Origin of the sequence: Candidatus Poriferisodalis sp. (assembly GCF_965237655.1) — a bacterium.
Taxonomy (GTDB): domain Bacteria; phylum Actinomycetota; class Acidimicrobiia; order Acidimicrobiales; family Poriferisodalaceae; genus Poriferisodalis.
Genome location: NZ_CBDEGB010000002.1, coordinates 1937790 through 1993802, shown reverse-complemented (window position 1 = coordinate 1993802; position 56013 = coordinate 1937790). Strand labels below are relative to the sequence as shown.

General features: G+C 65.5%; 54 protein-coding genes, 2 tRNA genes and 1 pseudogene (2 of these 57 running past the window's edge). 27 read left to right on the top strand and 30 right to left on the bottom strand.

Features of this window, described 5'->3' with window-relative positions:
• The 4 genes from ACPXYO_RS17415 to ACPXYO_RS17400 all read left to right on the top strand — a co-directional run.
• On the top strand, positions 1-343 hold the 3' portion of the coding sequence (locus ACPXYO_RS17415) for an FAS1-like dehydratase domain-containing protein (protein WP_423923232.1). Its footprint begins 107 nt before the window's first position; 343 of the gene's 450 nt are visible here — the last part of the coding sequence; the start codon falls outside the window, past its left edge; it ends in the stop codon at positions 341-343.
• A complete protein-coding gene (locus tag ACPXYO_RS17410) occupies positions 340-720 on the top strand; it encodes a MaoC family dehydratase (protein WP_423923230.1) in 381 nt (126 codons plus the stop codon). The genes ACPXYO_RS17415 and ACPXYO_RS17410 overlap by 4 nt, the downstream gene beginning before the upstream one ends.
• 260 nt (positions 721-980) lie before the next feature.
• On the top strand, positions 981-1385 hold the full coding sequence (locus tag ACPXYO_RS17405) for a hypothetical protein (RefSeq protein ID WP_423923228.1): 405 nt from the start codon (positions 981-983) through the stop codon (positions 1383-1385).
• A gap of 93 nt (positions 1386-1478) precedes the next feature.
• On the top strand, positions 1479-2261 hold the full coding sequence (locus ACPXYO_RS17400) for a hypothetical protein (protein ID WP_423923226.1): 783 nt from the start codon (positions 1479-1481) through the stop codon (positions 2259-2261).
• On the opposite strand, the gene ACPXYO_RS17395 is transcribed toward ACPXYO_RS17400, so the two are convergent.
• The 3 genes and pseudogenes from ACPXYO_RS17395 to ACPXYO_RS17385 all read right to left on the bottom strand — a co-directional run.
• The gene (locus ACPXYO_RS17395) at positions 2206-2544 is read right to left on the bottom strand and encodes a hypothetical protein (protein WP_423923224.1); all 339 of its coding nucleotides are present in this window, start codon (positions 2542-2544) and stop codon (positions 2206-2208) included. The genes ACPXYO_RS17400 and ACPXYO_RS17395 overlap by 56 nt on opposite strands.
• Before the next feature lie 25 nt (positions 2545-2569).
• The gene (locus ACPXYO_RS17390; RefSeq protein ID WP_423923222.1) at positions 2570-2974 is read right to left on the bottom strand and encodes a hypothetical protein; all 405 of its coding nucleotides are present in this window, start codon (positions 2972-2974) and stop codon (positions 2570-2572) included.
• A gap of 24 nt (positions 2975-2998) precedes the next feature.
• Positions 2999-3172: pseudogene (locus tag ACPXYO_RS17385) on the bottom strand (PPOX class F420-dependent oxidoreductase); the annotation flags it as partial.
• Positions 3173-3343: 171 nt separating this feature from the next.
• Here ACPXYO_RS17385 and ACPXYO_RS17380 point away from each other — a divergent pair.
• The gene (locus tag ACPXYO_RS17380; protein ID WP_423923220.1) at positions 3344-5845 is read left to right on the top strand and encodes a CoA transferase; all 2502 of its coding nucleotides are present in this window, start codon (positions 3344-3346) and stop codon (positions 5843-5845) included.
• Positions 5846-5886: 41 nt separating this feature from the next.
• Here the strand turns inward: ACPXYO_RS17380 and ACPXYO_RS17375 are convergent, their stop codons facing one another.
• Genes ACPXYO_RS17375 through ACPXYO_RS17360 form a run of 4 tightly spaced genes read right to left on the bottom strand, consistent with a single transcriptional unit; the run spans position 5887 to position 8234 of the window.
• Positions 5887-6297: a type II toxin-antitoxin system VapC family toxin gene (locus tag ACPXYO_RS17375; RefSeq protein WP_423923218.1), complete on the bottom strand. Its 411-nt coding sequence runs from the start codon at positions 6295-6297 to the stop codon at positions 5887-5889.
• A gap of 3 nt (positions 6298-6300) precedes the next feature.
• Positions 6301-6603, bottom strand: a complete 303-nt coding sequence (locus ACPXYO_RS17370; protein ID WP_423923216.1) for a type II toxin-antitoxin system Phd/YefM family antitoxin — start codon at positions 6601-6603, stop codon at positions 6301-6303.
• A 34-nt stretch (positions 6604-6637) separates the two neighbouring features.
• Entirely contained in the window at positions 6638-7933 is a 1296-nt protein-coding gene (locus tag ACPXYO_RS17365; protein ID WP_423923214.1) for a CapA family protein, read from the bottom strand.
• A complete protein-coding gene (locus ACPXYO_RS17360) occupies positions 7881-8234 on the bottom strand; it encodes a hypothetical protein (RefSeq protein WP_423923212.1) in 354 nt (117 codons plus the stop codon). The genes ACPXYO_RS17365 and ACPXYO_RS17360 overlap by 53 nt, the downstream gene beginning before the upstream one ends.
• A 183-nt stretch (positions 8235-8417) precedes the next feature.
• Here ACPXYO_RS17360 and ACPXYO_RS17355 point away from each other — a divergent pair, with 183 nt between their 5' ends.
• On the top strand, positions 8418-9584 hold the full coding sequence (locus ACPXYO_RS17355; RefSeq protein ID WP_423923210.1) for a serine hydrolase domain-containing protein: 1167 nt from the start codon (positions 8418-8420) through the stop codon (positions 9582-9584).
• A gap of 58 nt (positions 9585-9642) precedes the next feature.
• Here the strand turns inward: ACPXYO_RS17355 and ACPXYO_RS17350 are convergent, their stop codons facing one another.
• The 5 genes from ACPXYO_RS17350 to fabD form a co-directional block, all read right to left on the bottom strand.
• The gene (locus tag ACPXYO_RS17350) at positions 9643-10824 is read right to left on the bottom strand and encodes a beta-ketoacyl-[acyl-carrier-protein] synthase family protein (RefSeq protein WP_423923208.1); all 1182 of its coding nucleotides are present in this window, start codon (positions 10822-10824) and stop codon (positions 9643-9645) included.
• 10 nt (positions 10825-10834) lie between these two features.
• Positions 10835-11068, bottom strand: coding sequence for an acyl carrier protein (acpP, locus tag ACPXYO_RS17345; protein WP_423923206.1), 234 nt, complete (start codon positions 11066-11068; stop codon positions 10835-10837).
• 108 nt (positions 11069-11176) lie between these two features.
• Complete coding sequence (gene fabG, locus ACPXYO_RS17340) at positions 11177-11911, bottom strand: 3-oxoacyl-ACP reductase FabG (protein WP_420443379.1); 735 nt, start codon at positions 11909-11911, stop codon at positions 11177-11179.
• Positions 11912-11963: 52 nt separating this feature from the next.
• The gene (locus ACPXYO_RS17335; RefSeq protein ID WP_423923203.1) at positions 11964-12929 is read right to left on the bottom strand and encodes a beta-ketoacyl-ACP synthase III; all 966 of its coding nucleotides are present in this window, start codon (positions 12927-12929) and stop codon (positions 11964-11966) included.
• Positions 12930-12943: 14 nt separating this feature from the next.
• The gene (gene fabD / locus ACPXYO_RS17330) at positions 12944-14194 is read right to left on the bottom strand and encodes an ACP S-malonyltransferase (protein ID WP_423923201.1); all 1251 of its coding nucleotides are present in this window, start codon (positions 14192-14194) and stop codon (positions 12944-12946) included.
• Between the two features lie 80 nt (positions 14195-14274).
• On the opposite strand from fabD, the gene ACPXYO_RS17325 reads away from it, so the two are divergent.
• The 5 genes from ACPXYO_RS17325 (at position 14275) to coaE (ending at position 20194) form a co-directional block, all read left to right on the top strand.
• A tRNA-Leu gene (locus ACPXYO_RS17325) sits at positions 14275-14357 on the top strand.
• A 258-nt stretch (positions 14358-14615) separates the two neighbouring features.
• Positions 14616-15191, top strand: a complete 576-nt coding sequence (locus tag ACPXYO_RS17320; RefSeq protein ID WP_423923199.1) for an ANTAR domain-containing response regulator — start codon at positions 14616-14618, stop codon at positions 15189-15191.
• Positions 15192-15254: 63 nt separating this feature from the next.
• Entirely contained in the window at positions 15255-17975 is a 2721-nt protein-coding gene (gene polA, locus ACPXYO_RS17315) for a DNA polymerase I (protein WP_423923197.1), read from the top strand.
• A gap of 234 nt (positions 17976-18209) precedes the next feature.
• A complete protein-coding gene (gene rpsA, locus ACPXYO_RS17310; protein ID WP_423923915.1) occupies positions 18210-19535 on the top strand; it encodes a 30S ribosomal protein S1 in 1326 nt (441 codons plus the stop codon).
• A gap of 29 nt (positions 19536-19564) precedes the next feature.
• The gene (gene coaE, locus ACPXYO_RS17305; protein WP_423923195.1) at positions 19565-20194 is read left to right on the top strand and encodes a dephospho-CoA kinase; all 630 of its coding nucleotides are present in this window, start codon (positions 19565-19567) and stop codon (positions 20192-20194) included.
• Between the two features lie 47 nt (positions 20195-20241).
• Here the strand turns inward: coaE and ACPXYO_RS17300 are convergent, their stop codons facing one another.
• Entirely contained in the window at positions 20242-20751 is a 510-nt protein-coding gene (locus ACPXYO_RS17300) for a hypothetical protein (protein ID WP_423923193.1), read from the bottom strand.
• A gap of 178 nt (positions 20752-20929) precedes the next feature.
• Between ACPXYO_RS17300 and uvrB the strand changes: the two genes are divergently transcribed.
• Positions 20930-23044, top strand: coding sequence for an excinuclease ABC subunit UvrB (uvrB, locus tag ACPXYO_RS17295; protein ID WP_423923191.1), 2115 nt, complete (start codon positions 20930-20932; stop codon positions 23042-23044).
• Here the strand turns inward: uvrB and ACPXYO_RS17290 are convergent.
• Positions 23041-24132 carry an S-(hydroxymethyl)mycothiol dehydrogenase gene (locus ACPXYO_RS17290; protein WP_423923189.1) on the bottom strand — a complete coding sequence of 364 codons (1092 nt, stop codon included), beginning with the start codon at positions 24130-24132 and terminating at the stop codon, positions 23041-23043. The two genes, uvrB and ACPXYO_RS17290, sit on opposite strands and share 4 nt — an antisense overlap.
• A gap of 224 nt (positions 24133-24356) precedes the next feature.
• On the opposite strand from ACPXYO_RS17290, the gene uvrA reads away from it, so the two are divergent.
• A complete protein-coding gene (gene uvrA, locus ACPXYO_RS17285) occupies positions 24357-27209 on the top strand; it encodes an excinuclease ABC subunit UvrA (RefSeq protein WP_423923187.1) in 2853 nt (950 codons plus the stop codon).
• Between the two features lie 30 nt (positions 27210-27239).
• The gene (locus ACPXYO_RS17280; protein WP_423923185.1) at positions 27240-27818 is read left to right on the top strand and encodes a carboxymuconolactone decarboxylase family protein; all 579 of its coding nucleotides are present in this window, start codon (positions 27240-27242) and stop codon (positions 27816-27818) included.
• A gap of 14 nt (positions 27819-27832) precedes the next feature.
• On the opposite strand, the gene ACPXYO_RS17275 is transcribed toward ACPXYO_RS17280, so the two are convergent.
• The 5 genes from ACPXYO_RS17275 to ACPXYO_RS17255 all read right to left on the bottom strand — a co-directional run bounded on the left by ACPXYO_RS17275 (position 27833) and on the right by ACPXYO_RS17255 (position 33496).
• Positions 27833-30160, bottom strand: coding sequence for a sensor histidine kinase (locus ACPXYO_RS17275; protein WP_423923183.1), 2328 nt, complete (start codon positions 30158-30160; stop codon positions 27833-27835).
• On the bottom strand, positions 30157-31473 hold the full coding sequence (locus ACPXYO_RS17270) for an ABC transporter substrate-binding protein (protein WP_423923181.1): 1317 nt from the start codon (positions 31471-31473) through the stop codon (positions 30157-30159). The genes ACPXYO_RS17275 and ACPXYO_RS17270 overlap by 4 nt, the downstream gene beginning before the upstream one ends.
• Entirely contained in the window at positions 31466-31894 is a 429-nt protein-coding gene (locus tag ACPXYO_RS17265) for an ATP-binding protein (RefSeq protein WP_423923179.1), read from the bottom strand. The genes ACPXYO_RS17270 and ACPXYO_RS17265 overlap by 8 nt, the downstream gene beginning before the upstream one ends.
• A gap of 85 nt (positions 31895-31979) precedes the next feature.
• Positions 31980-33152: a PP2C family protein-serine/threonine phosphatase gene (locus tag ACPXYO_RS17260; RefSeq protein ID WP_423923177.1), complete on the bottom strand. Its 1173-nt coding sequence runs from the start codon at positions 33150-33152 to the stop codon at positions 31980-31982.
• Positions 33153-33160: 8 nt separating this feature from the next.
• On the bottom strand, positions 33161-33496 hold the full coding sequence (locus ACPXYO_RS17255) for an STAS domain-containing protein (protein ID WP_423923175.1): 336 nt from the start codon (positions 33494-33496) through the stop codon (positions 33161-33163).
• Positions 33497-33769: 273 nt separating this feature from the next.
• On the opposite strand from ACPXYO_RS17255, the gene uvrC reads away from it, so the two are divergent.
• The 7 genes from uvrC (at position 33770) to secG (ending at position 41667) form a co-directional block, all read left to right on the top strand.
• Positions 33770-35644, top strand: coding sequence for an excinuclease ABC subunit UvrC (uvrC, locus tag ACPXYO_RS17250; protein ID WP_423923173.1), 1875 nt, complete (start codon positions 33770-33772; stop codon positions 35642-35644).
• Positions 35645-35716: 72 nt separating this feature from the next.
• Positions 35717-36631: an RNase adapter RapZ gene (rapZ, locus tag ACPXYO_RS17245; RefSeq protein WP_423923171.1), complete on the top strand. Its 915-nt coding sequence runs from the start codon at positions 35717-35719 to the stop codon at positions 36629-36631.
• Between the two features lie 89 nt (positions 36632-36720).
• The gene (gap, locus tag ACPXYO_RS17240) at positions 36721-37725 is read left to right on the top strand and encodes a type I glyceraldehyde-3-phosphate dehydrogenase (RefSeq protein WP_423923169.1); all 1005 of its coding nucleotides are present in this window, start codon (positions 36721-36723) and stop codon (positions 37723-37725) included.
• A 14-nt stretch (positions 37726-37739) separates the two neighbouring features.
• The gene (locus tag ACPXYO_RS17235; protein WP_423923913.1) at positions 37740-38897 is read left to right on the top strand and encodes a phosphoglycerate kinase; all 1158 of its coding nucleotides are present in this window, start codon (positions 37740-37742) and stop codon (positions 38895-38897) included.
• Positions 38898-38917: 20 nt separating this feature from the next.
• Positions 38918-39685: a triose-phosphate isomerase gene (gene tpiA, locus ACPXYO_RS17230; protein WP_423923167.1), complete on the top strand. Its 768-nt coding sequence runs from the start codon at positions 38918-38920 to the stop codon at positions 39683-39685.
• Between the two features lie 87 nt (positions 39686-39772).
• A complete protein-coding gene (locus ACPXYO_RS17225; protein ID WP_423923165.1) occupies positions 39773-41371 on the top strand; it encodes a thioredoxin family protein in 1599 nt (532 codons plus the stop codon).
• A gap of 68 nt (positions 41372-41439) precedes the next feature.
• Positions 41440-41667 (top strand): preprotein translocase subunit SecG, encoded by a 228-nt coding sequence (gene secG / locus ACPXYO_RS17220; protein ID WP_423923911.1) that lies wholly within the window; start codon positions 41440-41442, stop codon positions 41665-41667.
• Here secG and ACPXYO_RS17215 read toward each other — a convergent pair.
• On the bottom strand, positions 41633-43099 hold the full coding sequence (locus ACPXYO_RS17215) for an N-acyl-D-amino-acid deacylase family protein (RefSeq protein ID WP_423923163.1): 1467 nt from the start codon (positions 43097-43099) through the stop codon (positions 41633-41635). The genes secG and ACPXYO_RS17215 overlap by 35 nt on opposite strands.
• A gap of 74 nt (positions 43100-43173) precedes the next feature.
• Here ACPXYO_RS17215 and ACPXYO_RS17210 point away from each other — a divergent pair, with 74 nt between their 5' ends.
• The 3 genes from ACPXYO_RS17210 (at position 43174) to ACPXYO_RS17200 (ending at position 44313) form a co-directional block, all read left to right on the top strand.
• A complete protein-coding gene (locus tag ACPXYO_RS17210; protein WP_423923161.1) occupies positions 43174-44013 on the top strand; it encodes a TIGR03560 family F420-dependent LLM class oxidoreductase in 840 nt (279 codons plus the stop codon).
• Between the two features lie 92 nt (positions 44014-44105).
• Positions 44106-44189: transfer RNA gene (locus ACPXYO_RS17205), tRNA-Leu, on the top strand.
• Positions 44149-44313, top strand: a complete 165-nt coding sequence (locus ACPXYO_RS17200) for a hypothetical protein (RefSeq protein WP_423923159.1) — start codon at positions 44149-44151, stop codon at positions 44311-44313. Before ACPXYO_RS17205 ends, ACPXYO_RS17200 begins: the two co-directional genes overlap by 41 nt.
• Positions 44314-44337: 24 nt before the next feature.
• On the opposite strand, the gene ACPXYO_RS17195 is transcribed toward ACPXYO_RS17200, so the two are convergent.
• The 6 genes from ACPXYO_RS17195 to ACPXYO_RS17170 are packed head-to-tail and all read right to left on the bottom strand — an operon-like array spanning position 44338 to position 51042.
• Positions 44338-45105, bottom strand: coding sequence for an IclR family transcriptional regulator (locus tag ACPXYO_RS17195; RefSeq protein ID WP_423923157.1), 768 nt, complete (start codon positions 45103-45105; stop codon positions 44338-44340).
• Positions 45106-45128: 23 nt separating this feature from the next.
• Positions 45129-47495, bottom strand: a complete 2367-nt coding sequence (locus tag ACPXYO_RS17190) for a xanthine dehydrogenase family protein molybdopterin-binding subunit (RefSeq protein WP_423923155.1) — start codon at positions 47493-47495, stop codon at positions 45129-45131.
• Positions 47492-47956 (bottom strand): (2Fe-2S)-binding protein, encoded by a 465-nt coding sequence (locus tag ACPXYO_RS17185; protein WP_423923909.1) that lies wholly within the window; start codon positions 47954-47956, stop codon positions 47492-47494. Before ACPXYO_RS17185 ends, ACPXYO_RS17190 begins: the two co-directional genes overlap by 4 nt.
• A gap of 21 nt (positions 47957-47977) precedes the next feature.
• Entirely contained in the window at positions 47978-48835 is an 858-nt protein-coding gene (locus ACPXYO_RS17180; protein ID WP_423923153.1) for an FAD binding domain-containing protein, read from the bottom strand.
• A 6-nt stretch (positions 48836-48841) separates the two neighbouring features.
• Complete coding sequence (locus tag ACPXYO_RS17175; protein WP_423923151.1) at positions 48842-49870, bottom strand: hypothetical protein; 1029 nt, start codon at positions 49868-49870, stop codon at positions 48842-48844.
• The gene (locus tag ACPXYO_RS17170; RefSeq protein ID WP_423923149.1) at positions 49867-51042 is read right to left on the bottom strand and encodes an aromatic ring-hydroxylating oxygenase subunit alpha; all 1176 of its coding nucleotides are present in this window, start codon (positions 51040-51042) and stop codon (positions 49867-49869) included. The genes ACPXYO_RS17175 and ACPXYO_RS17170 overlap by 4 nt, the downstream gene beginning before the upstream one ends.
• 231 nt (positions 51043-51273) lie before the next feature.
• On the opposite strand from ACPXYO_RS17170, the gene ACPXYO_RS17165 reads away from it, so the two are divergent.
• Entirely contained in the window at positions 51274-51549 is a 276-nt protein-coding gene (locus ACPXYO_RS17165; protein ID WP_423923147.1) for a hypothetical protein, read from the top strand.
• Positions 51550-51652: 103 nt separating this feature from the next.
• Here ACPXYO_RS17165 and ACPXYO_RS17160 read toward each other — a convergent pair whose 3' ends face one another.
• From ACPXYO_RS17160 to ACPXYO_RS17145, 4 genes are all read right to left on the bottom strand, one after another.
• Positions 51653-52384: a nucleotidyl transferase AbiEii/AbiGii toxin family protein gene (locus ACPXYO_RS17160; RefSeq protein WP_423923907.1), complete on the bottom strand. Its 732-nt coding sequence runs from the start codon at positions 52382-52384 to the stop codon at positions 51653-51655.
• A 34-nt stretch (positions 52385-52418) separates the two neighbouring features.
• Positions 52419-53261: an IS5 family transposase gene (locus ACPXYO_RS17155; RefSeq protein ID WP_423917101.1), complete on the bottom strand. Its 843-nt coding sequence runs from the start codon at positions 53259-53261 to the stop codon at positions 52419-52421.
• Between the two features lie 101 nt (positions 53262-53362).
• Positions 53363-53509, bottom strand: a complete 147-nt coding sequence (locus tag ACPXYO_RS17150) for a hypothetical protein (RefSeq protein ID WP_423923145.1) — start codon at positions 53507-53509, stop codon at positions 53363-53365.
• Positions 53502-54134: a type IV toxin-antitoxin system AbiEi family antitoxin domain-containing protein gene (locus tag ACPXYO_RS17145; protein WP_423923143.1), complete on the bottom strand. Its 633-nt coding sequence runs from the start codon at positions 54132-54134 to the stop codon at positions 53502-53504. The genes ACPXYO_RS17150 and ACPXYO_RS17145 overlap by 8 nt, the downstream gene beginning before the upstream one ends.
• Before the next feature lie 218 nt (positions 54135-54352).
• Between ACPXYO_RS17145 and ACPXYO_RS17140 the strand changes: the two genes are divergently transcribed.
• Entirely contained in the window at positions 54353-55189 is an 837-nt protein-coding gene (locus ACPXYO_RS17140) for a PP2C family protein-serine/threonine phosphatase (protein WP_423923141.1), read from the top strand.
• Between the two features lie 80 nt (positions 55190-55269).
• Positions 55270-56013, top strand: partial view of a beta-ketoacyl-[acyl-carrier-protein] synthase family protein gene (locus ACPXYO_RS17135; RefSeq protein ID WP_423923139.1) — the 5' portion only. It continues 282 nt past the right edge of the window; the window shows 744 of its 1026 coding nt (coding positions 1-744); the start codon lies at positions 55270-55272; its stop codon lies off the right edge, out of view.

Here is a 56013-nt window from a genome sequence, read left to right as displayed (position 1 = left end):
GGTAGCGCTGCGGCTGCCCTTCTTCGGTCCGACCGTGGGTGGCAGCGATTCGGTGGTGGGGCCCATCGGGCTCAGCCTGGAGCGAGGCCTCGCCGGCGGCCAGTCGTTCGAGTGGCACCGTTCGTTCCGTCTGGGCGAGCGAGTGTCCGTGGTGGTGTCGGTGGAGGACATCATCGACAAGGGAACGCTGCACCTCGCCACTGTGCTGTCGGAGTACCGCGACGCCGACGGGGAGCTGATACAGCGTCAGCGAACGGTGTTTGTGGAGCGCAAGCCGGCTGACCCCTCGAAGGGCGCTGAAGCGGCAGAGGGCGAGAGTTCGGCAGGGAAGGCGAGAACGTGACTGACTTCGAGTTCACCCAGGTGCCCGCTCCGACACTCACAAGGGAGGCGATGCGCAGCTTCGTCGACGGCGTGCATGACGCAAATCCGGTGCATACCGACCCCGAGTTCGCAGCCAAGGCCGGGCTGCCCGACGTGGTGGTGCAGGCTTCCCACACCACAGCGATCGCGCTCGATGCGCTGGTCGCGCAGTTCGGTGCCGATGCGATTCTGAATCTCGACGTTCGGCTGCGCGGACCGGTCTTTCCTGGCGATGACCTGACGGTGTCGCCGGTGAGTTTCGGGGAGCACGATCGAGGAGTGGAGGTGCGCAACCAGCGGGGTGATGTCGTCGCCACCGGCATCGTCATCCTCCGCGGCGACCCCGACGAGTCGTGAGATCTGCGAGCAGGGAGATCAGATGAGCTACGAGCACCTGCTGCGGTGATTCCCGAGACCCCCACACTGGCAAGCTGACTGCCTCGGTCAAGGGGTGAGCAGTGGAGCCCGAATCCCGATCTGGGTCCCGAACAAGGTTCAAGCGCCGGTCGAACGGCGATGTCGTCGTCACAGAATCGATTGGCTCAGGCCTGCGCAAGTTCGCGAATGTTGCGATCGGCATTGCTGGGGCGATTGGCGCGACATTCGTTGCGTCTCGGGTGGCGTCACTTGTCGACTTCGATTTTCCCCGCTACGTGCCTGTCGTCATAGGGGCGGCGTTGATCCCGTCACTCCTCGAGTACTTCTTGCCCTCGCGTGCAGTCCTTCGCATCAGGTCTGAAGTCGTATCGGCGCAGATGGGGCAGCGTCCGAAGCAGGCCCTCTCGATCGCGTCCATCCAATACGCGGAACAGGTGCTGGTGCGATTACCCGATCAGAATCCGGCGGCGCCGGACGCGGCTACTGATTACGACCGTCTGTATGGCGGCAGCGATGGATTTGCGGCGCGCATCCACTACATCCACGAAGATCTCTGTGTGCGGAGCCTCACTTTCGTGACATCTGAAGCAAGGAGAGTCATCGACGCCCTAAAACAGGTCGGCGTGCGCGTCGGCCGGCCGTAGAAGAAACAGGTCTGGCATGGCGATGTTCGGCGTTGCCGGGTCCTTGGCGTCGTAGCTGTGCCCGTCTCCGTGTGACGCACAACACTGGTGGCCATGGATGATGCGATGACGCTGCAGGCGGGCGCCAACCAGCCGCCGCCGCTGGAGCCGTACGACCTGTTCGCGACCGACCCGGTCCTCGGTGCCGCAATGGAACGTGAGGGTGCCCAGCGCAAGGTGATGGCCTCGTTCGGCAAAGCGGTGGGCACCCAAGAGGTGTTCGAGTGGGGCTTCCTGGCCAATCGGCGCTCGCCCGAGTTGGCGACCCACGACCGTTTCGGCAACCGCATCGACGAGGTGCGCTACCACCCTGCGTACCACTCGTTGCTGGACATGTCGGTCTCAGCCGGCATCCACTGCATGCGCTATGAGTCCCAGCCGGGCGACGGCGGCGTTGTTACCCGCAATGCGCTGATGTATCTGATGAGCCAGGCCGAGGTCGGCCACGGCTGCCCGACTTCGATGACTTCGGCGGCGCTCGGTGCGCTTGAACACCAGCCGGAGCTCGCCGCGACATGGCGGCCTCGCTTGGTGTCACTCAGCTACGACCCGCGCCTCGTCGAAACACTCGACCGCCACCTCACCGGCCTCCGTACTGCCATGGGTGGCCACGATGTCGGCGGCTCCGGCACGAGCCGTGAAGCAGGTGCGCGGCGTCTCGTCGAGCAGATGGCCCAATGCTGGGCAGCGTCGCTGCTGGTGCAGCACGGCGACCCAGCGCTGGCTGACACGTACGTGCAGTCCCGCCTCGTGGGCGACTGGGGCAGTGAGCTCGGCACCCTCAACCCCACGGCCAACCTGTCGCACATCGCCGCCCGAGCAGTCCCGTCTCGCTGATGCGGTTCTCGATGACCTTGCGCCCTTGATCGGGCAGCGTCTGGCTGCCGAGCACACCTTCGACGATGGCGAGCACATCAGGGGCCGACGAAGCGCCGACTACTTCGATCAGCGGCCCGTACCCGTCCATGATCACGCTGTCGATGTCGTAGCTGGCTCGTTCGGCGTCGTAGGCCAAGGCCATGGCCGCGCCGCCGCCGACGTAGATCCTCGCCACAGCCCCGCGCCGATGCAGGCGTTCAGCCACCTCGGCCAGAGCCTCTCCGAAGGCACCGCGGTCCATCGCTGTTCGTGGGGAAGGAGGTATCTCAGACCACAAGCAGCTCGCGAGCGGGCAGGAAGGCGCGGCGAGCTTCAAACGCTGCAGGAGGGTGGACGATGGCTTCGACCCGAAAGAAATCGAGATCTGGGCCCGGAAACCAGAACTCGTCGAGATAGCGAGCTTCGTCGAACACCCATTCAGGGGCGACGATGCCGTCATGCATGTACCGATGCTCCACATACGCAGCCAAGAATGCGTCCCAGCGCCTATCAATCGGCCCCGGTTCATCGGCCACGAGTCTCAGCCGGGCGACTAGCGGCGTGTCCTCCCACACCAGCCCGAATTCATGTAGCACGATTCGCAATCGCATCTCGTCGTCGCACCCACACAGCTGCGAGGCGAAATCCTTTAGCCGCCGACCCACCGGCACGTCGTCCTCGGCAAGCGCCATCACCTCGACGGTACCGCCCGGCGTCTAGTCCTCGACGTGGCGGGCTGGGAAGCCGCCTCTTGAGATCGGGCCCCAACTCTCGATGTGCAAGCGCAGCAGCACCTTGCCTTGGCGAGTCATCGCAGCCTGGTACTCGTCCCAGTCGGAATGCTCGCCGCTGATCACCCGGAAGTACTCGACAAGCCCGTCCATACCATCTCACCCTCCCCGGGTCGTCCCAATAGCTCCGGCAGTCTCGCCGCTCGGGTCGCCGTTCGGCACACCGTTGGGCGGTTCGGATTGCCGGTGGTTCGCATGAATTGCCCGAACAGGGAAGAATCGGCATCGGGTCGCGCTTCGTGCCGGCGCACACGAGGGGTGAATCACACGATGTTGCAGCACTATCGGGTTTTGGATCTCTGCGAGGGAATCAGCCAGTTCGCGGGCTACCTGCTTGCCAGTCTGGGAGCGGAGGTGATTGCTGTCGAGCCGCCCGGTGGCGTGCGCAGCCGTCATCTGGGTCCATTCGTCGACGACGAGCCGGACCCGGAACGCTCGCTGGGCCACTGGGCCTACAACCAGGGCAAGCAGAGTGACACGGCCGACCTGAGCACTGCGGAGGGCCGGCAACGACTGCTGGAGCTCGTCAGGGGAGCGGACGCGCTCATCGAGGACGCGCCGGTGGGCCAGATGGCTGCACTTGGTCTCGGCTATGACGATCTCGCCGCCGTCAATCCTGCCATCGTCCATGCGTCCGTGACGCCGTACGGCTCGACCGGTCCGCGCAGCACTTGGGCAGGCTCGGATCTAACCGCAGTGGCCGGCAGCGGGTTCCTGCACTCCAGCGGCGACAAGGACCGTGCCCCGGTGAGGGTCTCGGGCGTGCCGCAGAGTTTTCTTCAGGCCGCCGGCGATGCCGCTGCGGCCACGCTTATCGCCTTGCGCGAGGCCCAACGCAGCGGGCTTGGCCAGCACGTCGATGTCTCTGCCATGGAGTCGATGACCCACGGCCAGCCGCAGAACATGTCGCCACGGGTCAATGCCAACCCCATCGACCGCATCGCCGGCGGCCTCAGCCTCGGCGGCATCGACATCCCGATGATGTTCCCGTGCGCCGACGGCAACACCATCTGCGTCGCGCTCATGGGCGTGGCATTTGCGCCCTTCACGCGACGGCTCGTGGAGTGGGAGGCGGAGGAAGGCTTTGCCGACGAGGAGCTTCAGGCGGTGGACTGGGAAACCATCGCAGTCGAGGTTCTCAGCGGCCAGCGCTCGCCCGAAATCATCGGCAAATCGTTTGCGACGCACGCCCGCTTTCTCGCTACCAAGACGGCTGAGGAATTGTGGGCTGCGGCGTTCGACCGAAATCTGCTGATCACGCCGTCGGCACTGGTCAGCGATCTCCTCACGAATGTGCACTTCGCCAGTCGCGACTTCTGGCGAGACTCCGAGTTGGACGATGGGCGAGTTGCTCGCTTCTGCGGACCGCTGGTGCACTTCAGCGACGAAGCGCCCGAGCGCACACCGGTCGTGCCACGGCTCGGCGCTCATGACGATGCGATCGACTCCGACCGGCGGCCGCACGCGGCGACCGTGGTCGCTGCCTCCGGTGGTCCTGGGGCCAGCGGCTCTGCATCGGGCGACGCTGAGCCCAATGGCACTGTCTCGGAAGGCAGAGTCTCCGGCGGCGCTGTACTGCCGCTCGCAGGCCTGAGGGTGGTGGAGTTCTCGTGGGTCATCGCCACGCCCTCGGCGGTGCGCATCCTGGCCGATTACGGCGCCACCGTGGTGAAGGTCGAGACCGAGGGCCGGCCCGACACCATGCGCACGGTCAACCCGTTCGTCGACGAGGACCCACACCCCGACAACAGCGTCGGCTACGGCGTGTACAACGCAGGCAAGCGCAGCCTCAGCCTCGATCTCAGCAAACCCGAGTCTCGCCAGGTGGTCGAGGACCTGATCCGCTGGGCCGACATTGCCACGGAATCCTGGGCGCCTGGAGCGGCAGCGCGCATGGGCTACGGCTACGAGGATCTGTCGGCGATCAATCCCCGGATCATCATGCTGTCGAGCTCACTTCTGGGCCAGAGCGGGCCCTATTCGAGTCTCGCCGGCTACGGATTCATGGCAGCGGCCATTGCCGGTTTCTACGAGATCACCGGATGGCCCGATCGCGGCCCCGCCGGACCGTATGGCCCCTACACGGACTTCTTGGCGCCACGAGTCATCGTGGCATCGCTGATGGCCGCGTTGGAGCGCCGGGATCGCGCCGGCGACGGCTGCTACATCGACGTGTCGCAGACCGAGGCAGCCCTGCACTACCTGGCTCCGGCCATCTTGGATGCCTCGGTCAACGGACGGGATCCCCAGCGGTGCGGCAACGAGGACCCGCACATGAGCCCGCACGGCGTTTACCCGAGCGCTGGCGACGACCAGTGGGTGGCGATCGCCTGTACCGACGACCGGTGGCCGGCACTCGCCGGCGCAGTGGGGCTGGACATTGACGGGGCCGCTGGCTGGGACCAGGCCGTACGGCGCGAGCGTGCTGCGGTGATCGACGAGGTGATCTCGGCGTGGACCTCCGAGTGCAGCAACGTCGAGGCCGCCGAGGCGTTCCAGACCCACGGCATCGACGCCTACCCGGTCAACAACGCGCAGGGCTGCTGCGACGACCCGCAGCTCACATCTCGCGAACACCACATCAATGTTCCCCAGAGCCATCGTGGGACAATGTGGACGCAGAACTGCCGGACGCGTATGTCACGTACGCCTCCGGTCGTATGGCGCGGCGGGCCGTGCTTGGGCGAGGACAACTTCGAGGTGCTCACCGAGTTCTTGGGCTACGACGCCGACCGCATCGCCGATCTCGCGGCAGCCGAAGTGCTCGGCTGAGCGCGCGAGTGGAGCGCATCGCTGACATTGGGGCGGCGGTTTCACATCCAGTGTTCGATGTCTAAGTCATCGAAGGCTGCGAAGTCCGACGTGTTGGCGGTCACGAGGATCAACCCGTTGACCGCTGCGATGGCCGCGATCTGACCGTCGACAAAGGGCGGTGTCGCGCCGGCTGCGGCCAATCGCGCGCGTTCCCGCGCGTGCCAATCAGCCGCCCGGCGGTCGTAGTCCTCTATCGCGAAGCGTCCCAACACGACTTCGTCGATATAGCGTTCGATCGCGTCGCGTCGGTGTGATTGGGGAAGTCGGCAACAGCCAAACCGAAGTTCGTGCCAGACCAGTGCCGGTATCGCGATTTCACCGTCATGTTCACGAAGACGGTGCAGCACCTCCGCATTCGGCTGCGGCCGCAACGGTTCTGAGACGATGTTCGTGTCGAGGAGGTACTGCATCGGCTACAGCGACACGTCGCGGCCGGGTACACGGTCGCGCAGATCTCCGAAGAGCTCGTCAGGGTCGAGTTCCAGCTCGGTGAGTCTGGCGCTGTCGGCGAATTCCCGATACGCCTCGTCAAAACTCCGATGGCTGGCAGCGAGCCGTTCGAAAGCCCGGCAGCTGATCAGGACTGCCACGGGCTCACCCCTGCGGGTCAATTGGACTGCTTTGCCGCCCTCTGCCTCGCGGACCAGCGTCGACAGATTGCGCCGTGCCTCGGCGATGGATTGGTGATCCGTTATCGCAAACTCAGAAATGTACATCGAGAAGTACATTACCCGCAGGAGATCCCACTCCTCATCCAGCGCCGCTGACTGGCGTTGGGGGAGTGGTGATGGGAGGAGGCTGGTGGCGGGCGCAGTCGCCCGAGATGATGTCGTTGATCCGGTCGACTCGGCCGCCCTCGGCGGCGGGAACGGGAGCACCGCTGATGTCGAGCAGGTGCGGGTGGAACGACCAACCCGCGATCTCATCGCCGTCGAAGTCGATCTGCAGCACACCGGTCTCACCGGTGATGCCGGACCGGTAGTGCCACACGAAGTTGCCGAGCGAGTAGGCCACCAGCTTCCCGTCGCCGAATACGACGGGCTGCAGCACATGAGGGTGTTGGCCGATCACCGCATCAGCGCCGTTGCGCAACAGCTCGAAGGCGAAGTCGCGCTGCCGTCCATCGGGACAGGTCATCCGCTCGACGCCCCAGTGCACGACCGCGATCACCACATCGGCGTCCCCCGCAGCCACCCGGACGTTCGCGAGCACTCGCTCGCGCTGATAGGCCGACGCGATGCCTGCGCGCGTCCGGGTGGCCGGAAAGTCGAGCGGCACCACCATCGAGGCCCCGACGAACGCGACGCGAACGCCCGGTCGCACCTCGATGATCCGATGCCGGTAGGCCTCGGGGCTGGTGGCTCCCGCCCCGAGCGCGATCACTCCCTCGGCCTCGAGCAGCTCAACCGTGTCGACGAGCGCATCAGGCCCGTAGTCGCCGGCATGGTTGTTCGCCAAGTTGGCAACGTCCACGCCAGCGCCAGCGATGTGCTCGGCGGCGGACGGTGGCGCCCGGAAGACGAACTCCTTGTCGGCGGGATCGCCACGCTCGCTGATGGCCATCTCCACGTTCACGACAGCTACGTCGGCTGAGTCCAGCAATGGCTCGATTCCGGCGAACGGATCGATGCCGGCGGCCTCGCTGCGATCCATCAGCACATCGCCGCCTGCCAGCAGGGTCCATCTCAGATCGGGCTCAGTCGTCGACGGTGTTGCGGTGGTTGTCGCAGCAGGCGCCGCTTCACCAGCGGGCGACGAAATCGTCGTGGCCACAGGCGACGCGGCCGGCTGCCCGTGACTCGCGGCTGCATCCATGGCGTCGTTCGTCGCTGGGGCCGGTGCCACCGTGGCCGTCGTCGGCGGCGGGGCCACCTGCACGGTGCTGGCGCTGCAGGCTGCGGCCAGCACAGAAGCGCCCGCTACGAGCACCCATGCGCGTTTCAAGACGTCCGCTCGGCGCCGCCTCCGGTCCGCGGTCGAGTTCAGCAGCGCCTCAGCCTGCAGCCAGGTACACGACCGCATCGAGGTCGTCGTTGGCGTCGGCATACGCCGCCTCGTAGTCGAACACCAGCGGATGATGCCAGCAGATCCACGGGCTGCCGATGACATAGCGGTTGAAGAAACCGCCGTGGTTGAACAGCGTGTAGCAGCCGAACAGCCCACCCATCGAATCGCCGACGTCGGCGGCGAAGCCGATGCCGAAGTTGGCATCGGTCTGGTACACGACCGGCAGCGGTTCGGGCCAGTCGATCGGCGGGCCTTGCGTGGTGATCTCGAAATCGAAGTCCATGAGGTCGGAATGGTCGATGTGGGTCTGCGTAAGCGGAAGCTGCTGTGGTTCTGCCATGAGACGTCCCCTTGGGTCCGATTGCGTGAGGCCGAGTCTCGCGCAGTGTTCAGCGCGGCCGCGTCTCGCTCAGCCGCCAGATGAGGTCACGTCGGTGTCACGCAGTCCGGAGCGCGAACTAGCGTCGCGCACGCTGGGCCGCCCGGCGTCGGGCCACGTCTGGCTGCGGACAAGGAGACGCTCATGGCACTTGCAGACACAGTTCAGGGGATTCTCGACCGGGGAGTTGCCGACGGCGATGTCGTCGGCGCAGTGGCAAAGATCGTCGGACCAGACGGCGAGATCTGTTCCGCTGCGGCGGGCACACGCGGCGCCGACAGCGATGTGGCGATGACCAACGACACCGTCTGCTGGATCGCCTCGATGACCAAGGCGCTGACGGGCACCGCAGCAATGCAGCTCGTCGAGCAGGGCAAGCTCTCGCTCGACGGCCCCGCGGGGGAAACGTTGCCGCTGCTGGACGAGCTCGATGTGCTCACCGGGTTCGACGACAGCGGTGCACCCGTCACCCGGGCCCGCAATGGCGACATCACGCTGCGACAGCTGCTGACCCACACCGCCGGCATGGGCTACGACATCTGGAGCGCAGAGCTCGGGCAGTACCAGGAAGCCACGGGCACGCCTGGCATCACCGAGTGCCAGAAGTCGACGCTCAGCATTCCGCTGCTCTTCGATCCGGGCGAACGCTGGATGTACGGAACAGGCATCGACTACGCCGGCCAAATGGTCGAGACAGTGTCAGGAATGTCGCTGGGGGAGTACTTCGCGCAGAACGTCTCCGGGCCGCTTGGCATGTCCGACACTGCGTTTCGAATCAGCGATGACATGCGGTCGCGAATCTCGGCCATGCATGCCCGGATGGAGGACGGCTCGCTGGTCGAGATGCCATTCGAGATCCCCCAGGACCCCGAAATGGAGATGGGAGGCGGCGGCCTGTACTCCACGATCGACGACTACTGCCGCTTCCTGTCGATGATGCTCAACGGCGGCAGCGTCGACGGCCGCCAGATCGTCTCGGCCGACACGCACCAACAGATGGTGTCCAATGCCATGGGCGACCTGCGGGTCACGATGCTGCACTCCGCTATCCCGCCGTACTCCAACGATGCAGAGTTCTTCCCTGGACTCGAGAAATCCTGGGGCCTCACGTTCCAGATCAATGAGGAGCCTGCGCCGACCGGTCGCCCGGCTGGCGGCCTCATGTGGGCCGGGCTGGCCAACTCGTTCTTCTGGATCGACCTGCCGAACCAGGTAGCCGGCTGCTACATCAGCCAGGTTGTGCCGTTCGCGGATGCGCGTTCGTACCAGCTGTACGAGGACATCGAAACCGCCACCTACGACAGCCTGTAGCCCCCGGGGACCTCCCACGGGGAGCTGGCCGCGGGGCGCCTCGCTTGGCGGCCGTCGTTCAGGAGACGGCTGGGCCCAGCACCACGCAGCCGTTGTGGCCGCCGAAGCCGAACGAGTTGCTAAGCGAGGGGCCGGGCTCCCAGTTGGCAGCCTGACCGGTCACCAGGTTGAACTCCGCGAGTTCGGGATCGGGTGTGGTCCAGCCGGCTGTCGGCGGGATCTTGCGATGTCGCATCGACATCAGCACCGCCACGGCCTCGAACGCTCCTGCGGCCCCGAGCGCGTGGCCGGTGACGCCCTTGGTTGACGTCACCAGCGGCCCGCTCGGGCCGAACAGCTTGTTGAGCGCCTCGGCTTCTGCAGCGTCGTTCAGCGGGGTGGACGTTCCGTGAGCATTCACATGCACAATGTCGGCTGGTGTCAATCCGGCATCTTCGATGGCGAGCTGCATGCAGCGCAACGCACCCGCGCCACCGGGTGCCGGTGCAGTGATGTGGTGGGCGTCGGCGTTGGACCCGGTACCAAGGATTTCGCCGTGGATGGTTGCGCCCCTCGAGACCGCCGAGTCCCAGTCTTCGAGCACCAGAGTGGCGGCGCCCTCGGTCATCATGAAGCCGTCGCGTTCCTTGTCGAACGGCATCGAGACGCCGCTCGTCGACAGCGCGGTCATGTTGACAAAGCCAGCGGTGCCCACGGGAGTCATCACCGACTCGCAGCCGCCGGCCAAGATCACGTCGGCGGCTCCGGCGCGGATCAGCCGCGTTGCGTACCCGATCGCGTGAGTCCCAGCTGCGCAGGCTGTAGTCAGAACCTCGCAGGGGCCAGCCAGGCCATACCGCATCGAAATCGCAGCACCGGGAGCGTTGGGCATCATCATCGGGATCATGAACGGCGATACCCGGCGTGGGCCCTTGCGGTCGAGCACGAGAACCTGGTCTTCGAAGGTTTGAAGTCCGCCGACGCCCGTTCCGTAGATCACTCCACAGCGCGCCGGGTCGGACGCCAAGTCGCCTGCGTCGGCGACGGCCTGCGCAGCCGATGCCATGGCGAGCTGAGTTGACCGATCGGCCCGCCGCGCCTCCTTGGGGTTGTCGAAGTACGTCGCTGGGTCGAAGTCGGTGACGCGACGTTCGCCCTCTGGCGGCTCGGAGTTCAAACCCTGCCAGAAGTCGTCCACGCCGGTCCCAGCGCACGAAATGACGCCGAGGCCGACGACAGCTACCCGACGTCTGTCGCTCACTGGCTGCAGCTCACAGCTTGGATTCGACCAGCTGGATCGCGTGGGCGACAGTGGTCACGCCTTCCAGCTCTTCCTCGTCCACGTTGATGTCGAACTCCTCTTCCAGAGCCATCACCAACTCGACGAGGTCCAGGCTGTCGGCGTCGAGATCATCAGCGAAGCTGGCCTCGGGCGTGACTTGCTCGGCATCCACGGCCAGCACCTCGACGGCGCAGTCCCGGAATCGATCCAACGTGTCACTCATGCTGATCCCCTCATGTGTGGGTTCTTACTCGCACGATCCAGCGACGGTCGTGCGAGTGCGAAGTGTAGATCCCGGACGGTCAACGTCCTGCTCGGATGCCGCCATCGTTCAGTGACCCATCCCCAGGCCGCCGTCGACGGGTAGTACAGCCCCGGTGATGTAGGCGCCGTCGTCGGACGCCAGAAACGCCACTGCAGCGGCGATCTCGGACGGCTCTGCCACGCGGCCCAGCGGAACAGCCCCGGTAATCGCGGCCTGCTGCTCGGCGCTCAAGGCACCGAACATCTCGGTGGCGACCGGCCCAGGGGCAATGACATTCGCGGTAATGCCACGCGAACCAAGTTCGCGAGCCAGCGACCGGGCCATCCCCACGAGGCCAGCTTTGGATGCGGCGTAGTTGACCTGACCCGCAGACCCCAGCAGACCGACCACCGAGGACACGAAGATCAGCCGTCCCCAGCGCGCCCGCAGCATCGGCCTCGCTGCCCGCTTGGCCATCCTGTACGCGCCTGTGAGATTGGTGTTGACGACAGCGGCAAAGTCCTCGTCGGCCATGCGGAGCACGAGCTGGTCCCGCGTGATCCCGGCGTTCGCGACCAAGATCTCGACCGGTCCCAGCTCTGCTTCGATGTCACGGTAGGCGGCGTCGACCGCATCGCTGTCGGCCTGGTCGCACGCCACCCACAGCAGCCGCTCGTCGTCAGGTGCCTCGGTGCGGCTCGTGACGGCGACATGGTGGCCTGCATCGGCGAACAGGCGCGCTGTCGCCAATCCGATGCCGCGGCTGCCGCCCGTGACGAGCACCGTCCGTGCTGTTGAGGGGCGCGCAGTTGAGGCGTTCATCGTGTGCCGAGTGCGTGGTGTTGGTCGCCGGATCGTGCGGGAATCTTCCGGCTCACGAAGCCTGGGCCGGAGCACCCGACCAGCGCAGCAACGCCGAGGCAGAGGTCATGCCGGCCCCGAATCCGACCAGCAGTACGTGGTCGCCCTTGCTGATTCGTCCGCCGCGCACTGCGTCATCGAGCGCCAGGGGGATCGACGCTGACGAGGTGTTGCCGGTGCGTTCGATGACCATCGCAGCCTTCTCAAAGGGAATGCCCAGCCGCTTGCAGGCGGTCTCGACGATTCGGACGTTTGCCTGGTGCGGAACAACCACGTCGATCTCGTCGGGCGTCAGTCCGGCCTGCTTCATCGACTGGCGTGCCGACTCCTCCATCACGAGCACGGCCTTCTTGAAGACCGCCTGGCCGGCCATCTGGATGTAGCCGTCGTGCTCGCAGTAGAGATGATCCTCCATGGTGCCGTCGCTGGAGACATGCCAGCCGAGGAGATCGGAGCCCTCTTCGCTGCGCTCGAGCACTGCGGCTCCAGAACCGTCGGCGAAGAGAATGCAGGTGGCCCGGTCAGTCCAGTCGGTGATTCGGGAGAGCACCTCAGCACCGATGACCAGCACACGCTCGTGACCCATGGCAATCATGCCGTGACCCGCAACCAGCGAGTACACGAAGCCCGAGCACGCGGCGTTGACGTCCATTGCGCCGCAGTCGAGACCGAGGGCTTCCTGCACTCTCGACGACGAAGCGGGAACGCAGCGGTCCGGTGTGGTGGTAGCGAGTATGAGCATGTCGATGCCGGAAGGGTCGACGCCGGCGACCTCCATCGCCGCTGCCCCCGCTCGTGCCGCCAACCCTGCGGTGGTGCCGCCGATGTTTCGTTGTTTGATGCCGGTGCGCTCGATGATCCACTCACTGGAAGTGTCGACCATCTCTGCCAGGTCGTCGTTGGTCATGACGCGCTCTCCGAGCGCCGTGCCGATGCCGACGATGCGCGCGCTCGAGGCGCTACCCGCAGTGAGCGTCATCTGTGGCCTCTCCTTCAGGTGCCGTCTGCCGTTCGCAGCCACGCGACGGGTTGCCGTGCGGTGACTCGTTCACCTTCGACGGCCATGATCCCCATGACAGTACCCGCAAATGCAGAGCGCACTTCCTCTCCGGCCACGTGCCCGATCACATCGCCCACCCTGATCTGCTGGCCGTCGCGCACGCCAGCGCCAAGAGTGAAGATCCCCGCGCACGGGCTCACGATCAGTCGCTCGGTGACGTAGAGGTTCTCGCCCCCCATAACCGTGGGCGCAGAAGGGGCATCGTTCGCCAGCTCTTCCATGAAGGCGTCGATCTCGGCGGGGGCACTGACCGACAGCACGCTCGCACCCTTGTGCGTGCGCTTGGTCATGCCGGTGAGCACCTTGCCGGGGCCGAGTTCCACGAATGTCGTGACTCCTAAATCGGCCAACGCATGGAGGCTGGCCCGCCACAGCACTGGGCTCGTGAGCTGCTGGGCCAGCACCGTGCGCCACTCGTCGGCATCCGAACGCGGGCGCGCATCGACGTTGGCCACGACCGGCACGCTCGGAGCGCGGATCTCGACCTCTGCCAGCGCTTTGCGCAGCCGGTCTCGGGCGGGCTGCATGAACGGTGTGTGGAATGCGCCGCCGACGGGCAGCTGCATGAGGCGCTTCGCCCCCGACGATTTCGCTTCGTCGCCAGCGACGGCGACGGCGTCAGGAGAGCCTGCGATGACGACTTGTCCCGGAGCGTTGTAGTTCGCGACCCAGACGTCGCCCGGGGTGGCCTCGCACGCCTCCGCCACCAGGTTGTCGTCGAGACCGAGCACCGCCGCCATCGTTCCTTCCTGCTCATCGGCGGCAACCTGCATGGCCTCGCCGCGTTCGGCGACGAGTCGCACGGCATCGTCATAGGCCAAGGCGCCGGTCGCGGTCAGCGCGCTGTACTCGCCGAGCGAGTGCCCTGCGGCGAACGACAAGGTCGCACCGGTGCGCTCGACTGCATCGAGCACGACCATCGACAGCACGAAGGTGGAGAGCTGCGAATTGCGGGTATGGCGCAGCTCGTCGGCGTCGGCCTCGCATAACAGCGCCGCGACGTCGCGTCCGCAGGCGTCAGATGATTCTTCGACTAGCTCCCACGACTCGTGCGAAGTCCAGGGCTCACCCATGCCGGGCTGCTGAGAGCCCTGACCCGGAAATGTGAATGCGAGCACTCGGCCTCCTCGGGAACGCCGGTGCAGCGAGACGGGCGCGTGCCCGGGCAACGACGCGGTGAACATTCATCGGGGTTCAGCGCAAAGGGTAGGTGGCGATCCGGCGCAAGGGCGACCGCGTCGCTGAGTACGCTGGGCAACCCGTAGCCCGGGTGGTGAAACGGCAGACACGGGGGACTCAAAATCCTCTGCCCTCGCGGGCGTGCGGGTTCGAATCCCGCCCCGGGCACCCGAGAAAAAACAGCGGGTACATCTCGCGCGCATCTCTAGGGTGCGCTGCGAGACGGTGCCGGTTCACCCGAGCGGTGTCTGCCAAGTCCGGCGCCGTCTCACCAGTGCGCGCATTCCAAGCCTATGCGAGCCCAAGAGCCCCCTTCGGCAGGATTTTCGGGGAGGCCGCCGAGGCGCAGCGGTAGGCTGACCGATCCGCAGCAGCCCGGCAGGTCCTGTCCCGCCGGTGCGACCTTCTTCCGCCAGGGGAGCGCGAGTGTCCAAGCGAGTCGTGATCGCAGAGGACGAGGCCATCATCCGGCTCGATCTGCGCGAGATGCTCGAAGACGAGGGTTACGTGGTCGTGGCGGAGACGGGTCGAGGTGACGAGGCAGTGGAATTGGCCCGCCTGCATCAGCCCGAGGTGTGCATCTTCGACATCCAGATGCCCGGGCGCGACGGCCTGGACGCAGCGCGGGAGGTGGCGGGCGACCGCACCTCCGCTGTGCTCATCCTTACTGCGTTCAGCAAGCGCGACCTCATCTCCGAAGCCCGAGACGCCGGCGTGCTCTCATACCTGGTGAAGCCGTTTCAGCGTGAAGAGCTGGTCTCGGCCATCGAGGTGGCGTGGGGTCGCTTCACGGAAATGAGAGAGCTAGAAGACACGGTCGAGAGCCTCGAGGAGAAGCTGGAGACACGCAAAGCCGTGGAGCGTGCGAAGGGCTTGCTTATGGACGACTTCCAGCTTTCCGAGCGGGACGCGTTCGAGTTCATCCGGAGTACGGCGATGGCCAACCGCGCGAAGATGCGAGACATCGCTCAACAGGTCGTCGATGGACAGCTGACTCCTTAGAACCTGCCCATCTGAATCTGCCAGCCTGAGGCGACCGCCCCCGACACAGTTGGGAGAGTTCCGATGTCGAAGCTCCTGTTGCTCGACGGGAACTCCCTTACCTACCGGGCTTTTTTCGCTGTTCCTGAGGACATGGCCACCCGCTCGGGACAGCCCACCGGCGCCGTCTTCGGGTTCACGTCCATGCTCATCAACCTGGTACGGGATCACCGTCCCGACGCCATAGCGGTGTGCTTCGACCGTCGCGAGCCGACGTTCCGCCACATCGCGGAGCCGCAGTACAAGGCGCACCGCGATGAAACCCCCTCGACGCTCATCGACCAGATGGGTCTGGTGCGGCAGGTTCTCGAGTCGCTCAACATCTCGGCCGTTGACTGCTCGGGCTTCGAAGCCGACGACCTGCTGGCCACCCTGGCGTTTGAGGCCGAACAACGCGGCGACGATGTGCTGATCGTCAGCGGGGACCGCGATGTGTACCAACTCGTGCACGATCCCAGGATCCGGGTGCTGTACAACCGGCGTGGCGTCACTGACTATGCGCTCTACGACGAAGCGGGTATCGCAGAGCGCACCGGTGTCACCCCGGACCTCTACGTGCAGTACGCCGCGCTTCGTGGCGATCCGTCGGACAACTTGCCAGGAGTGCCTGGGGTCGGAGAGAAGACTGCCGCCAAGCTCCTCAACAAATACGGCAACGTCGAGGAGTTGCTGGCCGCGGCCGCGCAGCAGACCCCGAAGCTGGCCGAGAATCTTGCGGCGCACAGCGATGTCGTGCGGCGCAACATCGACCTCATGACCTTGCGGATGGATGCGCCGATCAAAGTGACATCAGCTGATCTCCGCTGGGACAGCTTCGATGCCGAGCTCGCAGCGCGCACGTTCGAGTTCTTGGAGTTCGGCAGCCTGCACACCCGGCTCCGGGACGCCCTGGTCGGCACTCCGCTGGACGGTCTGCTGGCACCGGACACGAGTTCGCCCGACACTGCTCGGCTTGCGGACGCGCAGTTGCTGCCGATCGCCTCGAGCGCCGATGCCACAGCGCTGCTGAGCGAGCTGGCCCAACAAGACGGACCTGTCGCGCTCGGGTTCGCCATCGAGGGTGATGGCACGTTGGGTGTGCTTGCGGTCGCCATCGACCCCTCGCAGGGGACCGTGCTCGCTCTCGGTTCCGAGCATCTCGTACTGCCGGACGTTGCCCGGGCAGTAGCGCATCTGGTCGGGAGCGATGGACCAGGCGTCCACGTTCACCAGGCGAAGTCGCTGATGCGCGCACTCGCACGCCTTGCGGACGATCTCGATGCCGGAGCGACGCTCGCGGGGCTCGCCGTGGACACCGCGATCGCCGCCTACCTCATCCAGCCATCCGAGGGACGCGACGAGCTGGGCACGCTCCTCGCTCGACATTGCGGCACCGAGTTCGGCGACGGGGACACCCAGGGCCAGTTGGGCTTCGACGATCTCGACGCCGGCGGGCCATCTGGGGGCGCGGTGGCTGGTCGCGACGCACTCGCCGTGGCGATGCTGGCGCCGATGCTCGACCGGCAACTCGCAGACCTGGGAATGTCCGACCTGTATCAGGACATCGAGCGTCCGCTCATCTCAGTCCTGGCTCGCATGGAGACCGTCGGGATCGGCGTCGACCGCGGCGAGCTGGAGTCGTTGCGTGATCATCTCACCGGCGAAGTGCTCGCGCTGGAAGCCGAGGTGCGACAGCTGGCCGGCCGAGACGATCTCAACGTCAATTCGCCCAAGCAGCTGGCCGAGGTTCTCTTTGAGGACCTAGGGCTGACGCCGCAGCGCAAGACGAAGACCGGGTATTCCACGAGCGCAGCAGCGCTGGAGTCGCTGCGGGCGGAGCACCTGATCGTGGACCGACTGCTGGCTTTCCGGGAAGTGGAGAAGCTGCGATCCACCTATGGCGTCAGCTTGCTCGAGTGCGTCGCCCCGGATGATCGCATCCACGCCACGTTCAACCAGACGGTCGCTCGCACCGGCAGGCTCAGTTCCGAAGACCCGAATCTGCACAACATCCCGGTGCGGACCGAACAGGGCCGGTTGTTCCGGCGTGCTTTCGTGCCTGCCGATGGATTCGAGCTTCTCATCGCCGACTACAACCAGATCGAGCTGCGCGTGATTGCCCACCTGTCCGGCGACCCGGGTCTCGTGGGAGCCTTTGAGGCAGGACAAGACATCCACAGCGCAACGGCCGCCTCGCTGTTCGGCATCGGCGCGGGCGATGTCAACCCGAAGCAGAGGTCGGTGGCGAAGATGGTGAGCTACGGGCTGGCCTACGGGATGGAGGCGTACGGCCTCTCCCAGCGCCTCGGCGTGCCCACGGACGAGGCGGCAGGAATACTGAACGCGTACTTCGAAGCGTTCCCGAAGGTGCGCTCGTTCATGGACGGGGTGGTGAAGCAGAGTCGTGATCGGGGCTACACCGAGACGGCCTTCGGACGTCGCCGCCCGCTTCCCGAGTTGAGCTCTCGCAACTTCCGTGTACGCCAGGCTGCTGAGCGTCAGGCAATGAATGCTCCGATCCAAGGACTCGCCGCGGACATCTTCAAGGTCGCGCTGGTCCGGCTTGATGCGGCCTTGGGGGACCTTTCTGCAGCGAGCCGGTTGGTGCTCCAGGTGCACGACGAAGTAATTCTCGAAGTGCACCCCGTCGAGGCCGCCGAAGTGACCGAGCTGACGGTTGAGACAATGCGGGATGCCGCCGATCTGGCGGTTCCGCTGGAAGTCCACATCGCGATGGGCTCCACCTGGGCAGACGCCAAGGGCTGAACAGCACCAAACCGGTAGCCTTCCCGTGCGCTGTGTGCGGCTCGCTCGGCCGCCTGCGCCCGTATTGCCGACCTGAGCATTCCCTCCGTGACCGACGCACTTGCCCCCGCTCCCGAACTCGAAGATTCTGCCGAGGCCCCACCGGAGGGGCCGGGCGGTGACGGTGCAAGCGACGAAGGGGCCAACGGTGCTTCGAAGAGCGACTTCGGCACCTTTACCGATGCAGGCGAGTACGTGCCGCGCACCGTCACTCTCGACGACTTGGTTGACATCTCCTTCGAGGACGCCGTCGCGCAGACCATCGTCGAGTTCGACGACGGCGACATCGTGGCCGGCACCGTCGTGCGTGTCGACCGCGATGAGGTGCTGCTGGATATCGGCTTCAAGTCCGAGGGCGTCATCCCGTCACGGGAGCTGTCCATCCGACACGACATCGACCCGTCCGAGGTCGTCGATGTCGGCGACCAGATCGAAGCGCTCGTCCTCCAGAAGGAAGACCCCGACGGCCGCTTGGTGCTGTCCAAGAAGCGGGCTCAGTACGAGCGAGCGTGGGGCCGCATCGAGGAAATCCGCGAGTCCAACGGTGTTGTCAAGGGTCCTGTTATTGAAGTCGTGAAGGGCGGACTGATTGTCGACATCGGCTTGCGGGGTTTCCTGCCAGCGTCGCTGGTCGAGCTCCGGAGAGTCCGCGATCTGGCCCCCTATGTGGGCCGCGAACTCGAAGCGAAGATCATCGAGCTCGACAAGAACCGCAACAACGTGGTGCTCAGCCGGCGCGCCTGGCTCGAAGAGAGCCTCAAGGAGGAGCGAGAGGGCTTCCTGCGCGACCTCAAGCGCGGCGAGCGACGCACCGGCCGGGTCTCTTCGGTGGTCAGCTTCGGCGCATTCGTGGACCTCGGCGGCATGGACGGCCTCATCCACGTGTCTGAGCTGTCGTGGAAGCACGTCGATCACCCGAGCTCGGTCGTCAGCATCGGCGACGAGGTGACGGTGGAGGTGCTCGAGATCGACCGCGACCGCGAGCGCATTTCGCTCTCGCTCAAGGCGACACAGCAGGACCCCTGGGAAGCCTTTGCCGGCAGCCACCGGGTGGAAGAGTTGGTCTACGGCCGCGTCACGAAGCTGGTGCCCTTCGGCGCATTCGTGCAGGTCGGCGACGGCATCGAGGGCCTGGTGCACATCTCCGAGATGTCCGCGCACCACGTCGAGCTTCCTGAGCAGGTCGTCACCCCCGGCGAGGAGCTGTGGGTGAAGATCATCGATCTGGACCTGCAGCGCCGGCGCATCAGCCTGTCGATCAAGCAAGCGGCTGAGGGTGGCGTGGTTGCGGAGGAATACCGCGAAGCGTTCGGCGATCATGCCTACGACGAGGAAGGCAACTTCATCGGCGAGTTCAGCTATGAGACGCCGGCCGCAGGCGAGGAATCAGAAGCCGAGCGGGCGTGGCGCGAGTACTACGAGGAGCATGGCGAAGAGGCCTATCGCCAGGCCCTCGCGCACTATGAGAATCAGGGTCCCGACGGTGAGCCCGCCGCGGCCGCCCCTGAGGGTGACGGCTAGCCCGTCCGCTCCCCTGCGAACGCGGTCTGATGATCGCAGTCGGGCTGACCGGTGGCATCGGCAGCGGCAAGAGCACTGTCGCGACAGGGTTTGTGCTGCGCGGGGCTGGGCTCATCGATGCAGATGCAATTGTCCGCGGGCAGCAAGATCCCGGGGGCGAGGTCTTCGCTGAGATGGTGGCGCGCTTCGGAGACGACATCGTGGCTCCCGATGGCACGCTGGACCGCGGCACAGTCGCGTCAATCGTGTTCTCTGACCCTGACGCGCTCGCTGATCTGAATGCGATCACTCATCCGCCGGTCGGTCGTGAGATTCGTCGCCGGCTCGGCGAGCTGGAGGGGACGGACCAGATGGTCGTGCTCGACATCCCTCTGCTCGGAGAGGGATTGGCGAAGGGGCAACGGCCCCGCTATCACACGAGCGGGATCCTGGTCGTGGACACACCGACCGACGTCGCTGTCGAGCGTCTCGTGAGCTCTCGGGGGTTCTCTGCCGACGACGCACGTGCGCGCATCGCCGCGCAATTGCCTCGGGAAGAGCGCCTCGCCATCGCCGACTGGGTCATCGACAACTCAGGTGATCTAGCTGAGCTGGAGACCGCAATCGACGCGGCCTTCGCATGGGCGAGCGCACTGCCGCACAGCGAACCTGCGGCCTGAAGCGCTCGACGAGGGCCGTCCCCGGTCGGCCAGGCCCTCGCGTCAACTCAGTAGGCGAGCGGTGTTCCGCAGTGCGGACAGCTGGGTTCCGGCGACCGCGTGTCGTATTGCGACGGCTTGACGAGCAGGAAGCAGCCCTCGCAGAGGATCTCGTCTTCCTGCTTGGAGGACGAACGCGAGCCGGTGACGATGCCGATCTCGTCGTCCTCGTCGTCCTCGTCGTCGTCTTCGGACGCGAGTCGTTCCTTGAGGATCTCTCCGAGGTCGGCTTCAAGTTCCTCGTCGTCCTCGTCGTCGTCTTCGTCCTCGGTCGGGCGCACACCATCGGGCACCTCGCGGCTCGACTTCGAGTCCTTTTCGTCAGGGGTCGTCTCATCGACATCCAAGTTGTCGACGTCGTCGGCCAGGTCATCGTCGGGATCCCCGACCCCCAGCTCTTCGGCCTCGAGATCCTCCTCCATCGGCTCGATGTCGTCGTCGAGCATGACGTCGTCGATCGAGGCGTCGTCGAGCGCGTCTTCGGGTGGCGCAGGGGCGTCGGATTCGTCGCGGCTCATGGGCGGTCTCGTGCGGTGGTGAGGTCGAGTTTCATTAGGTCGGTAGTCAGCGCGGCAGGATAACCACACCGGCTGGCCGCAGGGGGCCACCACGGCGCGGGTCGCCGCAACAGTGTCCCCCTTCGGACGCGCTGGCGCTGGCGGGATGGCGACGCGTCCCGGCCCTAGCCTCGGAATCATGGCATCGGTTTCGACGGCCCCGACACACGGGGATCCTGGATGGGACGAGACCGGTCAAACCCGTCCCTGGTTGCCGAAGCCAACCGCCGCTTATCCGTTCCGGGTCGAGGCGGGCTTCGAGCCCGCCGGAGACCAGCCGCGCGCGGTGGCAGAGTTGGCAGACGGCGTCAGCCGCGGGGACCGGTTCCAGACGCTGTTGGGCATCACCGGCTCGGGCAAGAGCGCCACGATCGCGTGGACAATCGAACGCACGCAGCGTCCGACGCTGGTGCTCGCTCCGAACAAGTCCTTGGCGGCGCAGCTTGCGAACGAGTTCCGTGAATTCTTCCCCGACAATCGTGTGGAGTACTTCGTCTCCTACTACGACTACTACCAGCCTGAGGCCTACATGCCGGCCTCGGACACCTACATCGAGAAAGACTCCAGCGTCAACGACGAGATCGACCGCCTGCGCCACTCGGCCACGGCGGCGCTGCTGACCCGTCGGGACGTCATCGTGGTGGCATCGGTTTCGGCCATTTACGGGCTCGGCGCGCCCTCCGAATACCTGCGCCAGATGCTGTACCTGCGTGTGGGCGAGGTGGTCGAACAGCGTGCAGTGCTGCGTCGTCTGGTCGACATGCAGTACGAGCGCAACGACATGAACCTTGTTCGAGGCCGGTTCCGGGTGCGCGGCGACACGCTCGAAATCCATCCCGCCTACGAGGAGTTCCTGGTGCGGGTGGAGCTGTTTGGCGACGAGATCGACCGCATCAGCCGAATCGACCCGCTGACCGGTGAGCGTCTGGGTGAACTCGAAGAGGTCACCGTGTTCCCTGCGTCGCACTACGTCACCGGGGAGGACAAGCTGCGGGTCGCGATCGGCAAGATCGAAGCCGAGCTCGCAGAGCAATTGCAGTTCTTCGAGAAGAACAACCAGCTGCTCGAGGCACAGCGTCTGCGCATGCGCACCGAGTACGACCTCGAGATGATGGGCGAGCTGGGCTATTGCAACGGTGTCGAGAACTACTCGATGCACCTGGACGGGCGGACCTACGACGAGCCGCCGTACACATTGCTGGATTTCTTCCCCGATGACTTCTTGATGGTCATCGATGAGAGTCATGTCGCGGTGCCCCAGCTGCACGGGCAGTTCGCCGGTGACCGGAAGCGCAAGGACACCCTGGTCGAACATGGCTTCCGGCTTCCCTCGGCGCGGGACAATCGGCCGTTGCGCTTCGACGAGGTGATGGATCGGCTGAACCAGGTCGTTTTCTTGTCGGCCACGCCCGGGGACTATGAGCTGCGGACGAGCTCCCAGGTGGTCGAACAGATCGTCCGGCCCACCGGCTTGGTCGACCCCGAGATTGTCGTGCGTCCGACCAAGGGCCAGATCGACGACCTGATGGGCGAGATCGAGCGGGTCACAGCGCAGAGCCAGCGGGTGCTCGTGACCACGCTCACAAAGAAGATGGCGGAAGATCTCACCGATTACTTGCTGGAGTTGGGTGTGAGGGTTCGCTACCTGCACAGCGAGATCGACACCATCGAGCGGATCGAGATTCTCCGGGACCTGCGGCTTGGGCAATTCGATGTGCTGGTGGGCATCAACCTGCTGCGAGAGGGCCTCGACCTGCCCGAGGTGAGCCTGGTGGCAATTCTCGACGCCGACAAGGAAGGCTTTCTGCGCAGCGAGACGTCGCTCATCCAGACCATCGGCCGAGCCGCACGCAACGTCGACGGGCAGGTCGTGATGTACGCCGACCAGTTCACTCCCTCAATGCAGCGTGCCGTGTCCGAGACCAATCGCCGCCGCGGTCTGCAGCAGGCGTACAACGCCGAGCACGGCATCGATCCGCAGACCATTCGCAAAGCCGTCACCGACATCCTGGAGGTGTTGCGGGGCCCTGCCCAGACCGCTCCTGTGCCCGAGAAGTTGGCGTCAGGGCGCGTCAACGCCGAGCGGATGCGAGCCGCCTACGGCGACCTCCCGCCCGACGATCTCACCCGCCTCGTCGCCTCGCTGGAGGAGGAGATGGCCGAGGCGGCCGCCGAACTCCGATTCGAGTACGCAGCCCGCCTGCGCGACGAGCTACGCGAACTCCGCCGAGACCTCAGAGACGCCAGCGCCTAGATGACGACGACTGAGCGCAATACCTCGCCGCGCTCCATCTTCTCGAAAGCCTCCTCGACCCCCTCGATGCCGATCGTCTCGCTGACAAACCGATCGAGCGGCAGCCGATCTTGCAGGTGCAGGTCGATGAGCATTGGGAAGTCCCGGCTCGGCAGGCAGTCGCCATACCACGAGCTCTTCAGTGATCCGCCTCGGCCGAAGACCTCGATCATCGGCAGTTCGATCTTCATGGTGGGATTCGGCACGCCGACCAGCACAACGGTCCCCGCCAGGTCGCGGGCATAGAAGGCCTGCTCGTAGGTCTGGGGCAGTCCGATTGCCTCGATGGCAACATCCACGCCGTTGCCCTCGGTCAACTCTCGGATTGCTTCGACGACTTCGTCGTTGCTCATGCCCCCCGAGTTGATGGTGTGGGTGGCACCGAACTCGCTGGCCCATTCCAGCTTTCGGTCGTCGATGTCGATGCCGATGATCGTGTGCGCTCCGGCGAGCCGTGCACCGCAGATGGCTGCGTCGCCGACGCCACCGCAGCCGAATACGGCCACGCTGTCGCCTCGACCGACGCCGCCGGTGTTCATCGCTGCGCCCAAGCCGGCCATCACCCCGCAGCCGATGAGCCCGGCCACCTCGGGCGGGGCGGCAGGGTCCACCTTGGTGGCCTGTCCTGCTGCCACCAGGGTCTTCTCAGCGAATGCTCCAATGCCCAGCGCCGGCGAGAGTTCGACGCCGTCGAGCGTCATCTTCTGCGATGCGTTGTGCGTTGCGAAGCAGTACCACGGGCGGCCCCGTTCGCACGACCGGCAGTTGCCGCAGACCGCTCGCCAATTGAGGACCACGAAATCGCCGACGGCGACGCTTGTGACACCGTCACCCACCTCCGAGATGACGCCTGCCGCCTCGTGCCCGAGCAAGAACGGGAACTCGTCATTGATGGCGCCCTCGCGGTAGTGCAGGTCTGTGTGGCACACACCGCACGCCTGCACGTCGACGATCACTTCGCCAGGTCCGGGGTCGGGAACCGTGATGGTCTCGACACTGACCGGTTCGCCTACAGCCTTCGCCACGACTCCTCGTACTTCGTATGGCATGACCGCTCCCAGTTCGTTCTCGGGTGGTTGTCTTGGATGGTTGTCTCGGGTGTTTGGCGTCAGGTTTCCGGCCGCGCCTCGTAGGCCCCGGCACCCTGCACACGTTGGCGATCGCGACCCTAGTTCTGCCGATTGAGGCAACGTTCAAGGCGTTGGCGTGGCGCCCGACGAACTTCTGTTTGTGTCCGGGGAGACAACAGGGGGCACAGGTAGGATCGCACTGCATGGGTGAGCGACTGATCGTCCGCGGCGCGCGGGAGCACAACCTGCGCAACGTGGACGTCGAGTTGCCCCGCAACCGCATGATCGTCTTCACCGGATTGTCGGGCAGCGGAAAGTCGTCGCTCGCCTTCGACACCATCTACGCCGAGGGCCAGCGGCGCTATGTCGAGTCGCTGTCGGCCTACGCGCGACAGTTCCTTGGGCAGATGGACAAGCCCGACGTGGACTTCCTCGAGGGTCTCTCGCCGGCAATCTCCATCGATCAGAAGAGCGCCAGCCGCAACCCGCGTTCGACGGTGGGCACGATCACCGAGGTGTACGACTACCTGCGGCTGCTGTACGCCCGTATCGGCGTTCAGCATGATCCGCAGACGGGCGAGATCGTCGAGCGCCAGACAGCGCAGCAGATCGTGGACCGGATCATGGAGTTGGCCCCCGGCAGCCGTTTCGAGGTGCTTGCTCCGGTTGTGCGCGGGCGCAAGGGCGACTACCACACGCAGCTGGGCGACTTTGCACGGCAGGGCTACGCACGGGTACGGGTGGACGGCGGAGTGCTGGACCTTGGCAACGCCGACGAGATCGAGCGCCTGGACCGCTATGTCAACCACGACATCGAGGTCATCGTCGACAGGCTCGTGATGCGCAGCGAGATTGAGCAGCGCCTGACCGAGTCTGTGGAGGCTGCGCTGGGCCTAGCTGACGGTCACGTGTGGATCCACATGGTCCCGCCCCGAAACGGCGAAACAGCCGAATCGGAGATGCTGACCTTCAGCCAGCACTTGTACTCGCCGACCTCCGGCCGCTCGTTCGAGGAACTGGCGCCGCGCAATTTCTCGTTCAACTCCCCGTACGGCGCCTGTGACACGTGCGATGGCCTCGGCACTCGATATGAAGTCGATCCCGAGTTGGTCGTTCCGAACAACGAGCTGTCGGTTGCCGCCGGAGCGCTTGCCCCGTGGGCTGGCGCCACCGGCAAGTGGTTCATCCGGCTGCTCGAGGCGGTCGGCGAACAGCACAGCATCCCCCTTGACGTGCCGTGGTCCCAGCTCGAAGCGGGTCAGCGCAAGCTGCTGCTTGAAGGTGCACCGCCCGGCGAGCAGATCACAGTTCGCTATCGCAACCGGTATGGCCGTTCGCGCAGTTACACGACTCGCTACGAGGGCGTCATCCCGTTCCTGCGCCGCCGCCACGCCGATACCGAAAGCGATTGGTCGCGCAACCGCATCGAGGGTTATATGCGCGAGGTTCCATGCGGAACCTGCGATGGTGCACGACTCAACGAGGTGTCGCTGGCGGTACGCGTCGCCGGTCGCAACGTCTTCGAGCTGTGCTCAGCCTCCATCGGCGAAGCGGCGAAGATCATTGACGGCCTCGAACTCACCGATCGCCAGCGCATCATTGCGGCACCGATCGTCAAGGAGATCGACGCTCGGCTGAACTTTCTGCTGGATGTGGGCCTGGACTACCTCACGCTCAACCGTTCGGCGGCGACGCTGGCCGGCGGCGAGGCCCAGCGCATCCGACTGGCGAGTCAGATCGGCAGCGGACTCGAAGGCGTGCTCTACGTCCTGGACGAACCGTCCATCGGGCTGCACCAGCGTGACAATCGCCGCCTGATCGACACGCTGCTGCACCTGCGCGACCTCGGCAACACCGTGCTGGTCGTGGAGCACGATCTCGAGACAATCTCGGTCGCGGACTGGGTCGTCGACATCGGCCCCGGAGCCGGGGAACACGGGGGGCAGATCGTCTACAGCGGGCCGGTGGACGGCCTGAGCGGCGCGCCGGGCTCCGTGACGGGCGAGTACCTCTCAGGTGTCCGGGAGATCCCGATGCCGTCGCAGCGCCGCCCTCGCGGCGCCGACCGCTTGTTGGTGCGCGGCGCACGGGAACACAACCTGCTCAAGATCGACGTGGAGTTCCCGCTGGGTTGCTTCATCTGCGTGACCGGTGTGTCGGGTTCCGGCAAGAGCACACTGGTGAACGAGATCCTCTACAAGTCGCTGATGCAGCGGATCTACTCGTCCCGGCAGGTGCCCGGCTTGCATACCTCGATTGAAGGCGTCGAGGCTCTCGATAAGGTCATCGACATCGATCAGTCGCCGATCGGACGCACACCTCGGTCCAATCCCGCCACCTACACCGGCGTCTTCGACCACATCCGCAAGCTGTACGCCGCCACGAACGAGGCGAAGGTGCGGGGCTACCTGCCGGGCCGGTTCAGCTTCAACGTCAAGGGCGGCCGGTGCGAGGCCTGCTCGGGTGACGGGAACATCAAGATCGAGATGCACTTCCTGCCCGATGTGTACGTGTCGTGCGAGGTGTGCAAGGGCGCTCGCTACAACCGAGAGACGCTCGAGATCCGGTTCAAGGGCATGACGATTGCCGACGTGCTCAATATGCCGTGCGAGGACGCCCTCGAGTTCTTTTCGGCGCAGCCGCCGATCCGGCGTCACATGCAGACGATTGTCGACGTGGGCCTGGGCTACATCCGGTTGGGCCAGCCCGCAACGACGCTGTCGGGGGGCGAGGCTCAGCGGGTCAAGCTGGCCAGCGAGCTGTCAAAGCGTTCGACAGGCCACACCATCTACATCCTTGACGAGCCCACGACCGGTCTGCACTTCGAGGACATCCGACGGCTGCTGGGCGTGCTCGATCGGTTGGTCACCGGCGGAAACACCGTCGTGGTCATCGAGCACAACCTCGACGTCATCAAAACCGCCGACTGGATCATCGACATGGGACCCGAGGGAGGCATCGGCGGCGGCACCATCGTTGCCGCGGGAACCCCCGAACAGGTGGCGGCGACACCGGAATCTCATACCGGTCGGTATCTGGCGCCGCTGGTCGGCTGAACGAGTCATCGTGAGCGAAGGAGCGAGCAGATGAGACTGCCCGAGATCACCCCCGAAGAGCTGACCGGAGGCGGGCGCGAGGTGTACGAGGCCTTGCGCAGCGGTCCGCGCAGCTCGGCGACCGCCGATCTGTCTGTCAAGAGCATCGTGGGTCCCTACGGCGTCTGGGTGCGAGCCCCTGCCATCGGAGGACCGACCCAGGCACTGGGTGCCGCAGTCCGGTTCGCAGGCGGACTCCCCGAGACGGTCAAGGAAGCGGCGATATGCACAGTTGGAGCCCACTACCAGTCGAAGTTCGAATTCGCCGCACATGAGCGCTTGGCTCGGACAGCAGGCATCGAGCAGCGCCACCTCGATGCGCTTCGGGAAGGCAGGCCAGCAGAGTTCACCGGGCAAGAGGCCATCGCGCACCGGGTAGCGGCTGAATTGCTCGAGTCGCATCGCATGAGCGACGAGACCTACGCCGATGCCGTCGCCGAATTCGGCGCCGAGGGCGTCATCGAACTCGTGACGACGGTGGGCTACTACTGCTTGATCTCGCTGACGCTGAATGCCTTCGAGATCCCGCTGCCGCCCGAGTGGGAGGATCCCTTCGGGGACGAGACTTGATCGGTTCGCTCTGATCAGGTCGCCGCGGCGGCGTCCTCTGCTTCGGATCGCGTCACGGGCACGAGCGGCAGTTCCACGGTGAACTCGGTGTACTCGCCCGGCTCGCTGTCCACCGTGATCTGACCGCCGTGACCTCGCACGATGTCGTTTGACATCGCCAATCCCAGCCCCGTGCCTTCATTCGTGGGCTTGGTGGTGAAGAAGGGTTCAAAGATCCGCTGAGCAACATCGGGCGGGATGCCGGTGCCGTTGTCGCGTACGGAGATCACCGCCGACTCATCGGTTCGGCGGGTGCTGAGCCAGATGGTCGGGAAATAGGGCGTGTCGTCAGCGTCGCCAATCGAGACCATCTTGCCCGGATCGCCGCCGAGCTCCCGCCACCGCTGGTTCGCGGCATAGCCAGCGTTGGTGACCAAGTTGAGGAACACCCGGCCCATGTCCTGCGGAATGACCTGCAACTCGCCCACCTCGGGGTCGAAGTCCCGCTCAATGGTTACGTTGAAATCGGGATCCTGTGCCCGCGCGCTGTGGTACGAGAGCATGGCGTGCTCGTCGAGCAGCGCGTTGATCTCCACGGGGCGTGATTCGCCGCCGCCCCGTCCCATCATGAGCATGCTCTCTACGATGCGATTGGCCCGGTCGCCGTGTGAGCGGATGCGATTCAGGTTCTGCTTGAGGTCGCCCGTGATCTCGGTGATGTAGTCGGCGTGGTCGTCGGCCGGCTCCGGGTCGGCGATCGCCTCGAGCAGTTCTTCGAGAAGCTCGTCGGACGACTCGGCGAAGTTCTTCACGAAGTTCAGCGGGTTCCGGATTTCGTGGGCGACGCCAGCGGTCACCTCGCCGAGGGCTGCCAGCTTCTCGTTCGCCACGATCTGGTCCTGCGCACGGTCCAGGTCAGCGAGTGTCTGGGACAGCTGCTCGTTGCGTTCGCTCAGCTCGTTGGCCAGCTTCTCGACCAGGTTGAGCCGTTGCACCTCCAGCGCGTCTCGCCGGAACACTTCGAGAGCGTCGGCCATCTCGGCGACTTCGTCCCGGCCCCTGGTGTCGACGGGGGTTTCGAGGTCGCCGCCGGCCAGGGCCCTCATGCGGTTGGACAATTGGCCGACGCGCCGCAGGATCCGCTTGCCGACAAACAGCCAGCTGATTGCCAGCGCGCCGAGAACGCCGACGATGCTGATGACGATCAGCAGCAGGCGCCCAGTGCTCACGGCCTGTGCCGAGGCGTCAGTGGCCGAATCGACATCGGTCTGCACGGCACCGACGAGCGACTCGATCTCGCCCACCAAATCGACGCCCAATCCCTGATTCTGGGCCAGGAGCTGGCGCTGGGTCTCTTCGATCTGCAGGCGCCGCTCCATGACGTCGAAGACGCTGCCGTCGTCGAGTCCCAGGGCGAACAGGCGGTCAACCGCTGGTCGCAGTTCGGGGCCAGCGGCGTCGTCGAGCGTGGCGACGCTGATCTCAATGCGATCCCTCGCTGATTCGAAGCTTTCTCGCAGCGGCTCGATCAATGCCGACTGGGAGGCACTGAATGCGCTTGCCAGCAGCTCTGCCGACCGTGCGACGTCGCCGCCCAATGCGGACCAGTGGCGGTATAGCCGCACTTCCTCGTCGGACCTGTGGATGGCCTCGGACACGGGCGGTGTGTCCAGATCTCGTTGTCCGGCGACCAAGTAGAAGAGCTGGTCGTCGAGCGCCGGCACGATCTGGCGCTCGAGGTCTCGCACGGCCGCATCGGCCTCGAACCTGAGCTCGTCTGCCTGCTGCCCGAGCGTGAAGTACTCGGGCATCTCGGACTCGATGGCATCAATATTCGAACTGAGCTGCGCCGCGAATCCGCGCATCTCGCCGAGCCACATCGAGCCCGTGCCGCGCTGCCACAGCAAGTCCAGCTGCGTCTCGAACTCGCCTTGCGCAGCTGCGATCTCACCAACCACTGCCGAGAAGTCCTGAGGTGTCGAGGACGCCAGCCGCGGGCCGCCTGCCACGAGGCGGTTGCTGGACTCGGCAACGCCGAACGCTGCGCTCAGCTCTGGGATGGCTCCTCCGGTGACCTCTTTCTCGGCTTCACCGACACGGGTGAACGAGATCCAGGCGACGACGCTGGCGGCCAGCGTCAGCAACAGCGGGGCGGCGATACCCGCGTACATCTGGGTCGAGATCCGGTGGTGAATTGCGGGCTTGCGGTGTTCATGTATGTCGTTGTTGCCCCCAGATCCATCGCCGGATGTGGCGAGAGGCTGCGCGTCAACAGCAGACCCGTCGGTCTGGGAGGCCGCTTCAGGCTTGACGGCGGCGCCGTTGGGTGGCGGTGTCTCTTCGGTGGTCGCTGCGTCGGTCATTGATCTGTGCTCGTCAACGTGTCGAGGGAGCGGTAGAAACCGTCGGGGCCGATCTGAGTGACGAAGACGGCGTCGGAGCCCTGGTTGTCGTCGGTGATCGTCTCACCGTCGCCGAAGTTCATGGTGAAACCGTCAATGTCGAGTTCGTCGGCGCCCAAGATCGCGTTCAGGAAGCACTCGCGCGTCACCGAGCCATCGCATTGCTCCAATCCTGCGATCGCGAGCCTTCCTGCGATGTAGCCCTCGAGCGACACGAAGCCTGGTACCGCCCCGGGGTCCTCCTGACGCAAGGCGGCCTGATAGGCGGCCACGATCGGCGTGGATTCGTCGAACGGGAACGGCACGACTTGGGTGACGAGCACGCCCTCGCCGTCGGCACCGAGCTGGTTTGCGAGTGCATTCGCACCGACGAACGAGAGCGTGATGAAGACGGGGTCGAACCCGGTGTTTCGCGCCCAGGTGATGAGGGTGCCTACGGGTCCGTATGCGCCAACCATGATCACGGCCTCGGGATTGCCTGACCTCAAGTCCAGCAGAGCGGACTTGATGGCCGTGGTGTTTCTGGGATAAAAGCCGATCGCTACGGGCTCCATGTCACGCCGGTCCAAAGCGGCGAGCGCGCCGAAGTAACCAGCCCGACCGAACGAGTCGTCCTGGAAAAGCACCGCGATGCGTTCGATGCCTAGGTCCACCGTCAGCCGCTCCACCATCTCCTCGGTCTCCTGGGCGTAGGAGGCACGGAGGTTGATGATGTTCGTCCAGTCGTCGTTCCGCAGGAATCCGGCCCCAGTGAACGGCGCCACATACGGCACATCGGCCCCAGCAGCCACAGGCGTGGCTGAACGGGACGTCGGCGTCCCCACGGCGCCGATCAGGGCGAACACTCCGTTGTTTTCGATGAGCTCGCGTGTGTTGGCGATGGCTGCTTCGGGCTCGTAGGCGTCGTCGAGTGACACGAGTTCGAGGAGGCGCCCGTTCACGCCGCCGGCCCGGTTGGCCTCGTTGAACGCTGCCAGAATCCCGAGTTCCATTCCACGGCCGAGTGCTTCGGCAGGTCCGCTCAGCGCGGCCGATTGGCCGAACACCACCCGATCGTCGTACACACCGGTCTCGATGTTCAGCGTCTCTGGAACGGTTGGGCGAGCCAGCGTCGCAGTCACGTCGCCGGAACTCTCGCCGTCATCCGGGGTGCCTGGTTCCGATCCATTGCATGCGCCCAGCAGCGCGGCGGCGAAGATTGCAAGGACCGCCGCCGAGGCGCCGGCAGGCCGCCGCGATGACAGGCGCAGGCGCGGCGGCGCTCTGTCAGGCACCAGCCCGGGCGACCAGCGTCAGGTGGTTCTTGCCATCGGCATGCTTGTACGCGAGATCTTCTGCCATGGTGCGAACCAGGTGCAGGCCCAGCCCGCCGATCGACCGCTCCTGCAGGGGCAATTCGGTGTCGGGTGATGGCTCGTCGGTCAACGGATCGAACGCCGCGCCGTCGTCGACGATGGTGATCGTGACCGAGTTCACGCCACTCTCCAATGTGATCTCGATATCGCTGAGCCCGCTGGTGCGCCCGTGCGTGAGCGTGTTCAGGATGAGTTCCTCGAGGATGAGATTCGACCTCAAGACGAGATCCGGCGCCCAATCGTCCAGCTCGGCCATTTCCTCCACGAACGCGACGATTCGTGGAAGCGCCTCGGCCGCCGCAGCGCCCGGCACGGGGGTGATGTTCAACGAACGTCGCATGAGTAATGCTCGGTGGTGGCGGCTCCCCGGCGCGGGGCGCCTTGGGGCAGGACAGTCGAATCCTCGGTCGGTCGGTTCGCGTGCTTCACGACGCGCTCCGGTGCAAGGCCAGGCAGGTGATGTCGTCCGAGACGGGAGCCTCGCCGGCAAACTCCGCTACCGCGTCGAAGATCGCGGTCATTGCTTCCTTGGCGTTCTGGGGCGGTCTGCCGTTGAAAATCTGCAGGAGTCGTTGGAGGCCGAACTCTTCTTGGTCAACGTTCATCGCCTCGCTGACGCCGTCGGTGTACAGGACCAGGGTTTCGCCGGGGGCCAGTGTCATCTTGTTCTCTGTCAGGTTCTTCGCAAAGACCGCTTCGGGGGCGATGCCCAAGGCGATGCCACCGGTTGCGGGCATCTGCAGCGCACTGCCGTCAGGATGGACGACGACTGGCGGGTCGTGCCCAGCACTGGCGTATACCACCTCGCCGCTATTGGGGTCGTAGACCGCCATGATGACGGTCACGAACATGAAGGTGGGGTTGTCCGCTTGCAGGACACGGTTCGCTTCGATCAGTGCTTCTCGTGGCGAGCCGGTGCCGATGGCAGCGCCCTTGAGGGCTGTCCTGCTCGACATCATGAACAGCGCTGCAGGGATGCCCTTGTCGGACACGTCGGCAACCGTTGCGAACATCCGGTCGTTCGGCACTGCGACGTAGTCGTAGAAGTCGCCGCCGACGTTGCGAGCCGGCACCATGTTGGCGTTGATCTCATATGCCGACGTCGCAGGGAAATCGTCGGGCAGGATCGATTGCTGCACGTTCGAAGCAATGTCGAGTTCGTTCTGGAGCGTGACGAGCTTGTCGCGTGATGCGGTGGCCTCTCGCCACTGCCTGAGGTGCTCGACAGTGCGCTCGATCGTGATTTGCAGGTCGTCGAAGTCGACGGGTTTTGTGACGAAATCGAAGGCACCGCGGTTCATCGCGGTGCGGATGTTGGCCATATCGCCATAGGCGGAGATGATCACTGCTCGCAGGTCGCGATCGACCGAGCCGAGTTGCGACAGCAGGGTCAGCCCGTCCATCTGCGGCATGTTGATGTCCGACAGCACCAGGTCGATGGTGTCGTCCGCCCGCAGCTTCTCCAGCGCCTCCAGGCCGTTGCCCGCAAACACAAACTCGTACTTGCCGCTGCGGATGTGCCTTCTCATCCGCTGCAGGACGAGCGGCTCGAGATCAGGCTCGTCGTCGACGACGAGGATGCGCCAGGGCTCGGACATGGGCGCGACTACGCCAGTTGTGCCTTCGCCTCGTCGAGCGTCCCGTACACCGTGATGATCTGATTGAAACCGCTGATCCGGAACACTTCGTCGACCGAGGCTGCAAGGGAGCAGACGGCGAATGGCGTCGAACTGCTGCCGAGATGCTGGGCGATCAGCAGCAGCACACGCAGGCCGGCACTGCTGATGTAGTCGATGCCGCCCATGTCGAGGATGAAGCGGTTGTCATCGCCCGAGAGAGCTGCCATCAGCGCCTCGTGGAATTCGGCGGAATTCGATCCATCCACCCGGCCCGCGGGACTGATCACGTTTGTGCCTGCGTCCCGCTCCTGTGCGAGTTCCATATTTTGCAGCCTCCTGCACAGCTACGTGATGTGGATTGACCGCATCATTCCAATCCCGGGGTACGCCCAAGCAGGCGCGTCAAGATTTGGCCCTACGTCGGCGCAACTTACTACACGCCCTCGCGGTATCCACCTATGCGTGGCTGTACGGGTGTGCCACGTCTTCTCTGCGCAATTTTGCCGCCTATGGCGGCATTTCTGCACACAGAACGGAGCGGGCCGCTTCTCACCGGGGATTCGCTGCATGCGCCTCCCGTCTCTTAGCCTGCGAGTGTGGGCCTACGTCCTGAGGGGGGATCGGTACCGGATACGCCGGGGAGCTACCAGTTCTTGGACGCGGACGGACGGATCATCTACGTAGGCAAGGCCAAGAGCCTGCGCTCGCGCCTGAACAGCTATTTCGGCGATCCCGCGGGGATGCACCATCGCACCGCCCAGATGGTCGCCACGGCTGCTTCGGTCGAGTGGATCGAGGTTTCCACCGAGGTCGAGGCGCTCATGCTCGAGTACAGCCTCATCCAGCGGCATCAACCAAGGTTCAACGTCCGGCTGCGGGACGACAAGTCGTATCCATTCCTGGCGGTGACACTGCTCGACGAGTGGCCGCGAGCGATGGTCATGCGCGGGCGTCGCAAGCGAGGCAATCGGTACTTCGGACCGTATGGCCATGCGTACGCCATCCGGGAAACACTCGACTTGCTCTTGCGAACCTTCCCGATCCGCACGTGCAGTGACAGCAAGCTGGCAACCCATCAGCGGCTCGGCCGCCCTTGCCTCCTCTACCACATCGAGCAGTGCGCCGGACCGTGTGTGGGCGAAATCGGGCGGAACGAATACGACCGGCTTGTCCGGGAGTTGGTTCGCTTCCTCGAAGGCGACACCGACGCCATCGTCAACGACCTTGAACAGCGCATGGCCGACGCCTCGACGGAACTCGAATTCGAGCTCGCCGCCCGGCTGAGAGACCGTCTCGCCAGCGTTCGTCGGGCGATCGAGAAGCAGCAGCTCGCCGGAACCCGCAACGAGGACTTCGACGTCATCGGCATGAGCGACGACGAGCTCGAGGCAGCCGTCCAGCTGTTCTTCGTGCGCAAGGGCCGGGTGATGGGCCAGCGGGGGTTCATCGTGGACAAAGTCGAGGAGCTCGACGGCCCACAGTTGGTGGCACGTGTTCTGGAGCAGCTATACCACGACGAGAATCCGCTCGGTTGGCCGAAGCTGGTGCTGGTGCCTGAGGCCCCCGCGGAGGCGGGTCTCTACGAGGAATGGCTGAGCGGGCAGCGCGGATCTCGGGTGACGCTGCGCATCCCGCAACGCGGCGACAAGCGAGCGCTTATGGAAACAGCGCGGCACAACGCACGTGAGTCGCTCGCGCGGCACCGCTTGCGCCGTGGAACCGACCACAACAGCCGTGCCCGTGCACTGAACGAGCTGGCGGAGCACTTGGAGCTGCCGCGGCCGCCGCTGCGCATCGAGTGCTACGACATGAGCCACCTGCAGGGCACCAACTACGTCGGCTCGATGGTGGTGCTGGAAGACGGCCTGCCCCGCAGAAGCGAGTACCGCCACTTCCGCGTTCGCAACGTCCCGGGCAATGACGACTATGCCGCCATGGACGAGGTGCTGCGCCGCCGGTTGCGGAACTACTTGACCGAACGGGAATTGCCGGCATCCGAACAGGGGCGGTTCGCGTACCCGCCCCAGTTGCTCGTGGTGGACGGCGGCAAGGGGCAGCTCGGCGTTGCGGCGGCGGTTCTCGACGAATTGGGGTTGCGAGAGCAGATCCCGGTGTGTGCGTTGGCAAAGCAATTCGAGGAGGTGTTCGTGCCGGGCCGGTCCGAGGCGTTGCGGATCCCTCGCCAGTCTGAGGCGCTGTACCTGCTGCAGCGGGTGCGCGACGAGAGCCACCGGTTCGCCGTGTCGTACCACCGGCGGCTGCGCGGCAAGGCGATGAAGCGCGGGGTGCTCGACGGGATCACGGGCCTAGGGGACAAGCGACGGGCACGCCTGGTGCGTGAGTTCGGCAGTGTCGGCGCAGTGAAGGCGGCCACGCTGGAGGAGTTGCGGGCCTTGAGCTGGCTGCCGGACGCTGTTGCGGAGGCGGTGTACGCCGCTACGCACCCTGCCGAGGCGCTGGCAGGCTCCTGAGGCCCGCGGCGTTCCCGTACCCGCGGCCCAATACGATCGGCCCAATACGATCGGCCCAATACGATCGGCATCGTGGCTGAGGGGCCAGAGTTCGTGATCGTGGCTGGCCTGTCGGGAGCAGGCCGCTCCACGGCGGCGAATGCGCTCGAGGACGTCGGCTGGTTCGTCATCGACAACCTGCCGCCGCACCTCATCGGCGACGTGGCGGACATGGTGGCCCGGCCCGGTGCCCGGCTGCGCCGCGTGGCGCTGGTGGCAGGTACCCGGGAATACCGAGAGGACTTGGTAACGGCGATAACGCAGCTGCGCGAGCGGAACGCGACGGTGCGGGTCGTTTACCTGGATGCACCCACGGACGTGCTGGTGCGGCGCTACGACGACACTCGGCGCCGCCATCCCCTGCACACCGGCGATCTGCCCGCCGTAGACCCTCCAGGGGAACCGTCTGGCGCGGAGCCGGTGGCCGACTCGGTCATCGACGCCATCGAGCTCGAGCGGGAGTTGCTCGCCGATGTGCGCGAGACCGCCGACGTGGTCATCGACACGGGTGATCTGAACGTCCACGACCTGCGCGACCGAGTGCGTGACGAATTCAGCGCATCCGGCGATGAGCCTCAAATGCGAACTGCGATCATGTCCTTCGGCTACAAGCACGGTGTGCCGCGGGAAGCTGACCTGGTGTTCGACTGCCGTTTCCTGCCGAACCCGCACTGGGTGGCCGAGCTGAGGCCGTACACCGGGCTACATCCCGGGGTACGCGAGTGGGTGTTCGGCCAGCCGGCTACTGGCACCTTCTTGGAGCACCTCATGCCGCTGCTCGACGCACTGTTGCCGTCCTATCGCACCGAGGGCAAGTCGTACCTGACGATTGCGCTGGGCTGCACAGGCGGTCGGCACCGCAGCGTCGCCATTGCCGAAGAAGTGACTCGCCTGTTGGCGGAACAGGGCCACGATCTGCACTGCCGCCACCGCGACATCGCCCGCTAAGCGTCGCCAGCCCGCTAGACAGCTAACGGTAGATCGGGCCCGGGCACAGGCAGCCCGCGAGGTTCGTGGAGCGAAGGGGATAGCAGCAGATGAGCGTGCGCGTGGGCGTCAACGGTTTCGGCCGGATCGGACGCAACTTCTACCGGGCGGCCGACCGCCCCGACTGCGACATCGAGATCGTGGCGGTGAATGACCTCGGAAACACGGCGACGATGGCCCACCTGCTGAAGTACGACTCAGTGCTGGGCAACCTGTCGAACGACATCGCCGCCACCGACGGCGGCATCTCGATTGACGGCAAGGTGCTGCCGGTGCTGTCGGAGCGGAACCCTGCCGATCTGCCGTGGGCCCACTACGGGGTGGATGTGGTGGTGGAGTCCACCGGCATCTTCACCTCCCGCGACAAGGCGGCCATGCATCTCGAAGCTGGCGCCCCGCTCGTGGTCGTGTCGGCGCCTGCGTCGGGCGCCGACGCCACCTTCGTCGTGGGCGTGAACGACGCCGACTTCGACCCCGCAGCGCACAAGGTGGTCTCGAACGCGAGCTGCACCACAAACTGCTTCGTGCCGATGGTGCAGGTGCTCGATCAGGCCTTCGGCGTGCAGCAGGGCCTCATGACCACCATTCACGCCTACACAGGCGACCAGTCGCTGGTGGACGGACCGCACTCCGACTTGCGCCGGGCCCGCGCCTCAGCAGTGAACATCATCCCGACCTCGACCGGTGCCGCCCGTGCGACTGGGCTGGTGCTGCAGTCGATGGCGGGCAGGCTGGACGGAACCTCGCTGCGTGTTCCGATTCCCGACGGTTCGATCACCGACTTCACAGCGACCCTCGACGCCAGCCCGAGCGTCGAGGAGGTGAACAAGGCCTTCGCCGCCGCCGCTGGCAGCGGACCCTTGGCAGGAGTGCTCGACTACTCCGAGGACCCGCTCGTGAGCAGCGACATCGTGGGCAACCCGGCCAGCTGCGTGTTCGATTCCGGCCTGACCATGGCGATGGGCAGCATGGTCAAGGTCCTCGGCTGGTACGACAACGAGTGGGGCTACTCGAACCGGCTGGTGGATCTCGTGGACATCATCTGCAGCCGATGAGCGAAGTCGGCACGCTGCCGTTGCTCGAGGATCTCGAGCAACGGCTCGGTGGCCTCGACGGCCGGCGGATCCTCGTGCGTTGCGACTTCAACTTTCCGCTGCGCGACGGACCCGACGGCACGCCTGAGATCGCTGACGATCTGCGCATCCGTGCGGCGCTGCCGACCCTGCGCTGGCTGATCGAGCGGGGCGCTGCCGTCACGGCGTGCTCGCACCTGGGCCGCCCCGGCGGCGCACCCGACGAGCGTTTCTCGCTGGCCCCGGTCGCCGAGCGTCTCTTAGAGCTGGCACCCAGCATTGCCTTGGCGGAGAATCTCCGCTTCCGCCTCGGCGAGACCGCCAACGACCCCGAGTTCGTCGACGCTCTGGTCGGCGGCGCAGTCACTGCCCCATTCGGCGCTGGCAGCCCCGCCCCCTTCGATGGCTACGTGAACGACGCCTTCGGCGTCAGCCACCGGGCGCACGCTTCCATCGTCGGTCCGCCGCAGTACCTGCCGAGCGCAGCTGGCCGCTTGCTGCACCGGGAAGCCGAAGTACTGGGCGGCCTGCGCACCGACGCCAAGCGGCCGTTCGTGGCCGTGCTGGGCGGAGCCAAGGTGAGCGACAAGCTCGGCGCGGTCGAAGCGCTGCTCTCGGTGGTGGACACGCTGGTCATCGGCGGGGGCATGTGCTTCACGTTCCTGGCCGCAATGGGCCACCCCATCGGCGACTCGCTCTGCGAACCCAACTTCATCGAGACCTGCGAGCGCCTGCTTGCGGGCGGCGCCAACATCGTTCTGCCCAACGACATCACTGCGCTGGATGCCGGCGGCACCGTCCGCCAGATGGGGCGCAGCCTGCCCGACGGCTACCGCGGCCTCGACATCGGACCCGGTTCGGCGGCGGAATTCGACGACGTGATCGCTGGAGCCCGGACGGTGTTCTGGAATGGCCCGATGGGGCTGTTCGAAGACGACCGGTTTGCCGCCGGAACCCGTGCGGTCGCCCAGTCGATGGCCGACTCCCGGGCCTTCACTGTGGTCGGGGGCGGTGACAGCGCGGCCGCCGTGGCCCAATTCGGCCTGGCGCCGTACATGGATCACATCTCGACCGGGGGAGGCGCAGGCCTCGAACTCATCGAGCACGGCGACCTGCCCGGCCTAGCGGCGCTGCGAGACTCGCCACAGCGGTGAGCCAGTCGGGGAGAGGGACGATGAGTCGAACGCCACTGATCTCGGGCAATTGGAAGATGCACCTCAACCACCTCGAGGCCATCCAGCTCTGCCAGAAGCTGAGCTACGAGTTGGCCCGGCACCGTTACGACCAGGTCGAGGTGAGCCTCCATCCGCCATTTGTGGACCTGCGATCATGCCAGACCGTCATTGACGTCGACCGCCTCGAGTTCAAGCTCGGCGCACAGAACTGCCACGACCAGGCACAGGGCGCCTTCACCGGCGAGGTCTCGCCAACCATGCTGGCCAAGCTCGACGTGACCTATGTCATCGTCGGCCACAGCGAGCGGCGAGCCCTCTTCGGCGAGACCGACGAGATCGTCGCAGCCAAAGCCGCAGCAGTGGCTAAGCAGGGCATGACCCCGATTGTCTGCGTCGGCGAAACACTCGAAGACCGCGAAGCCGGCCGCGCCACCAACGTCGTGACCACACAGCTCCGCGGCAGCCTCGCCAAGCTCACGCGGGCGCAATTCGAAACGCTGGTGGTGGCCTACGAGCCAGTGTGGGCAATCGGTACGGGCCGCAATGCGTCACCCGTGGATGCCCAGGACATGTGCGCCAGGGCGCGTCGTGTCATCGACGAGATGCGCCCCGGCACCGGCTCGCTGGTGCGAGTCCAATACGGTGGATCGGTCAAGCCCGTCAACGCCCCAGAGTTGCTCGGCCAGCCAGATATCGACGGCGCCCTCGTCGGCGGCGCCTCCCTTGACGCCACCCAATTCGCCCGAATCGTCAACGCGGCCAGATAGCGCCTGTACGGCGCGTGGATCGCAAACGAAAAGAGGCGTGTGTGGCGCCGGCAGCGGCGGCCAGGGGGCCGAACCTAGAGTCACGGCGTGTCTCCTGAAAGCCAGTTTCCAGCCGCTGACTCCGGTGGTGGGCGCCCGTCCCTTTCGGACGGCCTCGTGGCATTCGTGAAACGCGACTGCCCGACGTGCCGCGATGTCGAGCCGGTGCTCGCCGAGCTCGTCGACCATGCGGCACGCAGCGGAACCGGTCTCACCGTGTTCACCCAGGACGACCCCGCCTTTCCGGCGGGCGTGACGGGATCGTCGGCGGATGTTGTTCACGATGCCGACCTCTCCGTGTCGTGGCATCACGACATCGACACCGTCCCCACACTCATGGCCGTGGTGGACGGTCGAGAGATGGCGCGCACCGTCGGCTGGGACCGTCGCAGCTGGGAGGCGCTCAGCGGGGCCGATGATCTGGGCGCCGGTCTGGCCGAGATGCGGCCTGGCTGCGGATCGCTCTCGGTTGACCCGCTGCTGGCCGACAAGCTGGCATTGCGCTTCGGGGCGACGTCGTTCGCAAGCCGCCGTGTGGAGCTGGCCTCTGCTGAGGATCCAGTCGAGGCTGCTTATGACCGCGGCTGGTCCGACGGGTTGCCGGTGGTGCCGCCGACCGAAGCACGAGTCGCAGCCATGTTGGCGGCGACCACTCGGGCTCCCGACGAGATCATGGCCGTGGTGCCGCCGACACTGGCCGAGTGCACAGTGGAGAAGGTCGCGGTGAATGCCGTCATGGCCGGCTGCAAGCCCGAGTACTTGCCGGTGGTACTTGCGGCCGTCGAGGCTGCGTGTACTGACACGTTCAATATGCACGGCCTGCTGTGCACGCTGTGGTTCTCGGGACCGATCGTGATCGTGAACGGCCCGATCCGGCGCCGCATCGGCATGAACACCGACAAGAACGCGCTCGGCCAGGGCAATCGCGCCAACTCCACCATCGGGCGAGCGCTGCAGTTGGTGATCCGCAACGTGGGCGGCGGCAAGCCCGGCATCGGCGGCATCGACCGCTCCGCACTGGGGTCGCCCTCGAAAGTCGGCTGGTGCTTCGCCGAAGACGAGGAGGGCCTGCCCGACGGCTGGCCGCCGCTGTCGGTCAGCCGGGGCTTCGAGCCGGGACAAGACACCGTGACGCTGTTCGCCGGGCACGGCCCGATCGGCTGCACCGATCAGATCTCACGCACTCCCGACTCGCTCATCCGCACGATCGCACAGCAGCTCATGTGTGTCGGGAATCGCAAGCTGCCCGGCGAGGCGATGCTGGTGATGACGCCCGAGCACATGTCGACGTTCGCCGATTCGGGCTGGACCAAGCAGCGCTTCCACGACGAACTCGAGCCACTGCTGCAGATGGACCTCGACTTCGCAGCCCGCGACGCGGGAGGCATCCAAGAGGGTCTTCCCGCCGGGTTCCTGCAGTACCTGAAGGGCACCGCAGGTGCCGACGGTGGGAGCGGGCCCGCTGATGGTGGGCTCGTGTTCGGATCCACCGAAGGCTCCGCAGACGGGAACCTGCGAAAGCTGCCCCCGTGGTCGCCGATGGTGGTGCGGGCAGGCGGGGGAGCGGGCGGCTTCAGCGCCATCATCGAGGGATGGGTGCCGGGCGCCAAGGGCAGCACCCCGATCACGCACCCGATCCGCCCGTAGAAACAAACTCCGAACAACCCGCCCGCCCTCGGGGCCAGCGTCAGGCGCCGGTAGCCTCGTTGCCCGTGATGACGTGGATCATCGGCAGCATTCACCTGCTGTCGGCCTTCGGATTGATTGGCCTGGTGCTGCTGCACAGCGGCCGTGGCGGCGGCGTGTCCGACATGTTCGGCGGCAGCGTCGGAACCGCTGCCGCGGGCTCAACCGTTGCCGAAAAGAACCTCAGCCGCATCACGGTCGTGGTTGCCGTCTCGTTCGGCTTCACCACGTTGATTCTGGGTTTGCTCCTCGCCTGATTGCCCGGCCCGGCCGAGCACCGGTGCTGGCGCCGTCCCGCCAGATCGCCCTGCCGTTGACCACGACGAGTTCGATTCCGCGCGCCGGCTGCTTCGGCTGCTCGAAGGTGGCGGTGTCGATCACTGTCTCTGGGTCGAAAAGCACGAGGTCGGCCATCGCACCGGCCTCCAGCACGCCCCGATCCGCCAAACCGAAACGTCGGGCCGGCAGCCCCGTCATTTTGTGCACTGCTTCTTCCAGAGAGAAGAGGCCTTGCTCGCGCGCATAGTGACCAAGCACCCGTGGAAAGGTGCCCCACAGGCGCGGGTGCGGGAATTCGTCGTGCGGCAGGCCGTCGGAGCCGATCATGGTGCCTGGGTAGGCCAGGATGCGGCGCACGTCCGCCTCGTCCATCATGAAGAAGATCCCGCCGGCGGGCAGCAACGCTTCGACCGCAGCTTCGGGGTCGAGACCCATCTCGGCTGCGATCTCGGCGAGGTCTCGCCCAGCAGCCGCGGGCTGCGCTTTGGACCAAGTCACCAGCACTTTGCTGGCATCCGCCAGCCTTGTTGAATCCAAAGTCGTCGAGCTGGCGATGTAGGGGTAGGCGTCGAGGCTGATTCGTTGGCGGTGCCGTGCTGCTTCGATCAGCGCCAAGGTCTCTGTCGAGCGGCCGTGGTTGGCCTGCCCGGAGCACTTGTGATGCGAGATCACCACTGGAACGCCGGCTTCGCGGCCGATGGTGAATGTCTCTTCCAACGACTCGCTGACCCGGTCCGCTTCGTCTCGCATGTGGGTCGTGTGGATGCCGCCCGCGGCCCGAACCGCTCTGGCCAGCTCGATGATCTCCTCGGTCGGTGCAGCCGCGGCCGGCGCATAGTAGAGACCCGTCGACAGGCCGATAGCCCCGGCCTCCAATGCTCGCTCCAGGCGGCCCCGCATGGCCTTGATCTCATCTCCAGTCGCCGGGCGGTGCAGATTGTCCATGGCCTCAACCCGCAGGGAGGCGTGGCCGACCAGGCAGAGTGCGTTGACAGCCGCCGGTTCTCCATCGAGGGCAGCGAGGTAGTCATCGAATTCCGAGAAGAAAGCCGCGCCGTCGGGGCAGACGAGGTCGAGCGGTGCCGGTGGCCGCCCTGTGGTCCGCAGTGGCGCCAAGCTGACTCCGCAGTTGCCGGTGACGACCGTGGTGACGCCCTGGCTGACCTTGGGTGCCATCAGGGGATCGACCAGCAGCGCACGGTCGTCGTGGGTGTGCACGTCGATGAAGCCGGGCGCCACCGCCTTGCCGTCCGCATCGATCTCGACGGCGCCTTCCGCGTGGCCGAGATCGCCCAGCCCGACGATCCTGTCATTGGTGACTGCGATGTCGCCATGGGTCGACGGAGCGCCGGTTCCATCGACCAAGCGGGCGTTGCGGATGATCAACTCCGCTTTGTCGATCACTGCCATGAGCCCTTTCCCAACCAGGTCACGGTCGCGAGTTCACCACGTATCGTTCGGGTCGCCTGCGACAAGGAGTCCTCATGGGACGTCACGCGATCAAGACACCGCCGCACCACGCCACCTGGCCGGAGTATCTGGCCATCTGGCAAGCCGCCGACGAGTTCGAGGTCTTCGAGTCGGCGTGGAGCTGGGACCACTTCTATCCGTTGGCACCGCCCTACGACGGTCCCAACCTCGAGGGCTGGACGATGCTGGCCGCTTTGGCGCAGGCGACGACGCGAATACGTCTCGGCGCCATGGTCAACGGCATGCACCACCGCCATCCGGCAGTGACCGCCAACATGGCCGCCACGCTCGACCACATCTCCAACGGTCGCTTCGAACTGGGGATGGGCGCTGGCTGGAACTTCATGGAAAGCGACGCCTACGGCATCGATCTCGGCCCGTTGCGGGACCGCTCTGACCGGCTCGAAGAGGGCATGGAGGTCATCGTCAAGCTGCTGACCGAGACCACGACTACGCACAAGGGGCGTTTCTTCGAGCTCACCGACGCGTGGTGCGAGCCCAAGCCGATCCAGGAGCGGATCCCGATCGTCATCGGCGGGCAGGGCCGGGTGCGGACATTGCGCACCGCTGCGAAGTACGCCGATCAGTGGGACATGACCTTCCCGGCCGATGTCGCAGCGTGGCAGGAGCTGGACGAGATTCTGCGGGCGCATTGCGAACGCGTGGGCCGTGATGAGGCCGAGATCGACCGGTCGGTGCATCTCGGTTTCGAGGCCGACGGCGACATCGACAAGGCTGTAGCGGGGGCGCAGGACTTCTTCGACGCCGGGGTCGACATCGTCGTGTGGTCGTGGCGAGGCGAACTGGATCCGGTGAGTCTCGACGCCCTGGCGACGGCGATCGACGAGGCCTGATCGCCGCCGGGCGACTCAGTACGCAACGCTATGATGATGCGCTCCGCTGTGGCCCTCAAGGGGGCTGCGATGCAGCGATTTTGGGTTTTCATGTCGGAGTGGCGGAATTGGCAGACGCGCTAGATTAAGGATCTAGTGCCCGAAAGGGTGTGGGGGTTCAAGTCCCCCCTCCGACACAAACAGGTGCTCGGTGTCGAAGCAGAGCTTGAGCCTCTACGTCTCGCAGTGGCGTTCGATGAGCTCGCCGAGGTGATCTGGTCGTATCCCGACGCCAAACCGCAAGCCACGCCGGTCGGTTGACCTTCGCAACAGTGCCGTGCGCCGTCAGTCGAACGTGGCGGAATAGCCGAGTTTGTGGGAGACCTCCTCCGACGCCTGGCGAAGAGCCGCTGCGGGGGAATCTGGGCCGACACCATCCATCGTCCCACTCCGACCCAGAACTGCGGTCGACGCAACAAGTCGACCTTGATGATCGAACACCGGTGCGGCGACGGCGCTGAGCCCGGGCAAATAGTCGCCGCGGGAGATGGCCAACCTGTCTCGGCGAACCTGATCGATCAGATCCTGCACCGCGCCAGCATCACGATAGCGATCACCAAGAGGAGAACCCGCCAGCCGTTCGAGCTCTTCGGCGACCCTCTCGTCAATCATTCGCCATGGCTGATAGGCCAAGAAGATCCTGCCGGTTGCCGTTCCGATGAGCGGCAGCACGGAACCGATGTACAAGTTGCAGTGAACAACCTCGCTGGCATCGCGCCAGCCAATGATCACCGGCCCGTGCTGGCCCCACACCGATAGCGCGGTGGTTACATCGAGGCCTTGGTTGAGCTCGACCAACGCGTCGGTCGCGAAGCGAACCGCGTCAAGCCGCCGCAGACCGGCCAAGCCCAACTGCCACGCGCCGGGGCCGAGATCGTAGCGACCGGTGATCGGATCCTGCAGCACGAGGTCGCAGCGGATCAGGCTGACGAGATATCGGCGCGCCTTGCTCGGCATCATGTCAGCCCGCGACGCAAGCTCGCCGAGGGGGAGGGCACCGGGAGCCTCGGCGAGGGCGGCCAGCACCCGGGCACCAACCTCGCTGGACTTCACCCCGTGGCTGGCTGAAGCCGCCGTCACCCTCCGGCCTCTCGAATGAGGCGTGACAGCAGCGCGGGTCGAAGTGGCTTGGTGTTGACGTTGACGTCGAGATCGAACAGAGCGTCGGCGACTGCGTTGACGAGCGCGGGTACTGCTCCGATCACACCGCCTTCCCCCACGCCCTTGAACCCACCGACGGCATCGATCGACGGAGACTCGATGTGAGCGATCTGGAAGTTGGGAACGTCCACCGAGCTGGGCAGGAGATAGTCGATCAGCGTCGCCGTGCGGACCTGGCCGTCCTCGTCGTACACAAATTCTTCCATGAGCGCCTCGCCGATGCCTTGTGCCACACCGCCCATCACCTGACCGTCGACGATCATCGGGTTGATGATGCGACCGCAGTCATGTACGACGGTGTACCCCTCGATGTCGACGGTCCCGTCTCCGGCATCGACAGCCACCTGTGCAATGTGGGTCGCATTGGCCATGGTGACCAGGGGCGGGTCGTAGAAGTCGGTCTCCTCGAGGCCAAAGCTCTCGCCTTCGGGGAGGTCGAACGTGTTCATGGCGTACGCCGTCTCAGCGACCTCTCGGAATGAGAGCGATCGGCTCGGCACGCCAGCGACGTGCATCTGACCGTCGGAGACCACGATGTCTTCTGGCGTGGACTCGAGCATCGACGCGGCGATCCGCGCCAGCTTCAGCCTGGCCTTCTCCGACGCCCGCACCAGCGCTCCGCCGCCCGTGACTGCGCTGCGGCTTGCGAAGGTGTTCGTGCCGTAGGGCCCGGCGGCGGTGTCGCCCTCGACGATCGTCACATCCTCCAGTCGGGCCCCGAGCTCGTCGGCGACGACCTGCGCGAAGGTCGTGAAGTGGCCTTGCCCCGAATGAGCGTGGCTCACGAAGGCCGTCACTTTGCCGGTGGGCTCCACCTTCACCGTCCCGCTGTCGAATCCGGGCAGACGGGTCAGCCCGCGGGCACGCCAGCCTGGGGCTCCCGTCCCACTCACCTCCGTGAAACTGCAGATACCGATGCCTCGGTACTTGCCGTCGACGAGTCGGCCCTGGGCCGCCTGGCGGGCGCGGAACTCGTCGTAGTTCGCCATCTCCATCGCTTGGTTGAGCGACTCTATGAAACTGCCTGTGTCGTAGCGGACACCAACGATGTTGGTCCACGGAAGCTCTGAGGTGGGCACCATGTTTCTCAGCCGAACCTCGGCTGGATCGAGCCCGAGCCGGCGGGCAATCCGGTCCATGATGCCCTCGATCGCCATGAAGCAAACCGGTTGGGCCACGCCCCTATAGGCCAGCACAGGCGCGGTGTGGGTTGCGACGGCGGTGGCCGTGTACTCGTATTCGGTGATCCGGTACGGCCCAACGATCATGCGGGCGCCACCGGTGGTCTCCAGGGTGCAGCCGAAAGGCAACGCTGAGTAGGCGCCGCCATTGGTTCGAATCTCGGCCCTCAGCGCGAGAACGATGCCGTCATCATCGACCGCGGCCTCAACCCGGTAGCGGTTATCACGGGCGTGTACATCGGTGAGCAGGGATCCATACCGGTCCTGAATCCACTTCACGGGCCGACGCAAACGCCGGGCGAGCGCGGCGCAGACGAACTCTTCGGGGTAGAGGGCCGCCTTGATGCCGAATCCGCCGCCGACGTCGGGAACCACTACCCGCAGGGTTGACTCTGGAGCGTCGAGGAACTCGGCCAGGGCAGTCCGCAGCAGATGGTGTATCTGGGTCGAGGAGTAGAAGACAAGGTTGCCCGCCTGCTCGGGCACAGCAAGACACCCTCGGGGTTCAATCGGAACAGCGGTCACACGGTTCGAGCGGAAGTCTTCGGAGATGACATGGGCCGCCGCTTCGAAACCAGCGGCCACGCCATCGGTTGCGAATCGACCCTCGTAGTAGACGTTGCCCGGCACCGTTGGATTGACCTGTGGGGCGGCGGGATCGGTCGCTTCGTCGATCTCGGTGACCACTGGAAGCGGCTCGTAGTCGACTTGGACCAGCTCGATGCCGTCTTCGGCGAGGTACTGGCTCTCGGCCAGGACCACGGCCACCGCCTCGCCCGCAAACCGCACTTCGTCGACAGCCAGCACGTCGCGGGTGTTGTAGCTGTAGCCGGGCAGCTCTATCTGAGCAGCGATCGGCTTCACCAGGGCTGCCAGATCCTCGCCGGTGAGAACGTCGACCACGCCATCGAGCGCGCGCGCCTCGCTCACGTCGATCGACACGATTCGGGCATGGGCGTAGGGGCTGAGCACGAAGGCAAGGTGCAGGGTGTTGATCGGCGCGGGCAGATCGTCGACGAAGCGGCCCTGGCCCCGTAGGAGGTAGTCGTCCTCTCGACGCAAAACGCTTTGCCCAACGGCGCCTTGCCGGTCGCTGCTCATGCTCGGTGCCCTCGTCGCAGCTCCACCGCGGCCTCAGCTACCGCATCGACGATGTTGGCGTAGCCGGTGCAGCGACAGACGTTGTTCATCAGTGCCTCCCGGATGGTGGCCTCATCGGGGTCGGCGGTGCGTTCCAGCAACTCGACCGCCGTGAGGAGGAATCCCGGCGTGCAGAAACCGCACTGGAGGGCATGTTTGCGGTGGAACATCTCTTGGATCGGATGGAGCTCATCGAGGTCTGCGAGATCTTCCACGGTGCGGATGTCCGATCCGTCAACCGCCACAGCGAAGTGCAGGCAGCTGCGTGCGGTGCGGCCGTCGAGCAGCACCGTGCACGCACCGCACACCCCTTGCTCACAGCCGATGTGGGTGCCCGTCAGGCCGAGATCGTGTCGCAGGAAGTCGACGAGCAACCGCCGCGGCTCCACACGGGATTCTCGGCTTCGCCCGTTGACGGTGATCCTTCACCTGGTATTCGTCTGTCATGGACCCTCCCCGTCCAGCAGGCCGCGTTCAACAAGGACGCCGACGAGGTGTCGTCGGTACTCGGCGTCGGCGTGGATGTCACCGGTCGGATTGACTGCGCTGCGGGCCGTCGCGACGGCGGCTGCGATTGCTTCTGGGCCGAGGTCGGAGCCGACCAGCGCGCCCTCGGCGTCGATCAAACGCTGGGCCACCGACCCAACGCCGAACGCCGCGATGCGTGCCATCGTGCAGACGCCGTCCACGCTGCCCCACCGCAATGCGACCCCGCCCACCGCGAACGCGTGGCCCCCGTTCGAGACTTCCCCCAGGGCGCTTCGTTCGCTTGGGTCCTGTCGTCTGAACGTGACCGCCGAAACGACCTCACCTGGCTCGATGCTGGTAGTCATGTCAGCTACGAAGAAGTCGTGAGCCGGAACCCGACGTTCGCCAGTGACACTCGTGAGCACCAGATCGGCCTCCAACGCGAGCGCAACGGCCGGCAACTCGGCTAGCGGGTCGCAATGGGCCAGACTGCCGCAGACGGTGCCACGGTTGCGCGTAGCGGGTAGCCCGACGTGGGGGAGCGCCTTGGCCAGCAACGGGCACTCGGCTTCGACCAGCGAGTCGGTCTCGGCATCAATCTGGCGCACGAGCGCACCGACGACGAGGCGATCGTTCGAGAGCCGGATGTAGTCGAGCTCTTGACAGCGGTTGATCGACACGAGCACCTCGGGTCGGGCCAGCCGGAGATTCATGAGCGGAACCAGGCTCTGGCCTCCTGCGAGAATCCGAGCGTCATCGCCGTACTCGGCCATGGCTCGGACCACCGCGTCGAGCGACTCGGGGGCAACAAACGAGAATGGTGCGGGTTTCATGGAGACTCAGCCGACGATGGGCCGCAGCTCTGCTGCGAGAGCCACCAACGACTCAGGGCCCACGATGGCACCGTCTTCGACGACACGTCGACCATCGATGTCGATCGTGTGCAAGAACAATACAGCGTCGGGGTGGTTCTCACCGCCGCCGGGGTCCCACCACGGCATGCCCATGCCGATGGCGTTGTTGCCCCGGGCACGGGTGTCCTCGATGAACGAGTCGCCCGTAACTCGGGCCGTGGGATGGATGCCGTGGGTGAAGTGAATGACATATCCATAGTTGCCGTCCGAACCTGCCCGCCGCAGGGCTCGGTCCGCGACGGATCGCTCATTGCCTCCGCCCGCAATGGCCCGAATGCGGCCATCGATCTCGAGGGTCATGGGTGCAGCGAGCTGGGTGTAGTACTCGTGAAAGATGGCACCGACCTCGATGCGCCCCTTCACCGATTCGACTTCGGGGAACATCGTGCATTGCCCCGGCACCAGGACCGTCCCTGGCTTATCGGCTCGTCGCGGCTTGGAGAATCCACGCGGCCCGAGAATGAAGCTCACGTCGGTGCCAGCGTTGTCCGTGATGCGCACGGTCTTGCCGACCGCTTCGTTCACCAGCGCGTCAAAGGCATGGTGTACCGCGAAGTAGCGGTCGAGATCGACCCGCCCAAACAGCCTCAACAGGCCCTCGGCGTTAAGGTCGGCACCCAGCAGATAGCGGATGTGTTCGCCCTCCATCGCCTGATCGTGAAGCTCCGAACCAGCGAGGTAGGGGAACGTGAGATCAATCCACACATCTGCGGCCAGCGCTGCGGCCGAAACAGCCGGAGTGAGGTACGGGTCGGCAAGGCGACCTTGATACGGAAGCGGCGGGATCAACAGGACCGATGCATTGGCACCGGCGAGCAGTGATGCTGCGAGCACCGCCTGCCACACCACTTCGTCGCTGTCGGTGTCGGCGGTGATCAGGACGGTCTCGTTCGGCTCCAATGCCATGTAGTCGCGCATCAGCACGTCCGCTGCGCCGGCAACAGTGGCTGTCATGGGGTCGCTCCACCGATCACGCGGTCCAGATAGCCGTTGAGGAAGTTGTGAACGCCCTTCTCCAGGGTGCTCATACGCCCGGGCCGGTAGGCGGGTGAACTCATCGCCTGTTGCATCGACTCGATCATGATTCGGTCCTCTTCGAGTACCAGGATCTGATAGTCGTGGTAGATCTTCAGCGTCTCGACGAAGTCCGGCCTGTCGAAGAATTCCTCGGGAAACAGTTGGTAGATGACCACCCGGGTGCGGCCCTCGTCGATCGGCCACGAGATCATCGGCCGAATGCAGTCGATGCGGCCGAAGAACGTCAGGTTGGGCGCGGTGAACGCAGTACAGGCAAAACTGTGCGGCCTGTCCTCGAGCCACGGCATTTTGCCGAGCAGTGGCTCGGCGCCCGGCGTGGGAGGGCCGGCATCGTAGAAGATCGAAAGACCGCCGTCGGGTTTGATGTTCACGTGGTCGGGCTCGAACTTGAAGTTGGCGCCGAAGCTGTCCGCGTGCAGCACCCCGACGTGGTAGAAGTCCATCAAGTTCTCGTGTATGAACTTCCAGTTGCACGCGAGGTCGATTTCGATCTTGTTGCCCAGGCGGCATTTCTCCCACCCGAGGAAAGAGAACTCCTCGTCGATCCCGGCCATTGCGTCAGCCAGCGGTCCGGCATCGTGATCGAAGTTGATGAAGATGTTGCCCCGCCAGACGTCGAGCCGCAGTGGTGTCAGGGCGCAATCGGCGACGTCGAATCCCTTGCTCTCGGCCATGAAGGCGGCGCCTTTCAACTGGCCGTCGAGACCGTAGACCCAACCGTGGTACGGGCAGCTGAATGCCTTGAGATTGCCCGATCCGTACGCAACCTCGACACCTCGGTGGACGCACATGTTGTAGCTGGCGTGTAGCTGACCGTCTCGATCGCGCGAGAGCAGTACGGGCTCGCCAACCAGGCGCAGCGCCATGTAGTCACCCGGATCGGCCAGCTCCTCGACCCGTCCTGCGTAGAGCCACTCGCGTTTGAAGTATTCGGCCACCTCGCGACGGAAGATCTCCGGACTGGCATAGATCGCGCCCGGCGCATGGGTCGCCTGGTCCAACGCGACCCTGGTCCCTCTCGAATCTACCTCGGACGTATCTGACATCACGTCACTCCATTCCTCACGGTTCCGCGTCGCGATACTCACTCCATTATCCGTTGCATAGCAGGGCATCAGCCCGCCTGCCATGGCGAACGTCACTCCGACCGTCCGGGCCCAGCGGGTTGTCGGCTGCCACGATCAAGCGATGTCTCGCTGTGGGGGCAGATATGGAGCCAAGGGGAGCGGATAGCCACAGGTCAGCGCCCTATTCGCCCCTCAGTTACCCCTCGGCTACCCCCAGCGCCGCCTCGGTTGGCCACGGTTACCCTCTCAGCCATGAGCGAAACTGCCGACTTCATCACTCAGCAGCAAGCACGGAACGCCGTGCTAAGGGCGACCGTGACGGTGCTGTGTCAATACATCTCGCCGCACGAACTAGGGCTCGCGGCTGACCACCTACAGACCGTCCAGTTCGACGACGAAGACCCCGACGCGGCCGACACGTTGGACGCCGCCGATTGGCGCAGGCTGCACGCGGCCACATTGGCCGAACGTCAGCGCATGGTGGAGACACTGGGCCAGTATCGCGAGCTGTACGTGCTGCAAGTGTGAGCGCCTAGCGGGCTCGGCGGTAGCAGTCAATTGCGGACGCGCCGAGCCGCTTGAGGCGAAGTCGGCACCGCCGTCAGTCCGTCCAGCGGGCTCCGCTCGGACTCTAGGTACCGGCCGTGCGGCCCGCGAGGATGGGATTGAGCAACTTGCCTACCAGTTCCAGCGCTTCGTCAGCGGTGCGTTGAGGCAGGTTCGGGACATGTTTCGCCGCTTGTTCGTAGCCGGGAATCCATTCGTCTGACGGCAGCGTGACGACTGTGGGTGTCTGAATGTGACGATGCGCGTATTCGCTGTGCAGCGCGTGGCTGAGTGTCGCTGCGCCGACTGATTCCGACCCGGCGATGATGGCCAAGTCGACGAGATTGCGGTACCGGCTGCTCGGGCGTCCGAGATAGTCGGCGAGCATGGCGGCGTGCTTGTCGGCGATGTGGTCGACGAGCGGGTACACCAGATATGGGACCGACCGCAGTCCCGCGATCTCGACCGGCTTGATTGGACTGACAGATTCAGGTTTTGCCGTCATGTTCGATTCGACAACGAGATCGATCTTGAACCTCTCGAATTCACGCTCTCCTAGGTATGCCGTTGCTGACAGCGCCGCGTTGGGCGCGTCGACTGCGGGTTCTCGTTGCGGTTGCACGTCGAATGTGAAGAAGTCATTGTCAGCGCGCTGGTGCCCGAGGACCTGCAGCAACCTGATGGCTTCACGCAGGTCGTCGCGGCGCATCAGGTCGATGTCGAGGCTGTGGCGAGCACGGTTGGGTATGCGTGCCAGTAGCCCTGTTGCGCCCTTGAGCACCCATCCGGAGTCGCCTGAGGCGAACACGCGGTACAGGAATCGGCTGTAAGAGGATGAGCGGATAGGTGGGTCAGTGGGGTTGCCAGCGGTCGTGGTGGTCGATGAGTTTGAGGGTGATGATCAAGGTGACGGCGAGGGCGAGCTGGGCTTGGCGGTGCTCGGGTCGGCGGTCGGTGTTGCGTCTGAGCTGCCCGTAGCCGGCGAGCCATGAGTTGGCGCGCTCGACATGCCAGCGCAGCCCCAGCGGGGCGGTGGCCGGCTCGGCAGGGCCGGCGCTGGGTTTGCGTTTGGGCGGCCGCGCCAAGTCGCAGATCCCGGCCGCGTCCGCGGCGGCGTCGACGCGGGCGCCCCAGTAGCCGCGGTCGAGGTGGATGGTGTCGATGTCGTGATGCAGTCCTTGTCGTTCGAGCTCGGCCATGGTTGGCTCGAACAGCATGATGTCGTTGCGGTTCGCGCCGTCCGCGCACCACGCGACCGGCACGCCTTCGGCGTCGACCGCGAGGGACCACTTCCAGCCCGATTTGCGTCTGTCAACAGGGCTTTTGCCGGTCCCGGGGCCGCCGCAGGGCGCCTTGTGGACGGACCCGTCGATGCACACATCACCGAGTCGCAGGCCCATGATGCGGTCCCATGCGGCGATCGCCTCGGCTGCGATCTGGTCGAAAACGCCCGCAGCGACCCACTCGTCGCGGCGTGACCGCAGCGTCGTGTCGGACACCGCGTTGTCCAACAGGATCTCCACGGACCGCCATGAGCAGCCCAATACCAGCCGCCAGATGATCCCCCGCAAACACAATCGGTCGCACACGCGGGGCCGGTGACAGCCCAACGGGTGACGATCCGGCGAGCGGGGCAAAAGCGGCTCGACTGCCGCCCAGATGACATCCACCACTGCCTTTGTCAGAGCGCGCATGATGAGCAGGCACCTCCACCATGTCGTCGATTGGAACAGCAGCCCGCATCACAGCGGGCCCAACCCGACGACTGGTGGATGGTCGCCTATCCGCGCGGCCTCTAAGCGAATTGGCGACGAATCTCTGCGACATTTAGGGAGTCGGAGTTTGCAGCTCTCGCGATCCGCTCCTGGAGCGCCTGGTCGAATGCGTCGGGTGTGCGGTAGGGAACCGCTTGCTCGCCTCCCTCGCCGTCGGCCTCAGTCATTGACGCCGGCGCTCGCGTGTTCCCCGCTCTGCATGAGGAGGGACTCGATCTCGTCGGGGTCCACGCCGAGCCGCTCGCACAGTCGGACCATGCTGATGGCGCCTGCGTTGAGCGCGTCGCTGATGAACCGGCCGATGTGTCCGCCGTCAACATGATCGCTCATGAGATCGGCCGTGGTCCGGCTCACCGTCGTCACCGCAAACCCGTCCTTGAGTTCCCAGTCGCCGCGCTCGAGCCCTCGCGATCGGCGGCGGACGCTTGTGCCGTGACCAGGCTGAATGCGACCGCGCGACACGAACGTGTGCGGCCCGCCGGCGAATACTCCGAAACCGTGAACTCTCGCGGCTGACTGAAGAGCGACCCAGACCCTGGGATCGGCGGCGCGCTGGCGGGGTGTTCGCTCCGGGTCGAGCCGGAACGATGCAATGCGCAGTTCCGCCAGGGGATCGAAACCGGCGCCCGCGACCCTGTACACGCCGTGCCCTACGCGTTCGATCAGGCCGCGCCCCACAGACCTGGTCAGATCAAAATCCGGAATCCCAGCCGCCGAGGCTTGCGCGCGTGTGAAATACCCATGCTGAGCTGCGGGGACATCTCCCAGTCGCCCAATGACGCTGCCAGCCATCTCAAGCCCTCCTCTCGTGCACTCTGCCGCGATTCTCTATACACAAATCATACCAAATTACTGAATACCTTGCAGTAAATATAAGTTTCAAAGTATATAAATTGACCATCCACATGGATTGCAGGTCATGTCACACCAGGCCACTACCGCAAAAGCGGTGCGGTTCCCATCGTGCAGTTTCGGTACCGTCGCTGGTGAGACTTCGATCGGAATGCCCTATGTCCCGGACTTCAGCCGCCTCGGTCGACATGGACATCGCGACGCGGTCTGAGGTTGGGCCGCGGGATCGGCAAGAGGATCGTGTCCGGACGGTCGTGAACGCTGACGGTTCGTGGGTGATGGCGGTGGCCGATGGGCTGGGCGGTCATCCGTTCGGGGACGAGGCGGCGCAGGTGGCGGTGGATGCGCTGCCGGATTGCATCACCAGCCAGTCAGAGATGGCCGCAGCGTTCGATGCGGCGAACGCCGCCGCGTGGAGCTTGCACCCCGAGATGCGCGGCCCCGATGAGGGTGTGTCGTCGGTGATCGCCCTCACGACGCTGGTGGTTGCAGCGTGGAATCCCCAAGGTGGCCTGCTGTTGTCGTGGGTGGGGGACTCGATGGCGTTCTTGGTGCCCATTGCGGGCGGGCCGGGCTGGCACAGCACGCCTCATGGCGGGCCGATGGGGTTCGTCAGCCGTGGTATCGGCATGTTCCGGGCGAGTCCCGGCAGCACCTATGAGCTGCCGCCGGGTCACCTCGAGAGCCTCAGCGAAGATGTCCCCGCGGCGCGTGTCCAAGACTGGGTCCGCGACCAGGGATTGCTTGTCGTTCTGGCGACCGATGGGCTGTTCGACCCGGTCTTGATGGCGCATGATCGAGGCTGGTTCGGCGACGATCCAGATGATCTGAGCCTCGGCTTCGCATTGCCGCCTGAGCGGCGGGGATCGGCCGAGGCGGTTGCCGACACGCTGATTGACACCGCCCGATTCGCTGGATTGATTGACAACACCACCATCGCGGTGGCCCGCATTACAGCTGGCCGTGACTCTTGCCCGGGAGATCCGGCGTGCTGATGGGCGGGAGAGCTGGCTGAGTCCGCTGGAGGCGCAGTTCATGCGGCGAGTCCCGCCGCGCGGCCAAACTGGAGAGCGGCATGCACCGAGTAGTGATCACCGGCCGGGGCGTCGTGTCGCCCATCGGCAGCGACGTCGACACGTTCCTCACCTCGCTTGACACGAATGTGGTGGGGATCGCGCCTGCGCCCTGGTCGAACGACGAGAGCTTCGGTTGGTGGGCGTGCGTCACCGACTTCGACCCGCTCGACTGGCTGAGCCCGAAGGTGGTGGAGGGGACGGACCTGTTCGCGCAGTTCGCGATCGCCGCCACGGAGCAGTCCGTGAACGAGTCGGGAATCGACGAGCTCCCGACCCGACGTACGGCGATCGTCCACGGCAGCAGCATGGGCGGGCTTCGGGCGCTCATGAAGGGCCAGCACGATCTCGAGCGCAGCGGTGAGTTCGATCGCAAGATGATGATTCAGGTGCTTCCGAACATGGCCGCTTCGCAGCTCGCCATGCGCTACGGGCTGCACGGGCCCCAGCTGACCGTCACCACTGCGTGCGCGTCGTCGGTCGATGCGATCGGGCTGGCCGCCGGGATGATCCAGCTTGGTGAGGTGGATGTCGCGTTGGTCGGCGCGACCGAGGGAGGGCTGCCCTCCTGGGACGGCACGATGGAGGGCAGCTTCTGCCCCGTGTGGTACGACGCCCATGCCCGCTACGGGATGAGTGCCCAAGGCCGCGATCCGCGACGCGCCATGATCCCGTTCGACATCGACCGCCAAGGCATCGTCACCGGCGACGGCAGCGCCGCAGTTGTGCTCGAATCCGAGCAACAC

Excerpts from the sequence above, each read along its gene's own strand:
- ACPXYO_RS17400 (WP_423923226.1), top strand. The coding sequence starts at position 1,479 with ATGGATGATGCGATGACGCTGCAGGCGGGCGCCAACCAGCCGCCGCCG.
- ACPXYO_RS17395 (WP_423923224.1), bottom strand. The coding sequence starts at position 2,544 with ATGGACCGCGGTGCCTTCGGAGAGGCTCTGGCCGAGGTGGCTGAACGC.
- ACPXYO_RS17390 (WP_423923222.1), bottom strand. The coding sequence starts at position 2,974 with ATGGCGCTTGCCGAGGACGACGTGCCGGTGGGTCGGCGGCTAAAGGAT.
- ACPXYO_RS17380 (WP_423923220.1), top strand. The coding sequence starts at position 3,344 with ATGTTGCAGCACTATCGGGTTTTGGATCTCTGCGAGGGAATCAGCCAG.
- ACPXYO_RS17375 (WP_423923218.1), bottom strand. The coding sequence starts at position 6,297 with ATGCAGTACCTCCTCGACACGAACATCGTCTCAGAACCGTTGCGGCCG.
- ACPXYO_RS17370 (WP_423923216.1), bottom strand. The coding sequence starts at position 6,603 with ATGTACATTTCTGAGTTTGCGATAACGGATCACCAATCCATCGCCGAG.
- ACPXYO_RS17365 (WP_423923214.1), bottom strand. The coding sequence starts at position 7,933 with ATGCCGACGCCAACGACGACCTCGATGCGGTCGTGTACCTGGCTGCAG.
- ACPXYO_RS17360 (WP_423923212.1), bottom strand. The coding sequence starts at position 8,234 with ATGGCAGAACCACAGCAGCTTCCGCTTACGCAGACCCACATCGACCAT.
- ACPXYO_RS17355 (WP_423923210.1), top strand. The coding sequence starts at position 8,418 with ATGGCACTTGCAGACACAGTTCAGGGGATTCTCGACCGGGGAGTTGCC.
- acpP (WP_423923206.1), bottom strand. The coding sequence starts at position 11,068 with ATGAGTGACACGTTGGATCGATTCCGGGACTGCGCCGTCGAGGTGCTG.
- fabG (WP_420443379.1), bottom strand. The coding sequence starts at position 11,911 with ATGAACGCCTCAACTGCGCGCCCCTCAACAGCACGGACGGTGCTCGTC.
- ACPXYO_RS17335 (WP_423923203.1), bottom strand. The coding sequence starts at position 12,929 with ATGACGCTCACTGCGGGTAGCGCCTCGAGCGCGCGCATCGTCGGCATC.
- fabD (WP_423923201.1), bottom strand. The coding sequence starts at position 14,194 with ATGTTCACCGCGTCGTTGCCCGGGCACGCGCCCGTCTCGCTGCACCGG.
- polA (WP_423923197.1), top strand. The coding sequence starts at position 15,255 with ATGTCGAAGCTCCTGTTGCTCGACGGGAACTCCCTTACCTACCGGGCT.
- coaE (WP_423923195.1), top strand. The coding sequence starts at position 19,565 with ATGATCGCAGTCGGGCTGACCGGTGGCATCGGCAGCGGCAAGAGCACT.
- ACPXYO_RS17300 (WP_423923193.1), bottom strand. The coding sequence starts at position 20,751 with ATGAGCCGCGACGAATCCGACGCCCCTGCGCCACCCGAAGACGCGCTC.
- uvrB (WP_423923191.1), top strand. The coding sequence starts at position 20,930 with ATGGCATCGGTTTCGACGGCCCCGACACACGGGGATCCTGGATGGGAC.
- ACPXYO_RS17290 (WP_423923189.1), bottom strand. The coding sequence starts at position 24,132 with ATGCCATACGAAGTACGAGGAGTCGTGGCGAAGGCTGTAGGCGAACCG.
- uvrA (WP_423923187.1), top strand. The coding sequence starts at position 24,357 with ATGGGTGAGCGACTGATCGTCCGCGGCGCGCGGGAGCACAACCTGCGC.
- ACPXYO_RS17280 (WP_423923185.1), top strand. The coding sequence starts at position 27,240 with ATGAGACTGCCCGAGATCACCCCCGAAGAGCTGACCGGAGGCGGGCGC.
- ACPXYO_RS17275 (WP_423923183.1), bottom strand. The coding sequence starts at position 30,160 with ATGACCGACGCAGCGACCACCGAAGAGACACCGCCACCCAACGGCGCC.
- ACPXYO_RS17265 (WP_423923179.1), bottom strand. The coding sequence starts at position 31,894 with ATGCGACGTTCGTTGAACATCACCCCCGTGCCGGGCGCTGCGGCGGCC.
- ACPXYO_RS17260 (WP_423923177.1), bottom strand. The coding sequence starts at position 33,152 with ATGTCCGAGCCCTGGCGCATCCTCGTCGTCGACGACGAGCCTGATCTC.
- ACPXYO_RS17255 (WP_423923175.1), bottom strand. The coding sequence starts at position 33,496 with ATGGAACTCGCACAGGAGCGGGACGCAGGCACAAACGTGATCAGTCCC.
- gap (WP_423923169.1), top strand. The coding sequence starts at position 36,721 with ATGAGCGTGCGCGTGGGCGTCAACGGTTTCGGCCGGATCGGACGCAAC.
- tpiA (WP_423923167.1), top strand. The coding sequence starts at position 38,918 with ATGAGTCGAACGCCACTGATCTCGGGCAATTGGAAGATGCACCTCAAC.
- secG (WP_423923911.1), top strand. The coding sequence starts at position 41,440 with ATGACGTGGATCATCGGCAGCATTCACCTGCTGTCGGCCTTCGGATTG.
- ACPXYO_RS17215 (WP_423923163.1), bottom strand. The coding sequence starts at position 43,099 with ATGGCAGTGATCGACAAAGCGGAGTTGATCATCCGCAACGCCCGCTTG.
- ACPXYO_RS17210 (WP_423923161.1), top strand. The coding sequence starts at position 43,174 with ATGGGACGTCACGCGATCAAGACACCGCCGCACCACGCCACCTGGCCG.
- ACPXYO_RS17190 (WP_423923155.1), bottom strand. The coding sequence starts at position 47,495 with ATGAGCAGCGACCGGCAAGGCGCCGTTGGGCAAAGCGTTTTGCGTCGA.
- ACPXYO_RS17180 (WP_423923153.1), bottom strand. The coding sequence starts at position 48,835 with ATGAAACCCGCACCATTCTCGTTTGTTGCCCCCGAGTCGCTCGACGCG.
- ACPXYO_RS17175 (WP_423923151.1), bottom strand. The coding sequence starts at position 49,870 with ATGACAGCCACTGTTGCCGGCGCAGCGGACGTGCTGATGCGCGACTAC.
- ACPXYO_RS17165 (WP_423923147.1), top strand. The coding sequence starts at position 51,274 with ATGAGCGAAACTGCCGACTTCATCACTCAGCAGCAAGCACGGAACGCC.
- ACPXYO_RS17155 (WP_423917101.1), bottom strand. The coding sequence starts at position 53,261 with ATGCGCGCTCTGACAAAGGCAGTGGTGGATGTCATCTGGGCGGCAGTC.
- ACPXYO_RS17150 (WP_423923145.1), bottom strand. The coding sequence starts at position 53,509 with ATGACTGAGGCCGACGGCGAGGGAGGCGAGCAAGCGGTTCCCTACCGC.
- ACPXYO_RS17145 (WP_423923143.1), bottom strand. The coding sequence starts at position 54,134 with ATGGCTGGCAGCGTCATTGGGCGACTGGGAGATGTCCCCGCAGCTCAG.
- ACPXYO_RS17140 (WP_423923141.1), top strand. The coding sequence starts at position 54,353 with ATGTCCCGGACTTCAGCCGCCTCGGTCGACATGGACATCGCGACGCGG.